Origin of the sequence: Marinovum sp. PR37, assembly GCF_028807375.1 — a bacterium.
Taxonomy (GTDB): domain Bacteria; phylum Pseudomonadota; class Alphaproteobacteria; order Rhodobacterales; family Rhodobacteraceae; genus Marinovum; species Marinovum algicola.
The window spans coordinates 1-57671 of the sequence record NZ_JARAML010000030.1 but is presented as its reverse complement, the minus strand read 5'-3'; the positions used below and the strand labels follow the sequence as shown (position 1 = coordinate 57671).

Annotated in this window: 49 protein-coding genes and 1 pseudogene (1 of these 50 running past the window's edge); 17 read left to right on the top strand and 33 right to left on the bottom strand. The window is 64.4% G+C overall.

What is annotated here, in order from left to right; all coding sequences use genetic code 11:
* From PVW49_RS20335 to PVW49_RS20310, 6 genes are all read right to left on the bottom strand, one after another.
* Positions 1-441: the 5' portion of a Glu/Leu/Phe/Val family dehydrogenase gene (locus PVW49_RS20335; protein ID WP_338020405.1), read on the bottom strand. Its footprint begins 210 nt before the window's first position; only the first 441 of its 651 coding nucleotides appear in the window; it begins with the start codon at positions 439-441; its stop codon lies off the left edge, out of view.
* Between the two features lie 269 nt (positions 442-710).
* Positions 711-2174, bottom strand: coding sequence for an amidase (locus PVW49_RS20330; protein ID WP_274591415.1), 1464 nt, complete (start codon positions 2172-2174; stop codon positions 711-713).
* Between the two features lie 117 nt (positions 2175-2291).
* Positions 2292-3608 carry a short-chain fatty acid transporter gene (locus PVW49_RS20325; protein ID WP_274591414.1) on the bottom strand — a complete coding sequence of 439 codons (1317 nt, stop codon included), beginning with the start codon at positions 3606-3608 and terminating at the stop codon, positions 2292-2294.
* Positions 3609-3642: 34 nt separating this feature from the next.
* Positions 3643-5103 (bottom strand): amidase, encoded by a 1461-nt coding sequence (locus PVW49_RS20320; RefSeq protein ID WP_274591413.1) that lies wholly within the window; start codon positions 5101-5103, stop codon positions 3643-3645.
* A 60-nt stretch (positions 5104-5163) separates the two neighbouring features.
* On the bottom strand, positions 5164-6684 hold the full coding sequence (locus PVW49_RS20315; protein WP_274591412.1) for a malonate--CoA ligase: 1521 nt from the start codon (positions 6682-6684) through the stop codon (positions 5164-5166).
* Positions 6685-6722: 38 nt separating this feature from the next.
* Complete coding sequence (locus PVW49_RS20310) at positions 6723-8132, bottom strand: malonyl-CoA decarboxylase (protein WP_274591411.1); 1410 nt, start codon at positions 8130-8132, stop codon at positions 6723-6725.
* 51 nt (positions 8133-8183) lie between these two features.
* On the opposite strand from PVW49_RS20310, the gene PVW49_RS20305 reads away from it, so the two are divergent.
* A complete protein-coding gene (locus PVW49_RS20305) occupies positions 8184-8861 on the top strand; it encodes a GntR family transcriptional regulator (RefSeq protein WP_048534444.1) in 678 nt (225 codons plus the stop codon).
* A 126-nt stretch (positions 8862-8987) separates the two neighbouring features.
* Here the strand turns inward: PVW49_RS20305 and PVW49_RS20300 are convergent, their stop codons facing one another.
* Genes PVW49_RS20300 through PVW49_RS20285 form a run of 4 tightly spaced genes read right to left on the bottom strand, consistent with a single transcriptional unit; the run spans position 8988 to position 12649 of the window.
* A complete protein-coding gene (locus tag PVW49_RS20300; RefSeq protein WP_048534445.1) occupies positions 8988-10484 on the bottom strand; it encodes a tripartite tricarboxylate transporter permease in 1497 nt (498 codons plus the stop codon).
* A 1-nt stretch (position 10485) separates the two neighbouring features.
* The gene (locus PVW49_RS20295) at positions 10486-10935 is read right to left on the bottom strand and encodes a tripartite tricarboxylate transporter TctB family protein (protein ID WP_048534447.1); all 450 of its coding nucleotides are present in this window, start codon (positions 10933-10935) and stop codon (positions 10486-10488) included.
* Between the two features lie 3 nt (positions 10936-10938).
* A complete protein-coding gene (locus PVW49_RS20290; RefSeq protein ID WP_274591410.1) occupies positions 10939-11889 on the bottom strand; it encodes a tripartite tricarboxylate transporter substrate binding protein in 951 nt (316 codons plus the stop codon).
* Positions 11890-11917: 28 nt separating this feature from the next.
* Positions 11918-12649, bottom strand: a complete 732-nt coding sequence (locus PVW49_RS20285; protein ID WP_274591409.1) for a GntR family transcriptional regulator — start codon at positions 12647-12649, stop codon at positions 11918-11920.
* A gap of 85 nt (positions 12650-12734) precedes the next feature.
* On the opposite strand from PVW49_RS20285, the gene PVW49_RS20280 reads away from it, so the two are divergent.
* Entirely contained in the window at positions 12735-13508 is a 774-nt protein-coding gene (locus tag PVW49_RS20280; RefSeq protein ID WP_274591408.1) for an amidohydrolase family protein, read from the top strand.
* 360 nt (positions 13509-13868) lie between these two features.
* Here the strand turns inward: PVW49_RS20280 and PVW49_RS20275 are convergent, their stop codons facing one another.
* The 3 genes from PVW49_RS20275 to PVW49_RS20265 all read right to left on the bottom strand — a co-directional run bounded on the left by PVW49_RS20275 (position 13869) and on the right by PVW49_RS20265 (position 15529).
* Complete coding sequence (locus PVW49_RS20275; RefSeq protein ID WP_274591407.1) at positions 13869-14159, bottom strand: hypothetical protein; 291 nt, start codon at positions 14157-14159, stop codon at positions 13869-13871.
* Complete coding sequence (locus PVW49_RS20270; protein WP_274591423.1) at positions 14099-14458, bottom strand: YHYH protein; 360 nt, start codon at positions 14456-14458, stop codon at positions 14099-14101. Before PVW49_RS20270 ends, PVW49_RS20275 begins: the two co-directional genes overlap by 61 nt.
* 375 nt (positions 14459-14833) lie before the next feature.
* Entirely contained in the window at positions 14834-15529 is a 696-nt protein-coding gene (locus PVW49_RS20265) for a GntR family transcriptional regulator (RefSeq protein WP_274591406.1), read from the bottom strand.
* 208 nt (positions 15530-15737) lie between these two features.
* Here PVW49_RS20265 and PVW49_RS20260 point away from each other — a divergent pair, with 208 nt between their 5' ends.
* From PVW49_RS20260 to PVW49_RS20230, 7 genes are all read left to right on the top strand, one after another.
* Positions 15738-16751 carry a transporter substrate-binding domain-containing protein gene (locus PVW49_RS20260; protein WP_048534456.1) on the top strand — a complete coding sequence of 338 codons (1014 nt, stop codon included), beginning with the start codon at positions 15738-15740 and terminating at the stop codon, positions 16749-16751.
* Positions 16752-16818: 67 nt separating this feature from the next.
* Positions 16819-17988, top strand: coding sequence for an amino acid ABC transporter permease (locus tag PVW49_RS20255; RefSeq protein ID WP_274591405.1), 1170 nt, complete (start codon positions 16819-16821; stop codon positions 17986-17988).
* Positions 17989-17991: 3 nt separating this feature from the next.
* Positions 17992-19062, top strand: coding sequence for an amino acid ABC transporter permease (locus PVW49_RS20250; protein ID WP_085851828.1), 1071 nt, complete (start codon positions 17992-17994; stop codon positions 19060-19062).
* Between the two features lie 11 nt (positions 19063-19073).
* Positions 19074-19820, top strand: a complete 747-nt coding sequence (locus PVW49_RS20245) for an amino acid ABC transporter ATP-binding protein (protein WP_274591404.1) — start codon at positions 19074-19076, stop codon at positions 19818-19820.
* A gap of 1 nt (position 19821) precedes the next feature.
* Complete coding sequence (locus tag PVW49_RS20240; RefSeq protein ID WP_074837592.1) at positions 19822-20751, top strand: aminotransferase class IV; 930 nt, start codon at positions 19822-19824, stop codon at positions 20749-20751.
* A gap of 32 nt (positions 20752-20783) precedes the next feature.
* Entirely contained in the window at positions 20784-21218 is a 435-nt protein-coding gene (locus PVW49_RS20235) for a hypothetical protein (protein WP_274591403.1), read from the top strand.
* Positions 21219-21411: 193 nt separating this feature from the next.
* Complete coding sequence (locus PVW49_RS20230; RefSeq protein ID WP_338020373.1) at positions 21412-22494, top strand: NAD(P)/FAD-dependent oxidoreductase; 1083 nt, start codon at positions 21412-21414, stop codon at positions 22492-22494.
* Between the two features lie 315 nt (positions 22495-22809).
* Here PVW49_RS20230 and PVW49_RS20225 read toward each other — a convergent pair whose 3' ends face one another.
* The 10 genes from PVW49_RS20225 to PVW49_RS20180 form a co-directional block, all read right to left on the bottom strand.
* Positions 22810-23760: an ABC transporter substrate-binding protein gene (locus PVW49_RS20225; RefSeq protein WP_371398949.1), complete on the bottom strand. Its 951-nt coding sequence runs from the start codon at positions 23758-23760 to the stop codon at positions 22810-22812.
* 29 nt (positions 23761-23789) lie between these two features.
* Positions 23790-24791 carry an ABC transporter permease gene (locus PVW49_RS20220; RefSeq protein WP_074837589.1) on the bottom strand — a complete coding sequence of 334 codons (1002 nt, stop codon included), beginning with the start codon at positions 24789-24791 and terminating at the stop codon, positions 23790-23792.
* Positions 24791-26305 (bottom strand): sugar ABC transporter ATP-binding protein, encoded by a 1515-nt coding sequence (locus tag PVW49_RS20215; protein WP_274563669.1) that lies wholly within the window; start codon positions 26303-26305, stop codon positions 24791-24793. Before PVW49_RS20215 ends, PVW49_RS20220 begins: the two co-directional genes overlap by 1 nt.
* On the bottom strand, positions 26302-27444 hold the full coding sequence (locus PVW49_RS20210; protein WP_048534471.1) for a Gfo/Idh/MocA family protein: 1143 nt from the start codon (positions 27442-27444) through the stop codon (positions 26302-26304). Before PVW49_RS20210 ends, PVW49_RS20215 begins: the two co-directional genes overlap by 4 nt.
* Positions 27444-28496, bottom strand: coding sequence for a sugar phosphate isomerase/epimerase family protein (locus PVW49_RS20205; protein WP_048534473.1), 1053 nt, complete (start codon positions 28494-28496; stop codon positions 27444-27446). Before PVW49_RS20205 ends, PVW49_RS20210 begins: the two co-directional genes overlap by 1 nt.
* 16 nt (positions 28497-28512) lie before the next feature.
* Entirely contained in the window at positions 28513-29808 is a 1296-nt protein-coding gene (gene xylA, locus PVW49_RS20200) for a xylose isomerase (protein WP_274563673.1), read from the bottom strand.
* Positions 29801-30871: a LacI family DNA-binding transcriptional regulator gene (locus PVW49_RS20195; RefSeq protein ID WP_274591401.1), complete on the bottom strand. Its 1071-nt coding sequence runs from the start codon at positions 30869-30871 to the stop codon at positions 29801-29803. The genes xylA and PVW49_RS20195 overlap by 8 nt, the downstream gene beginning before the upstream one ends.
* Positions 30872-31049: 178 nt before the next feature.
* On the bottom strand, positions 31050-31727 hold the full coding sequence (locus PVW49_RS20190) for a GntR family transcriptional regulator (protein WP_048534478.1): 678 nt from the start codon (positions 31725-31727) through the stop codon (positions 31050-31052).
* The gene (locus PVW49_RS20185; protein WP_274591400.1) at positions 31724-32758 is read right to left on the bottom strand and encodes a Gfo/Idh/MocA family protein; all 1035 of its coding nucleotides are present in this window, start codon (positions 32756-32758) and stop codon (positions 31724-31726) included. Before PVW49_RS20185 ends, PVW49_RS20190 begins: the two co-directional genes overlap by 4 nt.
* Entirely contained in the window at positions 32755-33855 is a 1101-nt protein-coding gene (locus PVW49_RS20180) for an isocitrate/isopropylmalate dehydrogenase family protein (protein WP_274563677.1), read from the bottom strand. Before PVW49_RS20180 ends, PVW49_RS20185 begins: the two co-directional genes overlap by 4 nt.
* A 129-nt stretch (positions 33856-33984) precedes the next feature.
* On the opposite strand from PVW49_RS20180, the gene PVW49_RS20175 reads away from it, so the two are divergent.
* The 5 genes from PVW49_RS20175 (at position 33985) to PVW49_RS20155 (ending at position 38446) form a co-directional block, all read left to right on the top strand.
* Entirely contained in the window at positions 33985-34992 is a 1008-nt protein-coding gene (locus tag PVW49_RS20175) for a Bug family tripartite tricarboxylate transporter substrate binding protein (RefSeq protein WP_074837582.1), read from the top strand.
* An 80-nt stretch (positions 34993-35072) separates the two neighbouring features.
* Complete coding sequence (locus PVW49_RS20170; protein ID WP_274591399.1) at positions 35073-35837, top strand: hypothetical protein; 765 nt, start codon at positions 35073-35075, stop codon at positions 35835-35837.
* Position 35838: 1 nt separating this feature from the next.
* A complete protein-coding gene (locus tag PVW49_RS20165; protein ID WP_274591398.1) occupies positions 35839-37350 on the top strand; it encodes a tripartite tricarboxylate transporter permease in 1512 nt (503 codons plus the stop codon).
* Positions 37350-37634, top strand: coding sequence for a putative quinol monooxygenase (locus PVW49_RS20160; RefSeq protein WP_274591397.1), 285 nt, complete (start codon positions 37350-37352; stop codon positions 37632-37634). Before PVW49_RS20165 ends, PVW49_RS20160 begins: the two co-directional genes overlap by 1 nt.
* Positions 37631-38446 carry an N-acyl homoserine lactonase family protein gene (locus PVW49_RS20155; RefSeq protein ID WP_274591396.1) on the top strand — a complete coding sequence of 272 codons (816 nt, stop codon included), beginning with the start codon at positions 37631-37633 and terminating at the stop codon, positions 38444-38446. Before PVW49_RS20160 ends, PVW49_RS20155 begins: the two co-directional genes overlap by 4 nt.
* Positions 38447-38512: 66 nt before the next feature.
* Here PVW49_RS20155 and PVW49_RS20150 read toward each other — a convergent pair whose 3' ends face one another.
* From PVW49_RS20150 to PVW49_RS20105, 10 genes are all read right to left on the bottom strand, one after another.
* Positions 38513-40843, bottom strand: a complete 2331-nt coding sequence (locus PVW49_RS20150) for a Tex family protein (RefSeq protein ID WP_274591395.1) — start codon at positions 40841-40843, stop codon at positions 38513-38515.
* Between the two features lie 216 nt (positions 40844-41059).
* Positions 41060-42391, bottom strand: a complete 1332-nt coding sequence (locus PVW49_RS20145) for an esterase-like activity of phytase family protein (protein ID WP_274563690.1) — start codon at positions 42389-42391, stop codon at positions 41060-41062.
* A gap of 98 nt (positions 42392-42489) precedes the next feature.
* Positions 42490-44367 carry a DUF2264 domain-containing protein gene (locus PVW49_RS20140; RefSeq protein ID WP_274591394.1) on the bottom strand — a complete coding sequence of 626 codons (1878 nt, stop codon included), beginning with the start codon at positions 44365-44367 and terminating at the stop codon, positions 42490-42492.
* Positions 44367-46037 carry a dipeptide ABC transporter ATP-binding protein gene (locus PVW49_RS20135; RefSeq protein WP_274591393.1) on the bottom strand — a complete coding sequence of 557 codons (1671 nt, stop codon included), beginning with the start codon at positions 46035-46037 and terminating at the stop codon, positions 44367-44369. The genes PVW49_RS20140 and PVW49_RS20135 overlap by 1 nt, the downstream gene beginning before the upstream one ends.
* A gap of 10 nt (positions 46038-46047) precedes the next feature.
* Complete coding sequence (locus PVW49_RS20130) at positions 46048-47238, bottom strand: ABC transporter permease (RefSeq protein WP_274591392.1); 1191 nt, start codon at positions 47236-47238, stop codon at positions 46048-46050.
* The gene (locus PVW49_RS20125) at positions 47238-48236 is read right to left on the bottom strand and encodes an ABC transporter permease (RefSeq protein WP_274563696.1); all 999 of its coding nucleotides are present in this window, start codon (positions 48234-48236) and stop codon (positions 47238-47240) included. The genes PVW49_RS20130 and PVW49_RS20125 overlap by 1 nt, the downstream gene beginning before the upstream one ends.
* Positions 48237-48302: 66 nt before the next feature.
* On the bottom strand, positions 48303-50192 hold the full coding sequence (locus tag PVW49_RS20120) for an ABC transporter substrate-binding protein (protein WP_274591391.1): 1890 nt from the start codon (positions 50190-50192) through the stop codon (positions 48303-48305).
* A gap of 35 nt (positions 50193-50227) precedes the next feature.
* Positions 50228-51013 carry a sugar phosphate isomerase/epimerase family protein gene (locus tag PVW49_RS20115; RefSeq protein WP_274563701.1) on the bottom strand — a complete coding sequence of 262 codons (786 nt, stop codon included), beginning with the start codon at positions 51011-51013 and terminating at the stop codon, positions 50228-50230.
* Positions 51010-52032 carry a hydroxyacid dehydrogenase gene (locus PVW49_RS20110; protein ID WP_274591390.1) on the bottom strand — a complete coding sequence of 341 codons (1023 nt, stop codon included), beginning with the start codon at positions 52030-52032 and terminating at the stop codon, positions 51010-51012. Before PVW49_RS20110 ends, PVW49_RS20115 begins: the two co-directional genes overlap by 4 nt.
* A gap of 132 nt (positions 52033-52164) precedes the next feature.
* Positions 52165-53196 (bottom strand): LacI family DNA-binding transcriptional regulator, encoded by a 1032-nt coding sequence (locus PVW49_RS20105; protein WP_074837572.1) that lies wholly within the window; start codon positions 53194-53196, stop codon positions 52165-52167.
* Between the two features lie 197 nt (positions 53197-53393).
* Between PVW49_RS20105 and PVW49_RS20100 the strand changes: the two genes are divergently transcribed.
* The 3 genes and pseudogenes from PVW49_RS20100 to PVW49_RS20090 all read left to right on the top strand — a co-directional run bounded on the left by PVW49_RS20100 (position 53394) and on the right by PVW49_RS20090 (position 57440).
* Positions 53394-54374 (top strand): LacI family DNA-binding transcriptional regulator, encoded by a 981-nt coding sequence (locus PVW49_RS20100; protein WP_074837571.1) that lies wholly within the window; start codon positions 53394-53396, stop codon positions 54372-54374.
* Positions 54375-54485: 111 nt separating this feature from the next.
* A pseudogene (locus PVW49_RS20095) lies at positions 54486-55454 on the top strand (TAXI family TRAP transporter solute-binding subunit).
* A gap of 81 nt (positions 55455-55535) precedes the next feature.
* Entirely contained in the window at positions 55536-57440 is a 1905-nt protein-coding gene (locus PVW49_RS20090) for a TRAP transporter permease (protein WP_274591389.1), read from the top strand.
* The last annotated feature ends 231 nt before the right edge of the window (positions 57441-57671 follow it).

Genomic DNA, 57671 nt, shown 5'->3' with positions numbered 1-57671 from the left:
GTCAGCGATCCACATCATGTTGAGTTCGGTCGTGCCCATGTCGGGCGCAGGCACGTTTGATGCGGAGCTCAGAAACTCATGCGCCAGCAGTTCCTGGGCAAACCGGCGGGTGATCTTTTCCAGCTCGACCTCACTCCATTCCGAAGGATCGATGCGCAGCGCACCTTTCGAGCCGCCGAAAGGCAGACGCATCAGTGCGCATTTATAGGTCATCAGCGCCGCCAGCGCTTCGACCTCATCCTGGTCGGCATCCTGGGCAAAGCGGATACCGCCCTTGGCGGGCCGGTTGTGGCTGGAATGGACAGAGCGCCAGCCGGTGAAGGTATGCATCCGGCCCCGTAGCCGGACACCGAAACGGGTGACATAAGTCGCGTTGCAGACCTTGATCTTCTCGGCCAGCCCTTCCGGCAGGTCGCATTGGGAGACTGCCGCATCGAACATGTCATTCACGTCTTCAAGAAAGCCTTGGCTCGCCATTTCAGGAACGTCCCATTTCCAAGTGTCACCGCGCCGCTTGATTGCGGCTGCTGGGTATCCAGGGTTCTAAACGATTAAAGCCCAAACTGAAGTCGATTGCGGCCTTATTTTCCTGAATCCTCGGTCGAATTGCCTTACTATCAAGGAAAATCTGACCGGTTCTCCCTTGATGACGAGTCGGTTCGGGAAAATCGGCGATCGTGTGCGACTGGCGAGCTGTCTGGTCGGACGACTTACCAGGGCCGGCGCGTAAAATCAGGGCCTGCCGCGCGTTCATAGGCGCGCGCAATCCGCAGCAAGTCGAGGTCTCCCCTGTGCCGCCCGATCAGTTGCAGGCCCATCGGCAAACCGGATGTGTTGAAGCCCGCCGGGATCGAAATGACCGGATGGCCTGACAGCGACCCGGGGATCACCACCTCCATCCAGCGGTGATAGGTGTCCATCCCGCGCCCGGCGATCTCCTGTGGCCAGCTCTGCTCGATCGCAAAGGGAAAGACCTGCGCGGTTGGCAAGGCCACGACGTCGTAGCGCGCGAGCAGGCGGGTCAACGCGACCTGCCAGGCTGTGCGGCTGACGTTGGCGGCGTGAATGTCGCGCCCGGTGAGCGACAGCGCGCCTTCGACTTCCCATTGCGCTTCCGGCTTCAGCATCTCGCGCTTCTCGGGGTCGTCATAAAACGCGCCGATGCTACCCGCCACACCCCAATGGCGCAGGGTCAGCCAGCAGCGCCAGAGCCGGTCGGGATCGAAGTCGGGCAATGCCGCGTCAACCTCGGCCCCCAGATCCCGGAATGTTGCGAGCGCCTGTTCGCAGAGCGGCAGGATGCCGGGCTCCATCGGCAAGTGACCATTCCAGTCGCCCATCCAGGCAATGCGCAGCCCGTTGATATCGCGGTCGAGCGGCGCGGTGAACATCGCCGGATCTTCGTCGAGCGACAGGGGCACGCGGGGATCGGCACCGGCCTGCGTGGCAAGCAGGCGGGCAAGATCGGGCACGGTGCGCGCCATGGGGCCTTCGGTCACCAGTTGCTGGCCAAAAACCTCGGGCGCCGGGCCAAAGGGGACGCGGCCGAACGACGGGCGAAACCCGTAGACATTGTTGAAGGCGGCCGGGTTGCGCAGCGACCCCATCATGTCACTGCCGTCGGCCACCGGCAGCATGCGCAGCGCCAGCGCCACGGCCGCACCGCCCGAAGAGCCCCCGGCGCAGAGGCCAGGGTCATAGGCGTTGCCGGTGGCCCCGAACACAGGGTTGTAGGAATGAGAGCCGAGGCCGAATTCCGGCACGTTGGTTTTGCCGATCACGATGGCACCGTCGCGCTTCATCCGCTCAACGACGATGGAATCGGTTTGTGGCACGTTGCCGGCCAGAAGGGGCGAGCCAAAGGTGGTGCGCAGCCCTGCCGTCATCGCAAGATCCTTGATCGCCTGCGGAATGCCATGCAGCCAGCCACGCGAAACCCCGCGCGCAAGCTCGGCGTCGCGGGCATCGGCCTCGTGCAACAGGGCGTCGCCGTCACGCAACGAGACGATGGCGTTGACCCGAGGATTGACCGCTTCGATATGACCGAGATAGGCGGTCATGACCTCGCGACACGAAATGTCGCGGGCATGAATGGCGCGCGACAGGGACATGGCATCCCAGGTGCAGGGAGTGGGCACATCATCACTGTTAAGGGACGGGCGTGTGTCTGTCATGGCGCTCTCTTCGGGTGTGGTCGGGCAGGCAAGGTACGGCGCAGCCGACACTGGTGATGCGCACCGCCCATTTCAATGATATCCGGACCGCACGAGGCGCGCGGTCCGGCAAGCAGGCTACGGCAGGAAGGTCAGCCCGCCGCCGATGATCACACCGGTCACGACAAGGACGATCAAGCAGAAGCCCATGATGTCCTTGGCCGAGAGCCCGGCAATGGCAAGGATCGGCAGCGCCCAGAACGGCTGGATCAGGTTGGTCCAGGTGTCGCCCCAGGCTACGGCCAGTGCTGCGCGGGCCGGAGAGACGCCAAGCGCCGCCGCCGCATCCAGAACGATCGGGGCCTGCACCGCCCATTGCCCGCCACCTGACGGCACGAAGATATTGACGATCCCCGCCGACAGGAAGGTAAAGAGCGGAAAGGTCTGTTCGGTCGAGATCGCCACGAAACCGCTCGACAGCGTGACCGCCAGACCGGACCCCACCATCATGCCCATGATGCCCGCATAGAAGGGAAACTGGATCACGATGCCGCCGGCCCCTTCGATGGCCTTTTTCATCGCCGCGAGGAACAGGGTCGGACGTCCGTGCAGCAAGATCCCGGCAAAGAGCAACGTGAAGTTCATGATGTTCAGGTTCAGCCCGCCATCCGCCGCAAGGAAATAATGCGCGACGTAGAGCAGCCCAAGCCCCCCGGCGAGGATCGAAATCAGGCGACTGTCATCCATGCCATTCGCCAGGGTCGTGCTGTCCGCGCCGTCGTCTTCGGTCTCGGCCAGCCGCGCGGGATCGACGGTCACGGTCTCTTCCGGCGAGGGCATGATCAGGCGGTTGACCAGCGGGATCGCCAGCAGCAGCCCGAGCAGGATGCCAAGGTTCAGGGTCGAAAACAGGGTTTCACTTGTCGGGATGATACCGATCAGCTCCTGCGCAAAATGCCCCTCGGTCGCGATCACCAGTGGGATCGACCCGGACAGGCCGCCATGCCAGATCATGAAGCCACTGTAGGCACTGGCGATGGCAAGACGGTAATCAAGCCCTTCCACCTGACGGCCCAATTCACGGGCAAAGAAAGCGCCGATCACCAGTCCGAAACCCCAGTTGATCCATGCCGCGACCAGCGAGACAAGTGTCACCAGAATGATGGCCTGCCCCGACGTGCGCGGCAGGCGCGCCAGCGCCCGCAACAGCTTGCGGAACGGCGGCGTGCTGGCCACGACGAAACCGGTCACGAGGATTAGCACCATCTGCATTGAAAACGCCAGTAGGTTCCAGAACCCCTCTCCCCAGTAGGTCATCATTGCGATGGGGCTCTGGCCTTCGACCAGCATCCCGGCGGCAAAGACCACCAGTGTCAGCATCAGCACCAGAACAAATGCGTCCGGCAGATATCTTTCGACCATGCGCACCGACGCGCGCGTTGCACCCTTGAACATGAGGTTTCTCCTCCCTCGTTGTGATGGATTGATCTCAGCTGCGCGGCAGGATCGGCATCTGTTTGGCCAGACCGAGCGCATCCTCCAAAAGATGTGCCGAGGACAAGAGATCGAAGTCGCCGCGCGGCTTGCCGATCAGTTGCAGGCCCACGGGCAGACCGTCTTTCGTCGTGCCGCAGGGGATCGAGATCGCCGGGCAGCCGGTCAGCGTGATGACGAAGGTCAGGAACATCCAGTCGATGTAGGATGTCAGCGTCTGACCGCCGATCTCGGTCGGGAACCGCTGATCGACCTTGTAGGGCGGCACGGTCACCGTCGGGCAGGCCAGCAGATCGTGGGTCTCGAAGAAGCGGGTCATTTCGTGGAAGATGCGGGCGCGGACCCGCTCGGCGCTCAGCACCTCGTCGGCGGTAATGTTCTGGCCCTTCTCGATGTTCCAGATGATCTCCGGCGCGACACGCTCGCGGTCGGTTTCCAGCAGGTCGCCGCGCAGCGTGGCCACGAGCACCGCCCGAAGCGTCTGGAAGGCGTCGATGCCGCCGCCGAGATCCGGGCAGGTCTCTTCGACCGTCGTGCCCATATCGGCAAATCCCTGTGCGCCCTTGCGGCAAATCTCGGCCACCTCGGGATCGACTAGCGACAGGCCGAGATCGGGGCTGTAGGCCACGCGCTTGGGAGGACTTGCGTTTTTCACGGCTTGGACAAAGGGTTTTTCGGGCCGCGGAATGGCCAGCGGATCGCGAGGATGCGCATGGGCCAGCGAGTCGAGCATAAGCGCACAATCGGCCACATTGCGGGCCATCGGACCTTCGACCCAGAGCGGATCGAACGGCAAAAGCCCCTTGCCACGCGGCACCCGGCCCACACTGGGGCGCAGCCCGACGATGCCGCAATAGCTGGCGGGAATGCGCAGGCTGCCGCCGAGGTCGTTGCCGGTGGCAAGCCAGGCCTCGCCCGCCGCAAGCGCGCAGGCCGAGCCGCCCGACGAGCCGCCAACAGTGCGCGTCAGATCCCAAGGGTTGCGGGTGGCGCCGAAGACCGGGTTGAAGGTATTGGCACCGGCGATCTCCGGCACGTTCGATTTCGCCATCGGGATGCCGCCGCTTTCCTCAAGCGTGACCACGGTATAGTCGGACTCTTCCACCCGGTTCTCGGCAAAGATCGGCGAGCCGTAGGTGGTGATCTGTCCGGCGACGTCGTTGTAATCCTTCACCGCGACCGGCAGACCGGCGAGCCAGCCGGGACGGCCGGCGCCCGGATGGTCCTTTTGCGCCGCAAACGCCTTGGCGGCGTCGCGCGCTTCGTCGAAGAAACGGATCGGCAGGGCATTGATCTGCGGCTCGACGGCCTCGATGCGCGCGGCGGCGGCGTCGACCAGCTCAAGCGGCGTGACCTCGCCCTTTTTCAAGAGGCCAACCACCTCGGTCGCGGTCATCTCGACCAGTTCATTGGTGCTGCTCGCTTGCGAGGCAATATCGTTTTGTTGCGAGTTCATGCGGGTTCCTCCCCCTGACTGAGTTTTCAAATTATCTGTCGGCCCGGCGCGCAAAGCGCGTCAGTTGGCCGTTTGGTAGAGATCCTTGTAGCGCGTGCGCAGCTCGGCCTTTTGCACCTTGCCCATGACGTTGCGGGGCAGTTCCTCGATACAAAGCACGCGCTTGGGCTGCTTGTAGCGTGCCAATACGCTGGAAAGCCCGTTTTGCAGGGCTGCCTCGTCGACCGCTTCGCCGGGGCGCGGGACAACGATGGCGGTCACAGCTTCGCCGAAATCGGGGTGCGGCAGGCCGATCACGGCGGATTCCGAAACTCCCGGAAGGTCGTCGATCAGCGCCTCGATTTCCTTGGGATAGACGTTGTAGCCACCGGTGATCACCAGATCCTTGTCGCGCCCGACAATGCGCAGATAGCCGTCACCGTCGATCCTCCCGAGGTCGCCGGTGATAAAGAATCCATCGGCGCGAAACTCGGACGCGGTCTTTTCCGGCATGCGCCAGTAACCCTGGAACACGTTCGGGCCGCGCACCTCGATGGCGCCGATGTCGCCCTGCGGCAGTTCGGCACCGGTCTCGCGTTCGGTTATACGGATCTCGACCCCCGGCAGCGGAAACCCGACGGCGCCGGGGCGTCGCGCACCGTCATAAGGGTTCGAGGCGATCATGCAGGTTTCGGTCATGCCGTAGCGTTCGAGGATCGCAAACCCCGTGCGTTGCTCAAAGGCGCGGTGATCCTCTTCCAGTAGCGGCGCAGAGCCGGACACAAAGAGCCGCATTCCGGCTGTGGTCACGGCGTCCAGCCGGGGCGATTTCAGCAACCGGGTGTAGAAAGTCGGCACGCCCATCAGCACCGTCGCATCCGCCATTTCCGCAATGATCTCGTCAGGATCGAAGCGGGTCAGGAAAATCATCGTGGCCCCGGCGGCCAACGCCATGTTGCAGGCCACGAACAGCCCATGGGTGTGGAAGATCGGCAGCGCATGGATCAGCCGATCCTCGCTGGTAAAGTGCCAGGCATCGAGTAGCGCGGCACAATTCGACGCCAGGTTGCCATGGGTCAGCACCGCCCCCTTGGAGCGGCCGGTCGTGCCAGAGGTATAGAGGATCGCCGCCGGATCATCAGCGCTGCGCGCCACCGGGGTTTCGATCGGTGTGGCGCGGCGGGCGCGTTCGGCAAGCGTACTTTCTCCTGCCCCGCCAAGGCTTTCGACAGTCAGCCGATCCGAGGCGCGAGCCGCGTGCTGGCTCAGGGTTTCAGGGCGGCAGACAAAGAGCGCGGGCTCGGAATCGCCGAGGAAATAGTCGATCTCAGCCCCGGTATAAGCGGTGTTGAGCGGCAGGAAGACCGCCCCCCGGTGCAACGTGGCGAGATACAGCAGCACCGCTTCAGCGCTTTTGTCCACCTGCGCCGCTACGCGGTCGCCCGGTTGAACGCCGATCTCCTCCAGCACGCCGGCAAAAGCCGTGACCTGGGCCATCGCCTCGGCAAAGGAAATGTCCGGCTCACCGGGCCGTTCGAACAGCACCGTGGCGCCGTTGGCGTCGCAATTCCGGGCAAAGAGGTCGAGAAGTGTCTTGAACATGAAGGTTTCCCTTTCCGGTCTGAAGGTCGGATCAGATGTCATTCGGCTGTCGCCTTCTGGCTGCGCAGCGCGCGTTTCAGATCTGGGCCGCAAGTGACGGTGCCATCGGTGACAAAGGCTTCGTGCTGCGCCTCGATCCGCTCGGGTTCGTAGAGATAGTTGATCATCACCCCATGCGCGCGGCTCAGCGCCCCTGCGGCGAGGTCGGCGGGCCAGTTGACCCGATGGGCCGACGCGCCATTGCCGAGATGGAAGCGCGCAACCGGGTCGACGGGCGCGCCAGAGGCGGTTTTGCCTTGGGTGAAGTAGCGCGCGGCCCAATGATGAACCTGCGGTGCAAGGCGTTGGATCGCCGCGTCGTCACTCTGCCAACCGCCTTCGGCCAGTTCTTTGGAGAGGCTCTGTGCCGCAGGATCGGTCTGTTTGGACAGCCAGCCCGAGAATTCCGGCGCGGGCGACAGCGTCACGAAATTTTTCAGCCCCGGCAACTGGCTGGACAGATCCCGCACCACCTGCTTGATCAGGAAGTTGCCGAAGGACACGCCCTTCAGTCCCGGCTGGCAATTGCTGATAGAATAGAAAACCGCAGAGTCCGCCTCGCCCTCTTCGACATCGTGCGCATCTGAGAGCAGCGGGCCGATGGCGTCGGGAATACCCCGGCACAGCGCGACTTCGACAAAGATCAGCGGCTCGTCGCCGGTGGCGGGGTGAAAGAAGCCGTAACAGCGGCGGTCGGCGGGATCGAGACGGCGGCGCAGATCGTCCCAGTCACGGATTTCATGCACCGCTTCATAGGCGACAATCTTTTCCAGAATCGCGGCAGGCGTGTTCCAGTCGATGCGACGCATCACCAGGAAACCACGATTGAACCACGACGCGAGCAGGTGCCCGAAATCGGCGTCGAGCGGCCGAAGCTCCGGGGCTTCGCGGATCAGGCCAAGCAGGTCGGCGCGCATCCGAACAAGCTGAAGCGTGCCGCCGGGCGCGAAATTCAGACGCCGCAACAGGGTCTGGCGACGCGGCTCAACCGCTCGGAACAATGCCTCGAGGTCGGCTTCGTCCTGGGTCTTGTCCCAAGCGCCGAACGCGCTTCGGATTGCCGCAGGATCTGCGCTGTAGTCGGTCAGGAGGCTGCGGAAGAAATCCGCCTGCCCTGCCCGGTCGAGCTTGCCATAGGCGTCAAGCGCGTCTCTCGCCACGGCCACCTGCAAGGCTTCGCCAGCGTGCCGCATCAATTCGGTGCAAGCATCCGCAAGGCGTTGATCGGCGGGCAGAGAGGACCGGCCTGTGCCTTCGGCCTTCACGCTGATGCGTGCGCCGATGCTGTGCAAAAGCTCGTTGAGGAAAGCGATGTTGGAGCCGGGCATGGTGAATCTCCTCTTGGTGGATGGCATCGTTATACACGAAATCGCTTCTGTTGTATATAACAAAGAATTCTGTGGATGCATGAGGTAAGATATTCTATTTTTCAAACCAGTTCACAACGGAGGCCCCCATCCATGAGCAACGTGTCGAACACGCTCCGCATTCGCGAATCTCTTGAAAACGCGATTGTTGACGGCCGATACGTGCCGGGCACCAAGCTCGATCCGATACAGCTGGCCGAAGAATTCGGATGTTCCCGCACGCCGATCCGCGAAGCCTTGCAGCAGCTCGAAGCCTCGGGCCTCGTGCGGATTCACGCAAAGCGCGGCACATTCGTATCGGAATGGAACGTCGAAGAGCTGGCCGAACGCTTCGAGGTGATGGCAGAACTCGAGTCCACCTGCGCAAGACTGGCCGCCCGCCGCATCACGAACGAGGAACTGGCCGAATTGGTGTCACTGCATGAAAGATGCCGCCGGATGGCGGAGGACGAACGGTACGACGATTACTATGCCGAGAACTCGGCTTTTCACGCCTGTATTTACACCGCCACGCACAATAGCTTTCTCGCACAAGAGGCGCTGCGACTGCACGCCATGTTGCAACCCTATCGCCGCATCCAGCTTCGGGTCCGCAATCGGATGAAGCGCTCCTACAACGAACATGAGGCGGTGGTGTGCGCGATCCGAAATGGTGATGACAGCGCGGCATCAGAGGCGATGCGGGCGCATGTTCTGATCCAGGGCGACCGGTTCCACGATCTCGTCGCGGCTCTCAGAACCGAACCCTCCGTGCAACAGGCGATCGAGTGATACCGATAGTCCGTCTGCCTGCTTTTGCGCCGCCGGGTGGCTGATTTTTCCGCCGCCGTTGATTTCGTTGAGCTTCTCACCTCACAAATCAGCGGCCGCGCATTCCAGAGCAGAATGTTCCCCGGCTCACGCCGCCTTGGTGCCGCGACGACGGCGCATCGCCTTGGCGATGGGCCAGGCAATCACCAAGAGCGTCGCAAGAGCCAGCGCCGCGGAAATCGGGCGGGTCAAGAGTTCTGTTGCGTCACCGCGGCTGATCAGCAGGGCGCGGCGGACGCTCTGTTCGGCCATGGGGCCGAGGATCATCCCGAGGATGATCGGTGCCAGCGGCACGTTCACCTTCTCCAGGAAATACCCCGCGAGGCCGGCGGCGAGCATCACCCAGAGGTCGACCGGGCGGCCATTGATGACGTAGACGCCGACGCACATCAGGATCAGGATCGAAGGCACCAGGAGCACGCCGGGCAGGCGCTGGAACTGGGCGAAGACGCGTGTGGCGACGGCGCCTCCGAGGGCGAAGATCAACACCGAGGTGAGCAGCATCTCCATCATGAAGCCGCCCACCAGGACCGGATTCTGGTGGAAGAGCTGCGGGCCGGGTTGCAGCCCGTGGATGGTCAGCGCGCTGAGCACCAGCGCCGCGACCACGTTGCCGGGGATGCCAAGCGACAGCGCCGGGATCATCGAGGCGGCATTGTCGGCATTGTTGCCGCATTCCGCCGCCGCCACGCCCTGCGGATTGCCCTTGCCGAAGCTCGACGGGTCATCCGAGGCATTCTTGGCCGCATTGTAACTGAGGAAGGCCGCGATATTGCCGCCCGCGCCGGGCAGGATGCCGACGCCGATGCCGATGCCGGATGCACGGATCCAGGTCGGGATCAGCCCGCGCACCTCGCCGGGCTTGAAGGGCACATTGGTCAGCTTGAGTTGCGCCGCCGACAGCCCCTTGAGATCGGTCTTTTCGGCCAGTTGCAGCACGGGTGGTAGTGCGTAGAGCCCCACCAGCACCACGATCAGGTCGAGCCCGCCCAGAAGCCAGGTCTGGCCAAACGTGAACCGCGCCTGCCCCGAGAGGTTGTCGATCCCCAAGGTGCCGATCAAGAGCCCCAGCACCGCGGCCATGATGCCCTTGACCGGGTCGGAGCCGACCATGACGCCGACCGAGGCCATGCCGAAGATCGCGATCCAAAAGTACTCGGCAGGACCGAAGAACAGCGTCACGCGTGCCAGAAGCGGTCCGACGGTCATCAGGGCGATGGCGCTGGCGATGCCGCCCACGGCCGACGACCAGCTGGCGATCTTCAGGGCCTTGGCGGCTTCGCCCTTGTCGGCCATCGGGAAGCCGTCGAAGGTGGTGGCGATCGAGGCGGGCGTGCCGGGAATGCGCAGCAGGATCGCCGGGATCGCGCCGCCATACATCGATCCGTTGTAGATGCCCGCCACCATGGCGAGCGCCACCAGCGGGTCCATCGAATAGGTCAGCGGCAGCAGAAGCGCGATGGCCATCACCGGGTTCAGCCCCGGCAGCGCGCCGATGAAGACACCCAGCAGCGTGGCGCCGATCATCGCCGTCAGCGGCCCGAAGGACAGGACGTGGGCAAGCGCGTTGGTATAGAATTCCATATCAGGCTCCGGCGGCGAAGAGGGACAAAAGAGCCTCGCGCGGCAGCGGCTTTTCCAACAGCACCGAGAAGACGAGGTAGATCAGCACCATGAAAACCAGCGCCACGATCAGCGCATAGACCAGCTGGCGGAAGCCCAGCGCCATGGGCAGCGCCAGCATCAGCAGGAAAGAGGCGGTGTAGAAACCCAAGGGCACAACCAGCGCCACATAGATCGTCGCGATCACCGCGGCGATGATCATCTGGGCGGGCGCGTCGATCAGCGCCCGCGCCTCGGTTTTGCCGGAGCGGACGGCCTTGACCGTCACTGCCCCGCCAAGAAGCGCCAGGATCAGGCCCAGCACCATCGGGTAGGTCCCGCTGGCCCCGGAGTATTCGGTGGCCATCCAGGCCGCGGTGATGCCGAGGCCGGCAAAGAGCAGCCCGAGCACGATATCCTGACGCTTCTCCATGGCTCAGAGCCCGAGGTTCTTGGAGACTTCGGCCAGCGCGTCGTATTCACCTTGAAGCCGCGCGCCCAGCTCTTCGCCCTTGACCACGTTGGGCACTTCGCCCTTGGTGGCAAGGAATTCGACGTAACTGGGATCGTTGACCGCCGCGTCGATCACCTCGGCCAGCTTGTCGACGATGGCCTGATCAAGACCCTTTGGCCCGAGAATGGCCCGCCACAGCAGGGTTTCCTTGTCGCCCAGCCCCAGCGCCTCCAGTCCCGAAGCGCCCGGAAGGGCCGGCACGTCGGCGGCAGAGGTCACAATCGGGCACTTGGCCTCGCCGTTCTCGACATAAGGCAGAACGGTCGAGATCGAGCCGCCGTAGATGTCGACGTGACCGCCGAGGAAGTTCTGAAGCGTCTCGCCCGCACCGCCGAAGGGGATGGCGATGGCCTCGATCCCTCTGGCCTGGAAAATCCGCTCTGCCGCCAGCTGCATGGTGCCGCCGATGCCGTCATTGCCATAGGTGTACTTGCCCGGGTTGGCCTCAAGCTCGGCGAGGAATTCCGCGCCGGTGGTGGCCGGGAAATCGGTCTTGACGCAGAGCGTATAGGCGGTCTCCGAGGTCGAGGCGATGGGGGTGAAGCTGTCGAGCCCATAGGCCACGTTCTGCACCTGCGGCACAGTGGTCAACGGGCTGTTCCAGGTGGCGAAGAGCGCATAGCCGTCCGGCTTGGCCTGCATGAACTGCGAGGCACCGACCGAGCCGCCGCCGCCGCCCACGTTGAGGATAGCGATGGAGGTGCCGAGCTTTTCCTCCAAGAGGATCGCCAGCCTGCGAGCGCTGGTGTCGGTGCCGCCGCCGGCACCGGCCGGGATGGTCAGCTCGATGGCGCGCTCGGGGTATTCCGCCAGCGCCGGGGCGGCCAGCGCCGCGGCCGCCGTCAGGCCGAGCAGGATTGTCTTGGTCTTCATGGTCTCTCTCCCATTTGAATTGAAGCTGTCAGTTGATTTCGCTGCGATAGCGAAAGCCCTCGGCGCTGCCGCTGGCGATGCGCCATTCGACGGGCTTGTCCTCGACATCGAAGGCGGTGCGGCGAATGACCGCCAGCGGATCGCCCGTCTTGATGCGCAATTTCTGCGCCACGACGTCGGAGGCGCACCCGAACGACACTTCGTCTGTTGCGCGCTTCACCAGCACACCGAAATGTTCGAAATACGTGGGGTACAGCAGCGGGCCAAACGCGGTGTCCGGAAGTTCCTCGAACCCGGCGAAGCGTGCGCGGGGAATGTAGATTTCCTCGAACAGCACCGGCTGATCGGACAGGCTGCGCAGGCGCACGATCTTGATCACCTCGCCAGTGCCAAGCGCCTCGGCCGCTTCGGCCGGAGCCTCGGCAAGGCTGCGCAGGATCATCTGGCTCTGCGGGATCGACAGCGGCGCGCCCTCACTGCCGCGCATCGGGAAGAAACGGAACAGCGTGGCGTTGAAGGACGGCGCGCGCATGAAGGTGCCCGACCCCTGCCGCCGTTCCAGCAGGCCCTCGGTGACCAGCCCGTCGACCGCCTTGCGCACCGTGCCCACGGAGACGTCGAATTCCCGCGCCAGCCGCGCCTCGGAGGGGATCGGCTGGTCCGGCGTCCAGTCACCCGCGGCAATGCGCGCCGTCAGAGTGTCGCGAAGCCGGGCATAGGCCGGCAGCCGTGCATCAGTCGTGGCGAATCCAGTGCTCATCGTCGTCCTCCCGGCAAAGCTTCTAAACCATGTTGACCCATCCAGTCAACTAGTCATATATATGAATTGTCTCGGGAGGGCCCTCATGATCCAGTTCGACTGTCATGCACATGTCTATGAAACCGTCACCGCAATCGACGGCGCGCGGTACATGCCCGCCCGGCCTGCCCCTTTGGCCGATTGGTTGGCCCATCAGGAGCGGCACGGATTACAGGGTGGCGTGATCGTTCAGGTCAGCTTTCTCGGCACCGACAACTCCGAGATGTGTGCAGCGCTCGCCGGGCTGGATCGCGCGCGTTTTGCCGGCGTCGGGGTGGTGTCTTTGGATGTGAACGACGACGACCTCGACCGCCTTGTCCGCGCCGGAATGCGCGGCGTGCGATGGAACCTGGTGCGCGGGGCACCCGTGCCGGACTTTGACGCCATATCGACCAAGCGTTTTCTGGCCAGGCTGCGCGACCGCGACCTGCACCTCGAGATTCATCTGGAAGGCCCGCGCCTCGCTCCGCTCCTGCCGGTTCTCACCGATCAAGGCATAAACCTGGTCGTCGACCATTTCGGCCTGCCGTGCGATCCGGAACCGGGCACCGACCCGATGATCCGGGCGGTCGCCGATCTCCCCGACCGCAGCGCCCTCCATTTCAAGTTCGCCGCGCATTACCGCACCACCTTCGACATCACCCCCCATGCCAGCGAACTTCTGTCCCTGCTGCCCGACAATCACGTTGTCTGGGGTAGCGACTGGCCACATACCCAGCACGAGGACCGTACCGGCTATTCCGGCGTCTGGAGCCTGAGCAAGCAGTGGCGCCGCTTGTCGGATGGAGCCGCGGCACGAAGGCTGTACAACATCGGCTGAACGCGAAATCGGATCGGCAAACACCTCGGCCCCGCCCGTCACATTCGCGCGCAAGACAGAAAGGTTAGGGGCCCATAGCAACGACCGTCGCAAGCCGCACCAGGGGACGCCGCCGGGTGACACGCAAGTTGACTTCGGCCATTGCGATCATCCAATTCCTACTCCGGTTGCCGCGTTGCGGCCCGTCAAACTTGCCGTTCGTGGGTTTTGCAGCATTCTCTGAAACTGAACGGCAGAAGCGCGGGGCTTTTCCGCCATCCGCAGCTGCTGCGAAACATCGGTTGTGGCCGCGGGACAAACCGATCCTCGCGGTGCCGATACCCGCGAGGATCAGACGTCGTCATGATATAGACGGCATCCTCATTGGCCCGGCGGCGCGGGCATGACCTCGCGCAGCGCATCGGCCGAGATGCCAAGCTGTTTGGCGGCGGCGTCGAAATCGGGCGGGCCGTCGCCCAGGGCCTCGGTCAGCGCGACCTCGCTGACGCCCAGTCGCTCGGCCACGACCGAGAAATCGGGGCGACCGCCGCGCGCGGCGATTTCGACCTCGCCGAGATAGAAATCGACCGAATAGGGGGCTTCGTCCGCCGTCAGAAGGTAGTGATAGATGCCATCGGGAACTCGGGCGTCACGCCCATATGGCCGCCGCATTCGTCCAGATCGGCATTGGTCACGGTCGCGCCGCCTTCGCCCCTGTTTGCATAGACGGGAAAGCCGTCCTGAAGGACGCCGATCATGAAGGAATGTTCGCCGTCGACGTCAATCTCGTCGGAAAGGCAGGTCGGGATGCCGTGGTAATGGTAGGTCGTGCCGTCGCCTAGCGGATGGCCGTTGCATTCGTCCACGAAAGCCGCGTGATCGTGGACAACGTTGTCGTTCAGCGCCACGACCTGACGTTCGCGATCCTCGTAATCGTTGAAGATGCGCGCCCCGTCGACGGCGACGCCGATCTGCCCCAGGTCTGTCAGGGTCGGGGTCTCGACGTAGACGGGGCCGGTTGTGATCGTGGTGTCGATCGGGGTTTCCTGTATCTCGTCGCCTGCATCAAACTGCCGGCCAGCAAGCGACGAGGTGCGGTACGATCTTGACGGCAGCTCATATCAAGGAAGCAGGGGCGCAAAACAAAGGGTCGTGCACAGGCGAAATTTGGAAGCCTGGTTTCTCAGCTTCCTCTAATTCCGCTCAATTGAGCCCCGCTTCCAGCCAGACCGGTGGCGTGGCGTTGGTTCGGCCCGTCTCCGCGGCCTCGGCACATTGCGCGGGCGCGCCGAAACGCACGGCTTGTCTGGACAGGGGCCCGGTCTGTGTCAACTGAGCGTCCAGTCTCATGCGCCGTCCACTCCGAGGCCCGGTTGTTCGAGATATGTCACCTTCATGAAGTCAGCGATCCGATCTTCGAACACGCGGGTGTGGTTGTGGGCCAGCCGGTCGGCCTCGGCCTCGTCTTGCGCCGCGATTGCAGAGACCATCAGGTGATGTTCGGGGCTGAGCGGGAATTCGGAGCCGCTCTTTCGCACATGGGCAAAGTGAAAGTGCAGGATGCGGCGGCCTTCGTCGAGCATCCGTTCGTAGCTTTGCGCGAGGTAGCGGTTGCCGCCGGCGTTGGCGATGGACATGTGAAAAACCTTGTTGGCCTCGGACAGCGCCAGCGCCTGGCCTGTGGGGCAGAGCGCATCGTAATCATGGGCCGCCCGCGACATTGCGGCGATATCAGCTTCGGTCCGGTGCCGAGCGGCCAGCCGCGTGGTGGCGCGTTGCAGGTAATCCACTGCCTCTACAAAGCGGGGCAGAGTGGCGATATCCAGCGGCGCGACGATAGTGGAGCGGTTGGGCAGCATCTGCACCAGCCCGACCGCCGAGAGCCGGATAAGCGCCTCACGGATCGGCGAGCGCGACATGCCGAACCGGGCGGCAAGCGCGGTCTCGTCCAGCGCCGTGCCGGGAGCGAGCTTGAGTTCTAGAATTTCGTCGCGCAGCGCGTCCAGCACATGCCTGGAGCCGCCTCCGCGTTTACGGGCCATCCTGGGTGCGCTGGCTGGTTCGGCGTTTCGCATCGCATTCGTCCAATTTTTTGAGCAGATGGCCCAGTATTCACAAAGATTATGGCCTCGTCAGGAACGGGCCCGACTCAAGTTTATTGACATGTCGACTTCGTGTCGACTAGCTTTCGGTTAACTCTTGTCGACAAACTGTCGGCACAATCAAGCCAACCAAAAGGGAGACCTTCCAATGAAATTTCTTCTGACAGCAGCCGCCGCGCTGGGCCTGATGGCGGGGGCGGCCTCGGCGCAGAGCCGGCTGGAGACCGTGCAGGAACGCGGCAAACTTCTTTGCAGCGGTCACAACGGCAGTTATCTGGGCTTTGCCGAAGTCGACGATCAAGGCAACTGGGAGGGTCTCGACATCGACCTGTGCCGGGGCTTGGCGGCGTCGCTCTTCGGCAAGGCCGAGGGCCATCTGGACATCGTACCGATCTCTTGGGCACAACGTTGGCCCGCGCTGCAATCGGGCGATATCGACGTGATCATCAAGCTCTCGGGCTGGTCGCAAAGCCGCGACACCGAGCTGAACCTGGCTTTTTCCAACCCCTATTTCGTGGCCGGTTTCCACGTCATGACCAATGCCGACCTGGGCGTTGAATCCGTGGCCGGCCTCGACGGCGGCTCGATCTGCGTCTCGGCGGGCACCACCACTGAGCGCTTCCTGGCGGCCTATGTCGAGAAACTGGGCATCGACGTCGAGATTATCGTCTTCGAATCCGGCGACGAGGTGCGAACCGCCTATTTCAATGGCCGCTGCGATGGGTTGACCCTGCTGGCGCCGCCGCTGGCCGCTGCCCGGGCGACCTCGGAAAACCCCGAGGCGCATGTGATCCTGCCCGACGTGATCGCGCTGGAGCCGGAAGGCATCATCGTGCCCGAGGGCGATCCGAAATGGCTGGACGTGATGAACTGGATGTTGTCGTCGCTCTGGTTCGCCGAGCTGAACGGCATCACCAGCGAGAACGTGGACGAGATCAAGGCCAACCCGCCCTCGGCACAGATTGGCAAGTTTCTCGGCGTGACGCCGGGCTATGGTTCGCGGCTGGGGCTGTCGGATGACTGGGCCTACAACCTGATCACGGAAGTTGGCAACTACGCCGAGATCTATGACCGCAACATCGGCGTGCCCTATGCGTTGCCGCGCGCGAAGAACAACCTCTACACCAATGGCGGCCTGTTCTACCCGCTGATGGTCGACTGATACCGTCGCGCCGGCGTCCGGGCTTCGGCCCGGGCGTCGGACCCTTCCGCGTCAACGGAGCCTCTCCATGATCTCGCTTCTCAGACAGAAATCCCTTCGCGATACCGCGTCTCAGGTGGGCTTCATCGGCGTGCTGATCTTGCTGGTGGTCACCTTCGCGCTGACCGCAAAGACCAATCTGGACGCGCAGGGCATGACCTCGGGTTTCGGCTTCCTGGAGCGCGCCACGGGATGGGGCGTCAGCTTTTCACTGATCCCATTCGACACCAACGACACCTACGCCCGGGTGATCCTCGTCGGGCTGCTGAACTCACTGTTTCTCGGCGCGATTTCTTTGACGCTGGCGACCGTGATCGGCATCGGCATCGGCATCATGCGGGTGTCGGGCAACAAGATGGCCGAGCTGATTGGGACTGTCTATGTCGAGATCTTCCGCAACCTGCCACTGCTCTTGCAGGCCTTCTTCTGGTACGCGGTGCTTACCACGCTGCCCCGACCCCGAGATGCGCTGGACCTTGGCGGGGTGGCGTTTCTCAACGGACGCGGCGCCTACCTGCCTGGCCTGAATGTCACAGGCTTTTCGGTCTTTCTCGCGGCGATAGCGCTGGCGGTCACTGTTGGTCTCTGGTTCTGGCTCCGGTCGGCGCGGCGCTTTGCCCGGATGGCGCCGCACATCAAGAAGGCGTGGTCTCGCGGCCTCTGGCTGGGCTGGGCGGCGCTGGCCGTGGCCCTGTTGTGGGCCGGCCGCATCCCCGAAACGCCGCTTTTGAACATACCCACCCTCAAGGGCCTGAACTTCCGCGGAGGCATCCGCGTCTCGCCCGAGCTTCTGACCTGCATCATCGCCATCTCGGTCTATGGCGGTGCCTATATCGGCGAGATCGTGCGCGCGGGCTTCAACGCCGTGGGCAAGGGCCAGAGCGAGGCCGGCCACGCGCTGGGCCTGAGCACCTGGCAGACCTTCACCCGCATCCGTCTGCCACTGGCGATCCGTGCTGTCATGCCGATGCTGATCAACCAGTACGTCTGGCTGTTCAAATCCACAACCATCGGCATCGCCGTGGGCTTCGTGGATTTCTTCATGGTGATCTCGACCTCGATCAACCAGTCGGGCCAGACGCTTGAACTGATTGCCATCCTGATGGGCGGGTTTCTTGTCATCAACTATTCCATGGCCTGGGTGCTCAATCGCGTGAACGACGCGATCAAGCTCAAGGGCACGCAGCTGAGGACCTGAGCGATGGACGCGACCTTGCCAAGACAGACCCGTCTGCGCGCGCTGCGCACCGACTACTTCTCGACCCGCCTCGATACGCTCGTCACGCTCGGCTTCGGCCTGCTGGCGGCCTGGGTGCTGTGGTCGCTCTTTGACTGGGGCGTGCTGCACGCGGTCTGGAGCGCCGAGAATCGCGAGGCCTGCGGCCACGGAGCCGAGGGCGCCTGCTGGGCCGTGATCGATGCGCGTTGGCGGCTGATCTTATTCGGGCTCTACCCGTTCGAAGAACAATGGCGTTCCGCCCTGGCCTGCGCGGTGATCGTGCTGACCGGCGGGGCCTCTTGCGCGCCATGGTTCTGGACGGCGCGGCGGTTGGCAGCTCTGTGGGTGGCAGGGTTCGTGACCTTTTACGTTCTGATGCGTGGCGGGGTCTTCGGGCTGACCGAAGTGTCCGAGCAGAACTGGGGCGGGCTGTCGCTGACCATCTTCATCTTTGCCAGCGTGACGCTGCTGGGGATGCCGCTGGCCATCGTCTTTGCGCTTCTCCGCCGGTCGCAACTGCCGTGGATCGCGCGCACAATGGGCGTAATCATCGACGCCATCCGCTCGCTCCCGCTTCTGTCGATCATGTTCACCTTTGCCATCGTGCTGCCGTTCGTGCTGCCCGGCTGGATGATCGGCGACAAGCTGCACCGGGTGATCGCGGGCTACGCGCTGTTCTTTGCCTGCTACCAGGCCGAGATCATCCGCGGCGGCATCCAGTCGCTGCCCGGCGGCCAGGAAGAGGCAGCACAGGCGCTGGGCCTGGGCTACTGGCACCGGATCGGACATATCATCCTGCCGCAGGCGTTCCGCAATGCGCTGCCCGCGACGATCAACCAGCTGGTGATCACCTTCAAGGAAACCTCGCTGGTTGTCATCATAGGCTTTTTCGAGATCCTCGCCTCGGGCAATGCCGCCTATGGCAACTCGGAATGGAATTTCGCCCATGTCGAAGTCTACGCCTTTGTCGGGCTGATCTACTTCGTCTTCGTCTTCGCGCTGTCCCGCTACGGCGCCTACCTTGAACGCCGCATGGCCGTGGCCGAGCGCTAGGAGTTTATCCCATGCCCACTTCGCAAACCGCCGTCCAGATCAGCAGGATGGACAAATGGTACGGCACCTTCCACGCCCTCAAGGGCATCGACCTGACGGTGGCCAAGGGCGAAAAGATCGTCGTCTGCGGCCCTTCGGGCTCGGGCAAGTCGACGCTGATCCGCTGTATCAACCGGCTCGAGGAGCATCAGGCGGGGTCGATCAACGTGCTGGGCACCGAACTGGACGACAACCTCGACAATATCGACGAAATCCGCCGCGAGACCGGCATGGTGTTCCAGCATTTCAACCTGTTTCCGCACATGACGATCCTGGAAAACTGCATCCTCGCGCCCAAATTGGTGCGCAAGCAGTCCCGCGCCGAGGCGGAAGAGGTGGCGATGGAATATCTCACCCGCGTCAAGATCCCCGAGCAGGCCGACAAGTATCCCGGCCAGCTCTCCGGTGGCCAGCAACAGCGGGTGGCGATTGCCCGCGCGCTCTGTATGAAGCCCGAGATCATGCTGTTCGACGAACCCACCTCGGCGCTGGACCCGGAGATGATCTCCGAGGTGCTCGATGTCATGGTGGGCCTCGCACAGGACGGGATGACGATGATCTGCGTCACTCACGAGATGGGCTTTGCCCGCCAGGTCGCCGACCGGGTGATCTTCATGGCCGACGGCGAGATCGTCGAAGAGGCCGCCCCCGAAACCTTCTTCACCACTCCGAAACACGAACGCACACAGGCCTTTCTCGGCCAGATACTGGGACACTGACATGACGACGATTGATCTCGACAAGAAGACCACCCACGACGCAGAGCACGATCCGCGCAACGACAATATCCTGATCTACGTCAACGGCGAGCTGAAGCCCAAGGCCGAGGCGGTGGTCTCGGTCTATGACGCCGGTTTCATGCTGGGCGACGGCATGTGGGAGGGCATGCGGCTCTACAACGGCAAATGGGCCTTCTTCGACGAGCACATGGACCGGATGTTCAATTCGCTCAAAGCGGTCTCCATCGACCTCGAGATCGGGCCGGACGACATCCTCGAGATCCTCAACAAGACCGCCGAGGCCAATGGCATGAACACCGACGCGCATTGCCGCCTGATGGTGACTCGCGGCCGCAAGGCCAAGCCGTTCCAGCACCCGGGTCTCAGCCGCTGGGGCGCCACCATCGTCGCGATCATCGAGCATTCGAAGCCGGTGGACCGGCTGCAATCCAAGGGCATCCGCCTGGCCACCGTGCCGCAGGTCCGCGGTTTGCCGATGAGCCAGGACGCGAAGTTCAACAGCCATTCCAAATTGAATTGCGTGATCGCCTGCATCCAGGCGGAACAGGCCGGCGCCGACGAAGGGCTGATGCTTGATCCGCATGGTTTCGTGAACACCACCAACGCCTGCAACTTTTTCATTGTGCGCCGCGGCGAGGTCTGGACCTCGACCGGCGATTACTGCATGAACGGCGTCACCCGGCAGAAGGTGATCGACCTGTGCCGCGACAATGGCATCCCGGTCTTCGAGAAGAACTATTCGCTGTTTGAAGCCTACGGCGCCGAAGAGGCCTTCCTGACGGGCACCTTCGGCGCCCAGACCCCCGTGGCAGAGATCGACGGCAAAGCCATTGGCACCGGCGACCGACCCATTACCAGGCGCATCCGGGAACTTTACAAGGAGCTCGTGGCGCGGAACACCGCCGCATGAACCTGTAGGCGATCAACAAACGCGGCCTTGTCATGATCGGCTCCGACTTATTGAACCTGGCGCTGCTTGCGGGCTGGTTCGCCGCCGGTGTCAGGCGCGAGGCAGTGACAATGAGCGACCCCGCCGCAGGCGCCGGCGGTTCTGGTCATAGACGTCAAGCCGCCGGCGCCGGATCAGCTCATGCCGTCGCTGGCGGAGTATGGCGCCGGCGAGCCCATCATTGTCACTGTCGCGACCGACGCGCCGGTCGGCTATTGCAAGGGGTATTTGGGCGCCGGGATACCGATCGTACGCAACATGCCAAACCTGCCCGCCTCGGTCAGCCACGCGGCGACGGCAATAGTGGCGCAACCGGGGCCAAGGAATTCGTTGGCGCCCGCAAGAAAACGCAGTTGATCGACAATCTGGGCTACCTGCCGGAGATGCGGCGCGGCGACACCTTGCTCGGCAGGCGCCACGACAAATGACGGTGTGTCGCAGGACACAGCCTTCAAAAACTTGCCGAAGTCATGTGAGGATACCGGGACACTTGGCCCTTTCCGGCCGGGTGTCCCCGAAGGGAGAGACCGAAGGACTGCGCGCCCTCCCCGTCACCCAAATGACCAGCGGCCTGCGCCAAGGACCCTCCACCGCCTTCCCGCCCTGAAAGGAATTGCCCCCATGTCCAAACACATCGCCATCATTGGCGGCGGCTACATCGGCGCTGAACTCGCGAAATCGCTCGACAATGCCGCGGAGGTCACCCTGATCGAGCCGCGCAGCCATTTCGTTCATGCACCCGCAATGATCCGCGCCGTCGTCGATCCTGCGCTGCTCGACCGCGCCCTGATCCCCTACGACCGCCTATTGAAGAACGGACGGGTTCTGCGCGCCCGTGCGAACGGCATCGATGCCGACGGCGTGACGCTGGACGACGGCCAAAGAGTCGCAGCCGATTACATCGTCGTCGCCACTGGCTCATCCAATGCCACGCCCTTCAAACCTGTCGGAGACGACATCGACGGGCTGCGGCAGGCCAACCAGCGCGTTCACGACCAGCTGAACGCGGCCCGGAGGATCGGTATCGTCGGCGCGGGGGCCGTCGGCACCGAGCTGGCGGGGGAGATAGCCCATGCCATGCCGGACAAGGAGATCACGCTGATCTCGGATACAGGCCGCCTGTTTCCCACCATGCCGGAGAAGCTCGGCACGGCGTTGGCCAGCAAGCTGCGCGACGCCGGCGTGACCCTGGTACTCGGCAAAAGGGCCGAGAACCTGCAAAGCCTGACCGAGCCTTACGCGGGCCGCCTGAAGCTGTCGGACGGGTCGGAGCTGGAGTTCGACCTGATCTTCCCCGTCCTCGGCTCACGCGCCAGTTCCGAGTTGCTCGACGGCCTGCCGGACACGCAGAAGAGCACCGCGAACCGGGTCAAGGTGGATCGGTGGCTGCGCCCGTCGTCGCTGCCCAACGTCTTGGCCGCCGGAGACCTGGCCGATGCGGGGGACGGCATGACCATCGTCGCGACCAGCCGTCAGCTGCCCTGGCTCAAGGCAACGCTCAAAGGGTTCATTTCGGGCAAGCCGCTCGAACAGATGAAACCCTACAAGCCATGGGGCCCCAAGGCGCCGATCCTTGTGCCGCTCGGGCCGAAGCGCGGCAATTCTTTCCTCGGCCTGTTCACGGCAGGGGACCTTCTGACGCGCAAGATGAAAGGCGAGAACCTGTTCGTGAGAAAATACAGCAAGCTGCTGAACCGGGCGTGAGCGGCCGCGGACAGGGGATGTCCAGACGCGTTCGGCGGCATAGCGCGGGCCTGCGATGGCAGCCACCAACAACGGGTTTGCCTTTGGCTCGCTGCCGTGCCTGTTGCCGTTGCGCCCTTTGCTCGTCGACCGTCACCAGGGTCGCTCAGGTGCGGCCCGTCGTTCCGGGCGTCCGCCGCAATCGCAGAACCGGCGTCGCCGCCAACCCGTTCGTTATCCATGAATGGGGCGAAGGCCGGGTTTGCCACGAATTCGCAGGAACCAGCGTAAGGGCAGCATCCCCCGCAGCGCTGCGGGGGATCCGTGGCAGCGCGATCAGAACGGGCTGTCGGGATAATAGAATTGTTGCGCGTTCTCCGGCGTGATCAGCACCGAACCGATGGTGAAGGTGCCCGAGACCGGCGCGGTCGAGGTCATGCCCACCGCCGTCAGTTCGATTGCAGTGGCGATCATCGACGGCGGATAGGTCACGTCGGCCGGGATCATGGTGTCGCCGTCCATGACGCGCTTGACCATCTCCTTCATGCCGGCGCCGCCCAGCACGAATTGCACGTCGTCGCGGCCCGCCGCATCGATCGCGGCCAGAACGCCCACCGCCATGTCATCATCCGAAGCCCAGACCGCATCGATCTGCTCGTGCTTGGACAGGAAATCCTGCATCACGTTGAAGCTGTCGTCGCGGTTCCAGTTGCCGTGCTCCATGTCGATGATCTCGATGCCCGAGCCTTCGATGGCGCTTTCAAAGCCTGCCACGCGCTCATTGTCGATGGTCGTCGGGATGCCGCGCAGCACGACGATCTTGCCGCCGTCGGGCATTTTCGTGGCCATGTATTCGCCCGAGACCCTGCCAAAGCCCGGATTGTCACCGGCGACATAGAGATCCTCGATCCCCTCGACCGAAAGCCCGCGGTCGACCACCGTCACCCAGGCGCCGCCTTCGGCCACCGCCTGCACCGGCGAGGTCAGCGGCTCGCTCTCGAACGGCAGCACCACCAGCGCGCTGATGTTGCGGGTCGCCACCATGTCCTCGATGTCATTGACCTGCTTGCCCGGATCCGAGGCCGTGGCCAGCACGAAATCAAGCTCGGGATAAACCTCTTCCAGCCGTTTCACCGCCTCCTGCGCGTGAAAGTTCATGCCCCCGGCCCAGCCGTGGGTGGCGGCGGGGATCGAGACGCCGATCACCTTGGCGTCCTGCGCCATGGCCATGCCGGCGGTGACCGCCGCGGCGGCCAGCCCGGTTGCGAAAGTCTTCAAATATGTCATTGCTTTCCTCCCTTGGAACGGCGGGGCTTTCAGCCCTTCGCCTTGGCTTCGCGCTGCAAAATGACAGCGAGAATGATGATGACCCCCTGGATCGCGCCGTTGAGATAGGGCGACACCAGGTCAGTCAGATTGAGAATGTTGTCGATCAGGCTCAGGATCAGCACGCCAATCACCGTGCCCCAGACCCGGCCGAAACCGCCCTTGAGCACGGTGCCGCCGATGATTACCGCGGCAATCGCCTCGAGTTCCCAGAGCACGCCGGTCGAGGCCGAGGCAGAGCCCAGCCGCGGCACATACATGATGGTGGCCACCCCCACCAGCACACCGAGCATGGCATAGGTGGCAAGCCGGGTGCGGTTCACGTTGACGTTGGAATAATGCGCCACGTGCTCGCTCGATCCGGTGGCGGCACAATGCCGGCCGAAACGGGCCCGGCTCATGACCACTTCGCCAATGATCACCACCAGCGCAAAGACGATGATCGGCCAGGACACGCCGAGGATGCCGTCGAAATAGACCGGCCGATAGAAGGTGCGGAGCCCGAAATCGAGGCTCAGCGTGCCGCCGTCGGCCAGCCAGGTGACGAGGCTGCGATAGATGCCCATGGTGCCGAGGGTGACGATGAAGGCCTCGATCCCCAGCGTGGTGATCAGAAAGCCGTTCAAGAGCCCGGCCAGCAGCCCGGCAATCAGCGCCGTCGCCATCCCCAGCAGAATGATCGGCACGCCCACCCCCAGCACCGGCAGCGCGGCGTTCATCACCAGGATCATCAACCCGGCAATAAAGGCCGCCATCGACCCCACCGAGAGATCCAGCCCGCCGGCGGTGATCACGAAGGTCATGCCCACCGCGATGATCCCGATAAAGGCCGAGCGCGCCAGCACGTTGGTGATATTGCCCGCACCGAGGAAATTCGGGTTCATCATCGCCCCGATCGCCACCAGCACCAGAAGCGCGATGACAGGCCCCAGCACCGACATCGACGGCAGTTTGCGCCGACGCTCCGGCATGTTCACGGTCTCGCTTGCCATCAGGCTGCCCTTTCCTTGGGATCGGCGCCGACACCCATGGCGTGGCGCACGATGGCTTCTTCGGTGATCGCCTCTCCGGCAAGTTCCCCGGCGATCCGACCTTGCCGCATCACCAGAACGCGATTGGCCAGGCCGATGATCTCCTGCATCTCGGATGAAATCACGACGATGCCATGGCCCGAAGCCGCAAGATCGCTCAGGAAGGCATAGATCTGTTGCTTGGTGCCGATGTCGATACCGCGGGTCGGCTCGTCAACGATCAGGATCTGCGGCTCGCTCTGCATGACCTTGGCCAGAAGCAGCTTCTGCTGGTTGCCGCCCGAGAGGTTGCCGACCCGCACGTCGCGCCGCCCGGCGCGAATGTCGAATTCGCGAATGGCCCGGGTCAGGGCCGCATCTTCGGCCTTTTGGTCGATCAGCAGGCCGCCAAATCTGGCGAGCGCCTGCAAGGTCAGGTTCTCGCGCATGCCCTTGTCCAGCAGCAGACCCCGCAGCTTGCGATCCTCGGTCAGGTAACACAGCCGGTGCCTGAGCGCATCCGAGGGTTTGCGGATCTGCACGCTTTGCCCTGCGATCTCGGTTCGGTCCGCCCGGGCGATGCGCAGCCCGCAGAGCCCCTCCATCGCCTCGGTCCGGCCCGAGCCGACAAGCCCCGCGATCCCGAGGATTTCGCCGGCGCGCAACGCAAAGCTCACGCCTTCGGCAAAGCCCGGCACATCCAGCCCGTCGACGCGCAGCAGCACCGGAGCATCCGCCGCCACTTCAGCCTTGGCGGGATAGAGATCGGAGACGTCGCGCCCGACCATCGCCGTCGCCATCTGGTCTTCGCTCATGTCACGTACGGGCGCGGCCTGCACCACCATGCCATCGCGCATTACGCTGACCCGGTCGGCGATCTGCTTTACCTCGCCCAGCTTGTGCGAGGTAAAGACGATCGCCGTGCCCGTGGCACGCAGGGCCTCGACCTGTTCGAACAGGATGGCAGCCTCGGCATTGGTCAGCACCGCTGTCGGCTCATCCATGATCAGCACACGGGCGTCGCGGCCCAGCGCCTTGGCGATCTCGACCATCTGCTTGTCGGAATTCGACAATTTCGACACCGGCGTATCCGGGTCCACCCGGCATTTCACCCGTGCCAGGTACTCACGTGAGCGCCGCCGCATCTCGGCCTTGTCGAGCAGGAGCCCCTTGCGCAGCTCGCGCCCCAGGAAAATGTTCTGTTCCACCGTCAGCTGCTCGGCGAGGTTGAATTCCTGGTGGATCAGCACGATCCCCGCCGCCTCGCCCTCATGCAGCGAGGCAAAACTCACCTCTTCCCCGTCGAGAAGAATCCGCCCCGACGAGGCAGGTTGATAACCGGCGAGACATTTCATCGCCGTCGATTTGCCCGCCCCGTTCTCGCCGATCAGCGCCAGCACCTCGCCGGCGCGGATATCCAGATCGACACCGTGCAGAACCTCGACCGGGCCGAAGCTCTTGTGCACGTTGCGCAGCGACAGGACGGGCTCGGTCACAGCGTCACCCAGGCGGTATTGTCCTGCGACGACCGCACGCAGGCGCCGATGAAGGCCATGCCGTCCAGCCCGGCGCCGATCCCCGGCAGCAGCCCAAGCGCTGCGTCACGGTCGGCACCGCTCTGGACCGCACGGATCGCATCGGCGGCGCCGCCGTAGATATTGGCGAAGCCTTCCAGATAGCCTTCGGGGTGGCCCGGCGGCACACGGCTTACCGCATTGGCGGCGTCCGATGCGCCGGCCCCCATCCGCGTGATCCGCCGCGTGGCCTCTCCATGCGGCGTGAACCAGAGCTCGTTGGGGTTTTCCTGCGCCCATTCCAGCCCGCCTTTGGTGCCAAAGACCCTGAGCCGCAGCGCGTTTTCGCAGCCCGGCGCCACCTGCGAACACCACAACATCCCCCGCGCACCGCCATCGAAGCGCAGCATCACATGGGCGTTGTCGTCAAGCTTGCGCCCGGTCCCGAAGCTGTGCAGGTCGGCCGCCAGCTCCGCCCCCTTCAGCCCGGTCACGAAACAGGCGAGGTTGTAGGCATGGGTGCCGATGTCGCCGATCGACCCGCCAGCGCCCGAACGCGCCGGATCGGTGCGCCATTCCGCCTGTTTGACGCCGGCGGCTTCGACCGCATCGGTCATCCAGTCCTGCGGATATTCCGCCTGCACGACGCGGATCTCGCCCAGATCGCCCTGTGCCACCATCTCGCGCGCCTGACGCACCAGCGGATAGCCGGTGTAATTATGCGTCAGCACGAACACCGCCTTGCTGTCGGCCACTGCATGGCGCAGCGCCTCGGCATCCTCTTGCGTCGCGGTCAGCGGCTTGTCGCAGATCACATGGATGCCACGCTCGAGAAACGCCCGGGCGGCGGCGGCATGCACATGGTTCGGTGTGACGATGCTGACCGCCTCGATCCCGTCGTCGCGGCCGGCCTCGCGTTCGGCCATCTCCTCGAAGGTGCCATAAGAGCGATCTTCCGCCAGCCCCAGCGCCGCGCCGCTGGTGCGCGCCTTCTCGGGGGTTGAACTCAAGGCGCCGGCCACCAGTTCGAAGCGGTCGTCAATGCGGCTGGCGATGCGGTGCACCGCGCCGATAAAGGCGTCCGTGCCGCCGCCCACCATGCCCAGTCTGATACGGTCCATCAGTCGATCCCCAATAGCTTGCGGTTCATGTCCTCGTCGGCGCCGCCGGCGAAATCGTCAAAGGCATGCGGCGTGACCCGGATGATGTGATCCTTGACGAAGGCCGCGCCCTCGCGCGCGCCGTCTTCGGGATGTTTCAGGCAGCATTCCCATTCGACCACGGCCCAGCCGTCGAAATCATGTGCCGCCATCTTGGAAAAGATCGCCCCGAAATCAACCTGCCCGTCACCCAGGCTGCGGAACCGCCCGGCCCGCTTTTCCCAGGGCTGGAACCCGCCGTAGACGCCCTTGCGCCCGGTCGGGTTGAACTCGGCATCCTTGACGTGAAACATCTTGATGCGATCGGCGTAGATGTCGATATTATCAAGGTAATCAAGGCATTGCAGAACATAGTGGCTGGGATCGTAGAGCATGTTGCAGCGCGCATGCCCGTCCAGCCTTTCGAGGAACATCTCGAAGGTGTCGCCGTCGTGCAGATCCTCCATCGGGTGAATTTCGTAGCAGACGTCTACGCCGCAGTCGTCGGCATGGTCGAGGATCGGCCGCCAGCGCCGGGCCAACTCGTCAAACGCCGTCTCGACCATGCCTTCGGGGCGCTGGGGAAAGGGATAGACAAACGGCCAGCACAGCCCGCCGGAAAAAGTCACATGCTGCCCGATGCCCAGGTTCCTGGACGCGGTCAGCGCCTTTTTCACCTGTTCAATGGCCCAGTCGGTGCGTTCCTTGGGCTTGCCCTGCACCTCGGGCGCGGCAAAGCCATCGACCCAGGCGTCATAGGCGGGGTGCACCGCCACAAGCTGGCCGATGATATGGGTCGACAAATCCGTCACCTCGACGCCATTGGCGCGCGCCTGGCCGACCCATTCGTCGCAATAGTCCTTCGACGTCGCCAGCTTGTCGAGATCGACCAGCCGCGCGTCCCAGACCGGCACCTGCACCCCCTTGTAACCGCAGTCCGCCGCCCATTTTGTGATGCCGTCCCAGGAATTGAACGGCGCCGCGTCGCCGGCGAATTGCGCCAGGAACAGGCCGGGCCCCTTGATCGTCTTCATTGCAAATACCTCCCTGTCAAACGTAGCGATTGACGATGTTCTCGAGTATCTCCTGCCGCCCGGAAATCGGCTCGGGCGTGATCTCTCCGGCCTCGACCGGGGCCGCTACCGTGGCCAGATCGGCCCCCAGCATGGCCTGGGCCGCCGCGCTCTCCCAGCCGGCGTAGCGCGCCCGCCGGGGCGTCTCCAGGGCGTCATCCTCCAGCATCCGCGCCGCTGCCTTGAGCCCGCGGGCACAGACATCCATCGCCCCGACATGCGCCGCCACCAGATCCACCGGATCGAGCGACTGCCGCCGCAGCTTGGCGTCGAAATTTGTGCCACCCCGGCCCAGCCCGCCGGCCTTGAGGATCTCGTAATAGGCCAGTGCCACCTCGGGCACATTGTTGGGAAACTGGTCGGTGTCCCAGCCCGACTGGTAATCGTTGCGGTTCATGTCGATCGAGCCGAGGATCCCCAACTCGCGCGCCAGAGCCAATTCGTGTTCGAACGAATGCCCGGCCAGGATCGCATGCCCCTGCTCGATATTGACCTTCACGTCCTTTTCGAGCCCGAAGCGCTGCAAGAAACCGTACACCGTCGCCACATCGTAGTCATACTGATGTTTGGTCGGCTCCTGCGGTTTGGGTTCGATCAGGATTTGCCCCTCGAACCCGATCTTGTGCTTGTAGTCCACCACCATGCTCAGGAAGCGGCCCATCCGTTCCATCTCCTGACCGAGATCGGTGTTGAGCAGTGTTTCATAGCCCTCGCGCCCGCCCCAGAGCACATAGTTCTGCCCCTTGAGCCTGTGGGTCGCATCGAGACAGGTCTTTACCGTCGCCGCCGACCAGGCATAGACATCCGGATCGGGGTTGGTCGCCGCGCCGGACATGAAACGGCGATGCGAAAACAGGTTTGCCGTGCCCCAGAGCAGTTTGACCTTCGCGCCCTCCATCTTTTCTTCGAACAGATCGATGATGGCGTCGAAATTCGACCGGCTTTCGGCAAAACTTGCGCCCTCGGGCCGGATATCGGCATCATGCCAGCAGAAATACGGCACCCCGAGCAGGTCGAAGAGTTCGAAGGCCACATCCGCCTTGAGCCGCGCCGCAGCCATTTCGGCGCCGAACCAGGGCCGGTCAAAGGTCTGGCCGCCAAAGGGATCGCCGCCGGGCCAGGCAAAGCTGTGCCAATAGGCGACGGCAAACCGCAGGTGATCCTCCAACCGCTTGCCCATGACCGTCTCGTCAGGATCATAATGTCGAAAGGCCAGCCCCTCGGCCTCGGGGTCGAAACGCACCGGCGCAAGATCGCCAAAGAAATCACTCATGAACGGGGTCTCCAATTTGGGATGCCACTGCCGCCGGGGGCAGGTTTTCACGCAGGTAGATCGCCGGCACGATCGGCGCCGGCGCAGCCAGATCGCGCCGGTCGGCCATCGCGCGCAAACATTCGAGCGCGGTCTGAATTTCATCTTCGGGCCGTTGATCGATCACCACGTCCACCAGACCGGACTCGAGCGCCTGGCGCGAATGCGCCACCAACTCATGCAGCACTACGATCGGCCGGCCTTCGGCGCGCCGCGCCAGCACCCGCACCAGCCCGGCATTGCCCGCGCCGGCGCTGTAGATCGCGGTGATCTCGGGGTCTTCGGCCAGCCGCCGGTGCAATTCGGCCTCGACAATGTCATGCCGGTCGCGGCCTTCGATCAGCGGCGCCGAGGTGACCCGCCCGCCAGCTTCGGCCAGGGTGTCCTGCATGCCGGCCAGCCGCTCGGCGTGGTCATGCGCCGTGGCGACTCCGACAATCGGCAGCACCCGCCCGCCCCGGTCGCCATGCGCCAGCAGCAGCAACCGCCCGGCGGTGCGCCCGGCAATCGTGTTGTCGATCCCGACATAGCCATCCGGTCGGGCGCCCTGGACATCGGCCACCAGCGTCAGCACCGCCACCCCCTGCGCCCGCAGCGCATCGATGGCGGCACAGACCCGGGCATCATCGGTGCCCACCAGCGCGACGCCGTCCACCTTGTCTTCGGCCAGCCGTTCGAGACAACCGACAAGCGCCGCCGCATCAAAGGCCGCGACGCTTTCCACCATCAGCGCGACCCGCGACACCAGCATCTCGGGCCGGGCTGTTTCCAGGATGTTGCGCAACCGCTGAAAGAAACTGTTCGGCCCTTCGGGAATGACAAAGGCAAAGCGATAGGTCCGCTTCTGCGCCAGGTTGGCGGCGGCGACATTGCGCACATAGCCAAGATCTTCGATGGCGGCCCGCACCCGGCGCACCGATTTTTCGGCCACGCCACCACGATTGTTGATCACGCGGTCCGCGGTGGCATAGCTCACCCCAGCCCGGCGCGCCACATCGCTCAAGGTTGGCGTCTGCCTGTCCATCGATTCCTCCCTCGGGCAACAGAGCAGTGAAAAAGATAGACGTCAATCATTTTTTGATAGGCGTCTATCTTTTTGCTCCCGCCCGGAACGGACACACCGAATTTCGCGTTGGTGCGTTGAGGGGATGGAACCAACCAGTAGCCGGATCAGGCATCGCGGCGATGCCTGGCGCGCCGGGTCACAGGGTCCGAAGCCGCATGCGGTCGAGCAGTTCGGTCAGCACGTCCCGCGCATGGCGGCGGTGGTCGCGGTGGACGCGGCGGGCCTTGGCGGGATCACCGGCAAGGATGGCGGCATAAACCTGGCGATGATCTTCGTTCGACTGCACCGGCAGCGGGCGGACAAACAGCGTCGACGCCTTGGCCCGCCGGACCTGATCGCCCATCATCGCGACAATCATCTGGACCCGCGAATTGCCACCCAAACGCACCAGCTCAACGTGAAACCTCTCGTCCGCCTCCGCCCAGGCCTCGAGGTCCTCATCCGCGATGGCCCGGTCCATATCGTCAATCGCCGCAGCCAGTTCCGTGAGCTGCGGCTCCGAATAGCCGGCTTCGGCGGCCCGCTCGGCAGCCAGGCTTTCGAGCTCGGTCAACACATCGTAGATCTCGCGCATGTCCGTGGCCGAAACCGGAAGAATGCGCACACCCTTGCGCGGCCGCATCTCCACCAACCCCTGACTTTCGAGCAGGAGCGCCGCCTCGCGCACCGGCGTGCGCGACATGCCCAGCCGTTCGGCCAGTTCGGTTTCCAGATGATCGGAGCCGGCCGGCAACTCGCCCGAGAAAACCATTTCGCGCAGTTGCTGCACCGCACGTTGAGCGTTGGAGACGGGCTTCGCAGTCTTGCTTGTCACGTCGTTGCTCCGCCAAGCTGAATTTTTTGCCCCGCGGCGGCAGAGGCATAGATGGCCTGTTCGATCTCGATCACCGTCAGATAGTCGCGCGCTGTGTTTTCCAACGCCCCGCCATCCAAAAGACCTGAAATCACGTGGCTCTGCAAGCTATGTACGCAATCGCCGCCGAAGCCGTCCCATCGGTCGGGCGGCAAAAGCACCTCCTGCCCGGTGTCGCCGTGGCGGCGCAGATGCACCGCGCCGTCACCCCGGAGGTCCAGCACCCCTTCGGTGCCCTCGAACAACGCCTCGCCCATGGTGCGGCGCAGGTTGTCGGCGGCATGGTCGAGATGGCGGTTGCCGTCAAACAGCGCCCGAACCCCGCCAGGATGATCGAACAGCACAAAACCCGCATCCTCGCCGCGGATTGCCGAGTTGAGGCGGCGCAGATCGGCGTAGACATGCGAGGGATCGCCGAGCAGCCAGCGAAAGGTGTCAACCCAATGAACGGCGGTTTCATGGATCAGAAAGCGTTCCATCCGCCGAAAATAGGGCTGCCGGTCGAGATAGGCCTGCGGCCCCTGCCCGTCGCCGGGACGCAGGCGAAAGGTGACCTGTTGCAAGGTGCCGACCGCACCCTGGGCCAGCGCCGTTTTCACAGCCCGATACCAGGGCTGGAAACGGAAATTCTCATGCACCACGATCACCGCGCCCCGGGCCTCGGCCTCGGCGGTGACGGCCCGGGCCTCTTCGAGACTGGTGCAGAACGGCTTCTGACAGATCATCCGTGTCACCCCCGCCGCAAGCGCCATCCGGATCGTCGCGGCATGGGCCTCTGGCGGTAGGATGATATCGAGCAGGTCGGGCTTTGCCTCGGCCAGCATCCGCGCCGGATCGTCAAACGCCGGCAATCCGGTGGCGCGGGCTCTGGTGAGATCGCGATCGCAGGCGGCGACAGCGCGGGCGCGCGGCATGCGCGCCCAGCTGCCATAATGGAACTGGCTGAAATAGCCTGCCCCGACGCAGGCCACCCGCAACGGCGCAGCGCTCATGCGGCACGCGCCGTCCGAAGCACCCGCTGCACCGCTCCGGCGGCCGCATCGGTGCCGGCGGTCCCGCCGAGATCGCGGGTCAGGCAATCGCCGCTGGCGATCACCGCCTCGACCGCCTCGCGCAGCCGCACGCCATCGGTGCGCAGCGCGGCGTTGTCATGCTTGAGGCCCAGCCAGTCGAGCATCATCGCCGCCGAGAGGATCATCGCATGCGGATTGGCCACGCCCTGACCGGCGATATCGGGGGCCGAGCCATGGCAGGGTTGGAACACCGCCTGTTTCAGCCCGATGTCGGCCGAAGGCGCGAGGCCAAGCCCGCCCATCAGCCCGGCACCGAGATCGGAGAGAATGTCGCCAAACATGTTTTCCGTCACCAGCACGTCGAAGTCCCAGGGCTTTTGTACCATCCAGAGCGCCGTGGCGTCGACATAGGCATGATCGGCGGCGAGATCGGGGTATTCTGCCGCGATCTCGTCAAAGATGCCGCGGAAAAAAGCGAAGGCGCGAAACACATTGGCCTTGTCGACGCAAGTCACCCGGCCCGGCCCGCGCCCGGCCTGCCTGCGGCTTCGGGCCAAATCGAAGGAGAAGCGGAACAGTTTCTCCGAAATCTCGCGGGTGATGCGCAGGGTCTCGCGCGCCTCGGTCTCGCTGACCACGCCAGTGCCCATGGAATAGAACAGCCCCTCGGTGCTCTCGCGCACCAGCACGAAGTCGATCTCGCGCCCCTCGGGCAGGGTCAGCGGCCCGGCCTGGCCCTGCCGCACGCTCACCGGACGGATGCCGGCAAAGAGGTCGAAGGCCATGCGCAGCTCGATTTGCGGCGAAATTTCGGTGCCGTCGGGATAGCGCACATCCGGCAGGCCCATGGCCGAGAGCAGGATCGCATCCGCCGCCGCGGCGACCCGCAGTGACTCGGCGGGCAAGGATTCGCCGGTCCGGGCGTAATGCCCCGCCCCGGCGGGCAAAGTGACAAATCTCAGGTCATATCCGGTCGAGGCAGCGGCCAGTTGTTTCAACAGGGCAATTGTCGGGGTGGTGATTTCCGGCCCGATACCATCGCCTTCGAATACGGCAATCTCATATGTTTCGGTCATGTCTTGCTTTGCCTTCTCGGTGGTTGCGGGTGCGCCGGGCATTCAGCGAACGGCGTTGACAGCGCGCCTTTTATTGCATACACAAAAAAACGCAATAAGCAACGCAAAACCTTTGGGAGGAATTGGCAGATGAAGATTTCGATCACCAGAACGTTGGCGGCGCTGGCGCTGACCGGCGGGATTGCCGGCGTCGCCGCAGCCCAGGACTATCCCTATCGCGACATCACCACCGCCGTGGTCTGGGGCGCCGGCGGCGGCACCGACACGATCAACCGGATGATCATGGCCGAGATGGAGAAACACCTGCCGGTATCCATCAACGTCATCAACCAGACCGGCGGCGTCGCCGGATCGAACGGTATGGTTTATGCCGCCAACCAGCCGGACGACGGCTATACGCTGGTCGGCCTCTCGGAATCGAATGTCACCGCGGCCGTCCAGGGCGGCTGGGACAAGAAATTCGACTATTGGTATCCTTTCATCGTCGGCGGCTCGCCCGATCTGATCTCGGTGCCGGCCGACAGCCCGCACGACAGCCTGAGCGATCTGATCGAGGCCGCCATGGCCGAACCCGGTTCGATCCCGGCCGCCGCCGGCGGCGCCGGGTCGATCCACCACCTGAATCTCCTGGCCTTGGAACAGGGCTCCGGCGCACGGTTCAAATTCGTGCCATACAAGGGCTCCGCACCCGGCCAGGAAGCGGCGATTGCCGGCGAAGTGGCGTTGGTCGTGACCTCGCTGGCGGAACAGGCCGCGCTGATCGAGGGCGGCCAGCTCAAGCCCCTGGCAATGCTGACACCCGACAGCGTCGAGATCGCCGGCCAGACCGTGCCCTCGGCCTTTGACAGCTATGCCGGCCTGTCCGAGGTGCTGCCGCTGAAACAGGCGATCGGCTTTGCGGTGCACGACTCGGCACCGGAAAACGTCAAGGCGACGCTGGCCGGGGCCTTTGAAAAGGCAATGGCCTCGGATACCGTTGCGACGTGGGCCGAGGTCAACAAATACGACATCGGCGGTCAGTATGGTGAAGCGGCCCAGGCGCTGTTCTCGACCCTGGAGAGCACCTTTGCCTATACGCTCAAGGATCTGGGAGCAGCCAAGGTCATGCCCGAAGACCTCGGCATCGAGAAACCGTAAGACCAGAGCGCCCCGGCCGCACCGGGGCGTTGCATCCGGCGGGTGCCCCGGCACCCGCCCCTGCCGTTGGGAGGCCCGCCTTGGACTATTCACCCGATACCGCGGCACAAGACATTGCCCGCCTGCGTGCCCGTGATTTCTGGAGTGCGCTGGCGCTCATCGTGCTGGCGTTGTTCTTTTTGTGGAAGACGCTCGACATCCCGCTCGGCGGCGGCAACGGCGCGGGCGTGAACAACGCCGACTGGTACACTTCGGCCGCCATCGTGCCGCTGGGCCTCTTCGGCGCGCTGCTGGTGCTGGCTCTGGTGCTACTCGCGATCTCGATCCGCTCGGGCGGCGCGGCGCAGGCGCTGAGCGCCGCCGGCCTCGGCTGGTCGGCCTCCGAGGTCTGGCGCTTTGTCGCCGTGGCACTGATGCTGCTTGCCTATATTGCCGGGCTGGTGCCCAGGGTCGACTTCATCCTCGCTTCGGCGCTGCTGATCACTGCACTGATCGCCAGTTTCCACGGCCGGCCAGAGCCGCGTCCGCTGCTGCCGCTGCTTGCCATCGCCGGCGCCGCACTGGCTGCGCTGACGATGCATTTCCCGCGCGCCGAATGGGCCCGGCACGGCGACGATTGGGTGGCGCTGGCGCTGCTCGTCGCGCTGACGTTCTGGCATCAGGCAACCGGCCCAAGGGGAACCGCGCTGCGGCTTACTCCGGTGCTGGCCATCGGCGTGCCGCTGCTGCTGATCTGTGCCATGGCCTTCGGTTTCCGCCAGAACGTACCGAACCGCGGCGGGCTGATCTTTGCCAAGATCGAATACGGCTATTACGTGCATCTGCGCCCGATCTGGAGGTCCTGAGATGGAATTCATCTTCGGACAACTGGCAGGATTCGGCATGGCCTTCGCCACGCTGGTCAGCGACCCCTGGACCTATGTCTATCTGATCACATCGGTGTTTCTCGGCATCACCTTCGGCGCGCTGCCGGGGCTGACGGCGACGCTGGCGGTGACGATCCTGACCGGCTTTTTCGGCAACAAGATCCCGCTGGATTACGCGCTGATCGCCCTGCTCGGCGCTTATGTCGGTGCGATCTACGGCGGATCCTATCCGTCGATTCTGCTCAACATCCCCGGCACGGCCGCCAGCGCCGCAACCGCGATGGACGGCTATCCGCTGGCCAAACAGGGCCGCGGTGCCGAAGCGCTTGGCCTGACCACCACCGCCAGTTTCATCGGCACGCTGGTGGGCACCGTGGCGTTGCTGATCTTCGTCTGGGTGCTGCTTTTGATTTCCAAGAACATCGCCAGCCCGGAAAAGGCCTTGCTGGCGCTCTTCGGCATCCTGCTGTCAGGCACTTTGATGAGCGCGGATCTCGCGATCAAGGGCTGGATCGCGGGGCTGATCGGCCTGGCACTGGCCATGGTCGGGATGGATCCGATCCTGAGCGAGGCGCGCTACACCTTCGGCTGGTCCTATCTGCTCTCGGGAATCGCCGTGGTGCCGGTGCTGATGGGCGCCTTTGCCGTGCCGCAGATCATCGAAGGCATGCGCCACGTCAGAGCCGGCCGGGTGGCCGAGCTGAACGGTCGCATCCTGCCCAACATGACCGCCATGCGCCGTTACCTGCCCACCATCGGGCGTTCGGGCGTGATCGGCACCGGTGTCGGCGCCTTGCCCGGCGTTGGCGAGGATGTGGCAGGCTGGGTCAGCTACGGTGTCGGCAAGAGCGTCTCCGAAGAGGGCGACAGCTTCGGCAAAGGGTCGCTCGAGGGGCTGCTGTGTTCCGAAACCGCCAACAATGCCTGCATCGGTGGCGCGCTGATCCCTCTGCTGGTGCTGGGCATCCCGGGCTCGCCGCCGGCGGCGGCGCTGATGGGCGCCTTCAAGATCAACAATGTGATCCCCGGCCCCACCATCGACCCCGAGATCATCCTGCGGGTTGTCGCCATCATGGTGCTGGCCAGTTTCACCATGTTTGTCATGGGGCTGTTCACCGCGCGCATCTTCATCAAGGTTCTGCGCATTCCGCAGACCGTCTTTCTGCCGCTGGTCATGGTGCTGACCACAATCGGATCGTTCAGTGTCGGCGGCGGCCTCAACGATCTCTACCTGATGCTGGGCGTGGGGCTGGTGGCCTATGTGATGAACCTGCTGTGCTATCCGATCGCGCCACTGGTGATCGGCGTGATCCTCGGCGGCATGTTCGACGAAACCTTCCGCCGCTCGTTGCTGCTCTCGGACGGGGACCTCTCGGTCTTTGTCTCACGGCCCGGCGCGGCTCTTCTGCTGACCCTGATTATTGCCCTGATCCTCGGCCAGATGCCGGGGGCGAAACGGGCCATCCGACGCCTGAAAGGACGCACAACCTGATGTATGCCGTGACTGTGAGTTTCACCCTGCGCCCCGGTGCGCGGGCCGACTTTCTGCCGCTGATGACCGAAAACGCGCGGCTGTCGCTGCAACGCGAAGCCGGATGCCGGCAGTTCGACGTCTGCACCGACGGGGGCGAGGAGATCTTTCTATACGAGATCTACGACAGTGCCCAGGCGTTCGAGACGCATCTGAAAAGCCCGCATTTCCAAAGCTTCGATGCTGCCGTCGCAGGCATGATCGCCGACAAATCGGTCACCACCTTTGCCGAGGTGCTGCGATGAGCGTCTGGGAGGTTCACGCCGTCAAATACGCAGCGCGCAATGCCCGCAGCCGCGCCGACAGTTTCCTCTTCGACGACAACCACGACGCGCCACATGCCATGGACTATTACATCTGGGTGCTGCGGCGGGGGGACGAGGTGCTTCTCGTCGACACCGGCTATGACGACGCCGAAGCGCAGGCGCGGGGCCGACCGATCGAGCTCGACCCGCGCGCGGCGCTAAAGCCGCTGGGCCTTGCGCCCGAGGCAGTGTCGCAGGTGATTGTCACCCATCTGCACTACGACCATGCCGGCGGGCTTCACCTGTTCCCCAATGCCAAGCTGCACATGCAGGCCGCCGAAATGCAATTCGCCACCGGCCCCTGCATGTGCCACGACACCCTGCGCGCGCCGTTTTCGGCGCCGCATGTCTGCGAGGCGGTGACCCGGCTGTATTCCGGCAAAGTGGTGTTTCACGACGGCGACGCCGAGATCGCCGAAGGCGTCACGGTACATTGCATCGGCGGCCATTCGCGCGGGCTGCAATGCGTCCGGGTGCGCACGGCAGCAGGCTGGATGGTGCTGGCCTCCGACGCGGCGCATTACTACGAGAATGTCTTTGCCCGAAAACCCTTCCCGATCGTCGTCGATCTGCAAGATATGCTCGATGGGTTCACCCGGCTCGAGGCGCTGGCCTCCGATCGCCGGCTGATCGTGCCGGGTCACGATCCGCAGGTGCGGCGGCTTTACCCCCAAGGCGTGGCGCCCCATATCTTCCGGCTCGATCATGGGCCCGAAGGCGATCCGACCGAGAGCGGGTTGCGCCCCTCGTAACACAACGGCGGTCCCGCCGGCGCGGGGCCGAAAGCCCCGCCCTGCGCCCACGGTTGGCCGCCGTGATCAGCGTTTCTTCATCGCATCGAGCAGGGCCGCCCCCAGCGCGCCCTGGCCGCTGTCTTGCGGCTTGGCGGGTTTGGACGTCTTGCGCGCCGGGCCGCCCTGACGGCCCTTGGGTGCCGGACGCTCGCCGCGCTTGCCGCCGCCCTGGGCCGCGCCGCCCTCCTTGCGCATGGTCAGGCCAATGCGCTTGCGCGGGACGTCAACCTCGGTCACCCGCACCCGCACCACATCGCCGGCTTTCACCACCTCATGCGGATCCTTGACGAAACGGTCGGCGAGCTGGCTGACATGCACCAGCCCGTCCTGATGCACGCCGATGTCGACAAAGGCGCCGAAGGCCGCGACGTTGGTGACGGTGCCTTCGAGCGACATGCCGGGCTTGAGATCGGTGATCGACTCGATCCCCTCGGCAAAGCTCGCGGTCTTGAAGCTGGGGCGCGGGTCACGGCCGGGTTTCTGCAATTCGGCGAGGATGTCCTGCACCGTCGGCAGGCCGAAACTGGCGTCGGTAAAATCCTCGGCGCGCAGCCCCTTGAGCAGGCTTTCCTGCCCCATGATCTGGCGGATGTCGCGGCCGCAGGCCTTCACGATACGCCGCGCCACGTCATAGGCCTCGGGATGGACCGAAGAGGCATCGAGCGGCTCGTCGCCACCGTTGATGCGCAGGAAACCCGCAGCTTGTTCGAAGGCCTTGGGCCCGATGCCCGAAACCTTGAGCAGCGCGCGGCGCGAGGCAAAGGCGCCCTGAGCATCGCGATGCGTCACGATGGCCTGCGCCAGCGAAGGGCCAAGTCCGGCGACATGTGCCAGAAGCGGCGCCGAGGCAGTATTGAGATCGACCCCGACAGCGTTCACCGCATCCTCGACCACCGCTTCCAGTGCCTTCGACAGCTGACGCTGGTCGACATCGTGCTGGTACTGGCCGACGCCGATGCTTTCGGGCGTGATCTTGACCAGTTCAGCCAGCGGATCCTGCAAGCGCCGCGCAATCGAGACAGCGCCACGCAGGCTCACGTCCAGCTCGGGAAATTCCCGCGCTGCCAGTTCCGAGGCGGAATAGACCGAAGCGCCGGCCTCGGAGACAACCACCTTGGTGGGGGCCGGTCCCGCCGGCAGCCTCTTGAGCGTTTCGCCGACGAGTTTCTCGGTCTCGCGGCTGGCGGTGCCATTGCCGATGGCGATCAGCTCGATGCCGTGTTTGCGCACAAGATGCAGCAGCGTCTCTTCCGATCCGCGGATGTCACGTTTCGGCGGGAAGGGATAGATCGTGGCGGTGTCCAGAAGCTTGCCGGTGGCGTCCACCACCGCCACCTTGACGCCGGTGCGGATGCCCGGATCAAGGCCCAGCGTGCACTTGGCACCGGCCGGGGCGGCCAGCAGCAGATCCTTGAGATTTCTGGAAAATACCCGGATCGCCTCGTCATGGGCGCGGCGGCGCAGCTCGGTCAGCAAATCCATGTACATCGACAGGCTGAGCTTGACCCGCCACGTCCAGCCCGCTGCCTCGCGCAGCCAGCTGTCGCCGGGCGCATCCCCGGGAATGCCGATGGCGCGGGCGACGATGCCGGTGGCGCGTTCGGTGCCGGTCTCGGGCTCGGGCTCGATGTCGAGGGTCAGGATTCCCTCCTTAGAGGCGCGCAGCACGGCAAGCGCCCGGTGAGCCGGCATGTCGGCCCATTTCTCGACATGGTCGAAATAATCCGAGAACTTAGCGCCGGCCTCTTCCTTGCCGGGCTGGACACGCGCGACCACCCGCGCCTCGGCCTTCATGAATTCGCGGAGCCGGCCCAGCAGGTCGGCATTCTCGGAAAGCTCTTCGGCCAGGATGTCGCGCGCGCCGTCAAGCGCGGCCTTCACCGTCTCGACGTTGTCGCTCATGTACCCTTCCGCCAAAGCCTGGGGCGCAGCGCTGCGATCTTCCTGGATGGCGCGCAGCAGCGGCTCGAGCCCGTTTTCACGCGCGATCATCGCCTTGGTGCGCCGCTTGGGCTTGAACGGCAGATAGATGTCTTCCAGCGTCGCCTTGCTCTCGGCCCCGGCGATCTTTTTCGCCAGCGCATCGGTCAGTTTGCCCTGGCCCTTGATCGTCTCGAGGATGGCGGCGCGCCTGGCCTCCATCTCGCGCAGATAGGTCAGCCGGTCGCCCAGGGTGCGCAGCTGGGTGTCGTCGAGCCCGCCGGTCGCCTCCTTGCGGTAACGGGCGATGAAAGGCACGGTGGCGCCTTCGTCAAGCAGCGCGGTGGCGGCCTCCACCTGCCGCGGGTTGGCTGCGATCTCGCCAGCAATGGTGCGGGCGATGCGTTCGGCGGTCAAAGCGGGAATCTGGCTCAAGGACGGCTCCTGTCGTTCGGGAGCAAAGTCATACCGGCCCCGCCCCCGTCACGCCAGTCAAAAGGATCCGGGCCGCGGCGCCAGGTGACGCCACGGGCGAGAATGCAAATGGCGGTGGTTGAGGAGCCGACAGCCCGGCCCGGGCGGGATGCGGCAACGGCGCGCCGTCCTAGGAGCGGGTGGAGGGAGGAGCCTGCCGGCCCCTCCCGTCCTTGTTCAGCTTCCGGCGCGGGCCTGAAGGAATTCGCCGACCTCGAGCAGGATCAGTTCGTTGTCGTCACGCGCACCAAGCGCGCGGCCGACCGAGAACGGAAAGTTGTTGTCGTTGCCGACGATGATGTGGCTTTCGTCCACCCGGTCAACATCCTCGATGGTGACAAAAGGAAAGGTGAACCGCCCGTCTTCGCGCTGGCCCTGGCGGGCGAGGCCCTCGGGGTCCTGCATGTCGAGCAGATCGATATAGGCCGCCTTCTGCACCGGCTGGCCGGCGTCGACACCGGCGAAATCGATCATGTAGACGCGCTTGAACATCGCGGGTTTCGAGAAACACTCGTCGGTGGCGCCACCCTTGCAGGCCAGTTCCGCATCGCCCTGCCCACCGTCACGTTCGATCACCAGCCCGCGGGTCTCGTCGATCATGTTAAAATCGCCGATCGCGTGGGTCTCGCCTTCCAGCGGGTAGAACCAGGAGGTGCCCGTCCAGTCGCGGGTCGCGGCGTCCATCTCGAGGATGCGCAGCGCGGTGCGGCCGTCTTCGACCGTCTCATAGGCCGCGCCGGTCCAGAGCGGACCTTCGAGCATCGGGTAAAGCGTCGTGCCATCGACCGAGGCCGCGAACCCCTCGTAGCCCCGCGAGCGCTTGGCGGTATGGCCGGGCTTTGCGGCGTCGGGGTTGCCGAGGCGCAGGAAGGGGTTGTCGGGCGACATCACGATCTCGCCGTCGACGAGGGTTTCGTGGAACTCCTTCATCACCCCGGTCTCGCGGTCAAAGACTATGACGAAGGGGCCGAATTCGTCACCGATGACAATGTCATCGCCGACCATCTGAAAACCTTCGATGTCGAAATCCGCGCCGGTCAGGTAGCGGCTCTTGGTGCCTTCCATGGTGATCGGGAAGGGCACGATGCCCTCGGGATCGCTGAGGAAGGTGGTCTTGACCACCTCGACCGCGCCACTGGCGAAATCAGGCCGCACCACCGAAAAGAACAGCATCGCGTCGGGCGAATTGACCTTGGAGCCGAAACCGTTGTCGGTCAGCACGTAGAAGCTGCCGTCGCCCACGGTCTTGATGCCGGAAAAGCCCTGAAGCGGCTGGCCGTTGAAGGGCAGCGCGGCGCCATCGGTCGGCGCGACGTCGGAGCGACGGTTGCCTTCGCCGGTGAACTTGCCCGAGGTTTGCAGCGTGGCCGGGGCGTCGGCGGGCGCGGCGATCAGGGTTTCGGCCGGAAGCACGGCATGGCCGGCGAGCCTGGCGTCGAACTTGACCGCTTCGGCGGTGGCGAATGTGGCGGTGCTGGCGAGAAGACCAGCCAAAAGAATGCGCGTCATGCGGCTCTCCTTGGTGAGTGTACCGCGCTGACCTAAGCGGCCGACATTGCATCCGCATGTCGCTTTGGTTGCAGTTCCGTGACGCTGCCGCCGGTGCCTCAGCCGGCCGGCAGATCCCAGACCCGGATCACCTCGCCGCCCGCGCGCATCGCCGCCAGATCGTCGGCGCTTGGCATAGCCATCGGCGCCTCGGGCGGCGCCTGGCCTTCCAGCCGCCCGGCATAGACCCAGGCGCCGAAACATGCCTCTCCGGGAACGAGCGTCGCGGTCAGCTGCGGCACCCAGCTGCGTGGGACCAGCACATTGGTATTGGGTTCCGGCATCACCACGCGGGGCGCGCGGCGCGTAACACCGGGAAAGGGCGCCGCGACATCGATGATGCAGCTTGCGTCCTGCGCCGTCACCATCCGCGCCATCCGGTCTGTCAGCTCAGGCTGCAACGCCGGCCCCGGCGTCGGGTCATCGCGGCGAAGGGCAAAGCCGCCCTCGACGGTCTGCACATGTCGCGCGGAACTGATCCGGTGGATGCGCAGGTGCCAGGGCGGGCGCGCCAGCAGCCAGGTTTCCACCGCGACCTCGGGCATCGGCGACCAGGCGGAATAAAGCCAGTCCGGCCCGATCCGCGCCATGCTCTCGCGGCAGCGCACCATGGCCAGATCGCCCTCTTCGGAAAACGCCAGCATGTTGTCGAACGGCCCGTTTCGGAACGCGCGTCCCTCGGTTTCCACGCTGAACCCGTAGCGGGTGGAATAGGCGAATTTGTTGTATTTCTCGGCCGTGCGGCCAAAGGTCGGCGAGCGCTGGCCGCCGGCCAGCACGGTCACGTCGCCCCGGTCTTCGAATTTCACCATGCCCGGCTCCGGCAGGCTGACGACCTGCGGGCGCTCTTTCGGCGCGGCCTCTTCCGCGGCCCAGAACGGATGATCGGCGGCCAGCGCCAGCGGCGCAAAGGCCTTCATCGCCCAATAGGGCGAACCGGGAGAATTGTAGCGCTCGGACATGCTAAGCTGAGGGTAGCCGTAGCCGATGCTCAGCGTCCCGCGCGGGTCGCAGATCGGCTTGTCCGACCACCAGCGCAGATTGCGCGCCCAGAAACCGCGGATGTCCCCCCAGGGCAGCGCCTCTTCCCCGGCCAGCGCCAGCGTGCCCCAGAACCCCGCATGGGCAAAGCGGTAGGTCAGCGAGCGGCCAAAGGGCAGCGCCGCGCCATCGGCGGCATACCAATGGGCGATTTGCGGTGCGAAACGCCGCGCCCGTTCCCGGAACCTCTCGCGGCGGGCGCTGTCGCCCTCGGGGCCGTATTGGGCATAGATCAGCCCGTAGAAATGCATGGCGAAGGGGATGTAGTGATCGGCCTGCCGGCTCGATCCGTCGCGATACCAGCCATTGCCCATGTCCCATCGCTCCAGCCGGTCGAGATTGCCCTCGATGATCGTCAGGTCATGGTCGATCCCCACGCAGCGCAGCCCCAGCGACACCAGAACATGAAAGAAATTCCAGTTGTTGGGCGCAGGCGTCTGATGCAGCGAGTTCAGCAGCCAGTCGCGCAGGCAGTCGCGGCCGCGCGGGCTCAGCCCGTCCCAGAACACATCCGGCGCCAGCGCCAGAGCGTAGCCGATGGCGGCGCTTTCGACCATGCGCTGATCGCGGTCGGTGACCGGGCCCCAGTATTCGGGATGCGCCGGATCGGCGCCATTGTTCAGCCCGTCGACAAATTTCTCGATCCCGTAGAACCGCCCGCCGCCCGCCAGAAGCGGCGCCAGCCCCCAGAAGGGCCGCACCAGCCCCTCGAGATCGGCCGCCGCGGCATGAAAATGCGCCCCGGTCGCGCCGAGGGTGACCCGCGCACAGCCGGGCGAAAAGGCCTCGAGCAGCGGCGCGGTGAGATCGACCACCGCCTGTTGCGCGTCGGCGCGGGTGGCAAAGGAATTGCCGGCCATCGGGTTGCCCATGGCCTGGTTCGTGAGGTCTTTCATCATGCCACCAGATGTCGTTTGCGCGGGTCCGGGATCGGCACCGCCGAAATGAGACGTTGGGTATAGGGCGCCTGCGGGGCATCGCAGATCTGCACGGCCGGGCCGGTCTCGACCACGCGGCCCTTGTGCATCACCGCCACACGGTCGCAGAAATAGCGCACCACGCCGATGTCATGGGCGATGAACAGGATCGCCAGGTCGAGCTCGTCGCGCAGGTCGAGCAGCAGATCGAGGATCTGCGCCCGGATCGAGCCGTCGAGCGCCGAGGTCGCCTCGTCGGCGATGATCACCCGCGGATCGAGCGCGATGGCCCGGGCGATGCCGATGCGCTGGCGCTGGCCGCCCGAGAAGGCATGCGGATAGCGCTCCATCGCAGAGGCCGGCAGGCCGACACGTTCCAGCAGTTCCCCCACACGCTTGCGCAACGCCGCGCCCTTGAGCAGCCCGCCCACCAGCAGCGGTTCGCCGATGATCTGTTCGACCGTCATGCGGGGGTTGAGCGAGCCGTATGGATCCTGAAAGATCATCCGCATCTCGCGGTACACCTGCCCGTCGCGAAAGCTCGCCCTGTCGGTCAGATCCCTGGTGCCGCCGTCGCGCAGGTGATAGACCGCCCGGCCCTGTTGCGGCTGAAACCGCCCCATGAGCACCCGCGCCAGCGTGGTCTTGCCGGAACCGCTCTCACCGACGATGCCGAGGATCTCGCCGCGCCGCAGCGCGATCGACACGTCCTCCAGCGCCTGCACCCCGCCGGAAAGCTTGCGTAGCAGCTTCTTCTTGCTTGGAAAGGCCAGTGACAGGCCCTGCGTCTCGATCAGCACCTCGTCCGAGGCCGGGGTGCCGCGCCCGTGGGGGGCCTCGTCGAGCCCCATCGAGGCTTTCAGCAGCTTCCTGGTGTAGGCATGTGCCGGGGCGTGAAACACCTGATCCACCGGCCCGGTCTCGACCACCGCACCATGCAGCATGACGACCACATGATCGGCGATCTCGGCCACCACGCCCATGTCATGGGTGATGAACATCACCGCCATGTCGCGACTATCCTGCAAACCTTTCAGAAGCTTGAGAATCTCCGCCTGGGTTGTCACATCCAGCGCCGTGGTCGGCTCGTCGGCAATCAGGATATCCGGCTCGCAGCCCAGCGCCATGGCGATCATCGCCCGCTGCCGCATGCCGCCGGAATATTCAAAGGGATATTTGTCGATCGCCGCTTCGGGGTCGGCGATCTGCACCGCCCACAGGGCATCGATCGCCTTGTCGCGCGCCTCGGCCGGGGTCACATCCTGATGCAGCAGGATCGCTTCGATGATCTGCTGGCCGATGGTGTGCACCGGGCTGAGCGAGGACATCGGCTCCTGAAAGATCATCGCGATGCGGGCGCCGCGCACGGCGCGGATCTCGGCGCCGTCGGGGTCGAGGCCGGAAAGCTCCACCCGCTGGCCCGCCTTCACGTCGACGAGGTTGATGGCGCCGGATTTGATCACCGCCGGTTCGACAATGTTCAGCACCGCCCGCGCCGTCACCGATTTGCCGGAGCCGGATTCACCGACGAAACAGGTGGTCTCGCCGAGTTTCAGATCGAAACTGACGTCCGAAATCGCCACCGTCTCGCCCTTGCGGTGCGGAAAGGCCACCGAAAGGCCGCGGACTTCGAGAACGGTATCCTTCATGTCTGTCTCCTCACTTGGCATAGGGGTCGGCGGCGTCGCGCAGACCGTCACCGATGAAATTCATCGCCAAGACGGCGATCACGATGGCCGCACCGGGCAGAAGCAGCCAGGGCGCGGTCGCCAGCGTGCGGATATTCTGCGCCTCTTGCAGCAGCACACCCCAGGAAATCACCGGCGCTTGCAGCCCGAGGCCCAGGAAGGAGAGCGCGGTTTCCGCCAGGATCATCGCCGGCACCGCCAGCGAAGCGGCCGTGATGATGTGGCTGGTGAAGGCGGGCACCATGTGGCGGAGGATCACCCGCAGATGCGAACAGCCGTCATAGCGCGCGGCGGCGACGTAATCCTCGCCATTGAGCGCCAGAAAGCGGCCGCGCACCACCCGCGCCAGCTCGGTCCAGCCGAGGAAGGACAGGATCAGGGTAATGGCGAAATAGGTCTGCAAGGGCGACCAGTCCGACGGCATCGCCGCCGCCAGCCCCATCCAGAGCGGAATGGTGGGCAGCGAGCGCAGGAACTCGATGGCGCGTTGCGTGACGGCGTCGAACCAGCCGCCGAAATAGCCCGCCGCGCCGCCGATGACGACCCCCAGCACCAGGCTCATGATCACGCCCACCAGCCCGACCGAGAGCGAGATCTGCGTGCCATAGACCAACCGCGAGAACATGTCGCGGCCCAGCCGGTCGGCCCCGAAGAGATAGAAGGGATCGCGGTTGCGCTCTGGCCCCAGCAGGTGGATGTCGGTCGGGATCAGACCGAACAGCTTGTACTCCCAGCTGCGCTTGAAGAAGCTGAGATAGATCTTCTTGTCCTCGTCGATGACAAAGGTGCGGCGAAGGGCTTCCGGCTCGATCTCCACCGAATAGCCGTAGACATATGGCCGGATCGCCCAGCCGTCGTCTGCGTGATCGATGAAATGCAGCGCCTGCGGCGGCGCATAAGTGTATCGCGCCTTGACGTCGCCGGGATCGTTCGGGGCGACGAAGCCAGCGAACAGGGCAACAAAGACAAAGAGCGCCAACACCCAGAGGCTGATCACCGCCAGCCGGTGCTTGGCGAAACGGCGGCGGATCAGCTGCCACTGGCTTTCGGTGCCGTGGCTGGTGTCGATCCGGGGATCGACCTCGCCTATCGGAGCTTCGGGCGTGTCACTGACCGCGCCGATGCGGGTGTCTGGGGAATTTGCGGGGGTTGTGAGGGTCATCAATTGGCTCCCACCATGCCAAGCCGGATGCGCGGATCGATCCAGGCCAGCAGAAGATCGGAAATCAGGGTGCCCACAAGCGTCAGCAGCCCCATGAACATGATCAGCGCGCCGGCAAGGTACATGTCCTGGCTCAAGAGCGCGCGCAGCAGGATCGGCGAGAGCGTCGGCAGGTTCAGCACGATGGCGGTCACGAAGGACGACGAGATCACCGTCGGCAGCACCCAGCCGATGGTCGAGACCAGCGGATTCATGGCCACACGCACCGGATAGCGCCAGATCAGCCGCCGCCGGGTCAGCCCCTTGGCGCGGGCGGTCAGCACATAGGGTTTGTTCAGCTCGTCGAGTAGGTTGGCGCGCAGCACCCGCACCAGCTGCGCCGCGCCGGCGGTGGAAATCACCAGGATCGGCGCCCAGACATGGCTGGCGAAATCAAGGAAACGGTCAAGCGACCAGCGGGCGTTCATGTACTCCGGGGAAAACAGCCCGGTGATGGTCACGCCGAACCAGTTGTAACAGATGTACATCAAGACCAACGCAAACAGGAAGTTGGGGATGGCGAGGCCGAGAAAGCCAAGCACGGTGGCGACGTAATCGCCCAGAGAATACTGGTTGACCGCGGAATAGATGCCGATCGGGATCGACACCGCCCACATGACCACCACGGCGGTCAGTTCGACGGCCAGCGAAATGCCGATGCGCTGCGAGAAAATCTCGGACACCGGGGTCTGCATCTCGAAGCTGTAGCCGAAATCGCCGTGCAGCATTTCCGAGAACCAGGCCCAGTATTGCACCAGCACCGGCGAATCCAGCTTGTAGCGGTCGCGCAGCGCGGTGATCGTATCCTGATCGACGCTTTCGCCGGCGGCCGAAAGGCTGGCGATGTAGGATGTCACGAAATCGCCCGGCGGCAGTTGGATCACCACGAAGACGACAACCGACAAGGCCAGAAGCGTCAGGATCATCGTCACCAGCCTGCGGGCCAGATAGGTCAACATGCGCGTCTCCTCCCCTGGATATACGCAATGGTTCGGGCGCGGACGGTTGCCCGCGCCCGGATGTGCTTACTTCTTGTAAAAGAGCTGCGCGGTTTCCATCGGACCGGGCTGCGGATACATCCAGGTATAGACCTGACCCTCCGGCACGTTACCAAGCTGCGCGTTGGCCACCACGTAGCCATCAGCCGGAAGCACGGTGCCCATCACATAGAACTGCTCTGCCGCGATTTGCAGGATCTCGTCGAACAGCTCTTTCTGCTTCGCCTTGTCCGCCGTGGCGATCAGCTCGATATAGAGGTCCATCTGCGTCTGGACCGCGGCCGGGGGAGCTTCGGCCAGCTTGCTGCCATCGTTCATGAAATACTGCGCCCATTTCTCGGCGAAGGCGGATTCAAGATTGAAGGGAAAGTAATAGCGCGGGTCGAGCAGCGCGTCGTTCAGCCCGCCATCGCCCCACCAGACATGCATGTCGTGGGTGTTGTTCTGGATCCGCTCGTAGACAAGGCTGCGCTCTGCATTGCGGGCGTCCAGATCGATGCCGATTTCCTTCCAATGCTCGACAATCAGCTGGGCGATGTCGTTGAACTCGATCTGATCCGACGGCGAGAAAAGCTGAATGCGGATCGGTTCGCCGTCAAATCCCAGCCGGGTGCCGTCGCCGTCGCGCTCGGTCAGGCCCAGCCCGTCCAGCAATGCGTTGGCAGCGTCGGGATCGTAGTCGGTGAACTGCTTGGCCAGCGTCTCGTTGTAGAATTGCGAGCTGGGGCGCGGCGCGGCCTGATAGGGCTCGCCCTGGCCGGCAAAGACCACATCGATGATCTCTTCGCGGTCCATCGCCATCGAGAGCGCGGCGCGAAAGTCCTTTTCGTTGTAGAGCTTGCGCTTTTCCGGGTCGTCATGGGTCAGGTTGAGCTGAAAGATTGCGTGGTTCATCCGCGCGTCGGTTGTGGCCTTCAGCGAATAGCCGCCGCCGTCCTGACCGTCATAGATCACCGGCTTGTTGGTCACGGTGGCGAAGTGACGATTGGAGAAATCGATCTCGCCATTGACCACCTTGAGCACGATGTCCTCGACGTTCTCGGTCTGGACCATCTGCACCTTGTCGATATAGGGCAGCTGCTGGCCCTCGGTGTCGACCTTGAAGAAATAGGGATTGCGCTCCCATTCGATCAATTGGTTCAGCCCGTCATAAGGCGTGACCTGCCGCCAGGCAAAGAGCAGCGGGCGGTCTTCGTCGACAAAGTTGAAGAAACAGCTCTGCTCGATGGCCTGGGACCAGCTGTCGAAGCCCGCCGCCTTGGCGGTCTCATTGGCATCGGGGCTGACATCGGGGAAATACTTGCCGCAATAATGCTTGGCCGCGTTGACGATGAACTGCCCCTCGACCGAGGCCATGCGCTCCAGAAACAGCCCGTTGGGATCACTCAAGGTCAGCTTGAAGGTCAGCGGATCGATGACCTCGCCGCGCATCTTGCTCCACTCGAAACCGTTGGCCTTGCGCCCGCCATAAGCCGGGCTCGACATCACATCGACGGCGAATTTCAGGTCTTCGGCGGTGAAGGGTTCGCCATCCGACCACTTGTGGCCCTCGCGCAGGTAGAAGGTAAACTCGGTCGCATCGTCGTTGACCTCGAAGCGTTCGGCCACATTGGGCACGACCTCGGTCCATTCGTAGTCATAGGCCACCAGCGGCTGATACCCCACGGTGCGACGGATCCAGCCGGTGTCATAGGTGCCCTTGAGCGCCGAACGCCAGGTGCCGCCATAGCTGCCGACCTCCTCCATCGGTGTCACCACCATCGGTTTCGCCGGCAGACGATCCTGAACCGGCGCCAGGGTTCCGGCCTCGACCGCCGCCATCAGGTCCGGCGCCTGGCTGTAGTCCTGGCCAAAGGCCGGCCCGGCCAGCGCGACCAGCGCTGCCAGCGATATTCCCGTGAAACTCGTTTTCAGCATGTAACTCTCCTCCCATGGATTGCTGTAATGTCGTCTCAGCCCCCGCCGGGGCTGCAAAGCGCATGCAGGTGCCGGATGTCATCCCGGTACTGCTCCGCCGTGTCCTCGCGCACGAATTCGAGAAAGCCGGTGCGGGGGTGCGGCCAATGCGGCGCCGGCGTCCAGGCGGCAAAAAGCGCGTGCCAGTCGGCGAGGCCCTCGGCCAGCGGCCGGCGCTCCTGGCCGGTTTCGGTCATGATCCAGTGAAAGACGTGCAGATCCCCCAGCCAGGGCTGCAACATCCGCAGCTCCTCGAGCCAGCATGTCCGGCCCCGCCCCGGCACCGGCTGCCAATAGCTGAACAGGTTGTCGTCATCCGCCGCCCGCATCAGGGCGCGCGCATCCTCGGCCTCTTCGGTCAGCGAGTTGCGGTGGTATTCGACGCTGACGGTGATGCCCCGGGCTTCGGCGGCGCGCGCCATCTGGCCAAGGTCTCTCGCCGCGTCGGCAAAGGCCGCCTCCCCGGCCTCGTCCCGCCGTGCGGTTCCGGCCCAGACCCGGATATTGCCGGCGCCCAGGATTTCGGCCGTGGCCAGCACCGCATCGAAATCCTTGCAACACCCCGGTGTTCCGGCCCGCACATAAGAGCCGTAAGAGGCCGGCAGCACGCCGCGTTCCGCGCAGATCGCCCGCACCCGCGCGGCCAGATCGGCATTGCCCGGCGGCACATGTGTGTCGCCACCCCATTCGACTGCCGCGACGCCGGTGCGCGCCGCCAGATCAATCACCGCCTCGGGCGTCAGCGCCCGAAAGGTGACGGAGCAGAGACCGGGGCGGATCATGCCACCCGCTCCCAGTCGGCGATGACCACCTCGTTCTGCATCGGCTCGTCGCGGGTAAACCGGCCGATATCGTCCAGCACCAGTTCGGTCATCGCGCAGACCTCGCAGCCGAAGGAGCCGGCGATATGCGGGGTGATCGTCACATTCGGCATGTCCCAGAGCGGCGAGGTGTCGGGCAGCGGCTCCGGGTCGGTCACGTCGAGCACCGCAAAAAGCCGGCCGCCCGACATCGCCGCCTCGAGCGCATCGCTGTCGATGATCCGCCCGCGCGCGGTATTGATCAGAAGCGCGCCGTCGCGCATCCGGGCAAATTCAGCCGCGCCAAAGCTGCGTTCGGTTGTCGGCAACAACGGCTGGTGCAGGCTGACCACGTCGCTGCGCCGCAACAGCGCCGCCATCTCGACCTTCTGCGCGCCGAAAGAGGCGGCGGTTTCGGCGCTGACAAAGGGATCGTGCAGCAATACCGAGACGCCGTGCCGGCGCAGGTCCTCGGCCACCCGCCGCCCGATGCGCGAGGCGCCGATGATGCCGACGGTGCGGCCGGCATTGCCCAGCGGGCCGCCGAACCGGGTGTTGCGGGTGTCGATCCGAGACCGTTTCTCGCGGTAGAGGCTGCGCCAGTCCGCCACCCGCTTCAGATGCAGCAGGATATGCGCCAGGGTGAATTCCGCCACCGGCTTGGCATTGGCCTCGGCCGCGCTGACGACGCGCAGCCCCGAGCTGGCCACGCCCTGGGTCAGCACGCCTTTCACGGTGCCGGCGAGATGCGCGATCAGCTTGAGCCGTGGCATCCGCTGGCGCAGCTCGGCGTCCACCGGGTGCGATTTCCAGCCGGTCACCAGGATATCGACCTGGGGTAACAGCGCCGCCATCTCGGGGCGGCGCAGATCCGGCACCGGATCCGCCTGCAACAGCTCGGTCAGCCGGCCCAGCCGTGTGCGCGCCTCGGTGCAGCACGGGGCGGGAAAGTGGATGTCGAACTCGGCCGGCGACAGCTGAATTAGAGATGTGAAGCGCATTCGGCTCTCCTTGCGGTTCCTGCCATTGCAAGGATATTTGCACGACTTGCATTATTGCGCAAGTTTTGCGGTCCATCTGCAAGAAATTTGCACAAAACTCGCCGAGCATTGCAACTCTTTGATTTTGTGTCGCTAATTTGCCTCGATTACGGATTCACCGCGGTGCAGCACGACCTGTGTCTGAATTTGCTGGGTCGGTCGAAGCGGCTCCAGGCTCCGCAATGCAAGTATGCGAATCGATTCCGCACCAAGAAATTCCCAGTCCACCGCAAGCGTGCTGAGCAGCGGCGAGGACAGTTCCGCCACCGGCAAACCGTTGAACCCCAGCAGCGAAACCTGCCGCGGCACCTCGATTCCGCGCATCCGCAATTCCTGCATTGCCGTCAGCGCGACATTGTCAGCCGCACAGAAGACCGCCGAATAGGCAAAATCGCCGCTCTCCAGCAGATCGTTCAGGGTGACCCTGGCAGCATGTTCAGTCACATTGGGCAATTCGATGTTGTCGCATTTCAGCCCCGCCACATCCGCGCCGTCGATGCCGGCGCGAAACCCGTCGGTCCGGGCGCTGAGGGTCCAGCGCCGCCGGGTGCCAAGGTGCAGAATGCGGCGATGGCCCATCGAAACCAGATATTGCGCCGCCAGTTGCCCGCCGAAAAAATTGTTCGGCGCAACCTGGTCATGGCGCATCGTCGGATCGAGCCCGTTGACGATAACCGTGGGATGCCCCTTGTTTTTCAGGCGTTCACTTACATTGTGACAGGGATCGACACCGGCAAAGAGCACGCCGGTTTCCGGGCCTCCGAGGATCTTTTCCGGGATCTCTCCATCGTCGCCCAGCAGCGCCAGTTCGATCGGCAGACCGGCTTTCTTCGCGGCTTTCTGAATCCCGGTAATCACGAAATGATAGATCGAGCCGGAGCCGGTGTTGATATCGACCTGATTGAGAAACAGCAGCGCCCGCTGCATCTTGTGGGCCGCAACGGCACTGCCGGGGCCGCCCGTCGGGCCGGTGACAGGCGTGCCAAGATCGGCGGCGGCGCGCATGACCTTTTCCGCCGTCGCCGGGCTGATCCCAGGTGCGCCCGACAACACCCGTGACACGGTGGAAACCGAAACACCCACCGCGCGGGCGATGTCTTCCTGTCTGACCCTGGACTGCCGCACAACCGCTCTCCTGACTGAACTCACGGCGACCCGGTCGCCCTGCCCCGTTTTCTGCCGAAACTTCGGGTGATGCAAGTTTTTTGCAAGCGGTGCAAGTGCGGCCTGCTACGGTCCTAGATGTGCTCGCCGGATGAAGACTTTCCGCCCTGGTGATGAAAATGTTTCGCTCGTCCGAAAGATGCGGTTACAAGCGCCGCATGAAAAAAGTCACCGCCAAGGATGTCGCCGCCCTCGCCGGGGTTTCCGTCTCTGCCGTGTCGCGGGCCTATCGCGCCGATGGCGCGATTGCCGATGACAAGCGCAAGGCGATCTTTGCCGCCGCCGGCAAGCTTGGCTACATCAGCAGCGTCGACAAGGTTCTGGCCACCCAGGCCACCAACACCATCGCCATGGTGGTGAGCGAGATGCACAATCCGTTTTATCCCGTTGCCATCGACGAACTGACCCGGCAGTTGCCCGAACGCGGGCTCAAGGCGATCATGCATGTGGTGCCCTCGGCCGAAGACGTCGACACGGTGATCCGGCAGGTTCTGGATTTCCGCACCGAAGGCGTGATCCTGGCCAGTTCGACCATGACCTCGCGCCTGGCCCGCGCCTGCCGCGAGAACGGCATTCCGGCGGTGCTGCTCAACCGCGTGCAATCCGACAGCAGCATGATGGCGGTCTGTTGCGACAATTACGGCGGCGCCAAGCAGGTTGCCGCGCGTTTTCTGGCCGGCGGGCGCCAGCGCATTGCCTTTATCGGCGGGCGGCGCGACACCTCTACCCATCTCGAACGGATGCGTGGATTTCGCGACCATCTGGAAGAGGCCGGCCGCGAGATCGCCCGTCAATTCGACGGCGGATACGATTATCAACAGGCCTATGCCGCCGCGCAGGACCTTCTGGCGCTGCGCCCCTTGCCTGACGCGGTGTTCTGCGCCAATGACATCATGGCCATCGCGGTGCTGGATGCCGCCCGGATCAAGGGCGTCGCGGTGCCCCAGGAACTGGCGGTGATCGGCTTTGACGACATCCCGATGGCGTCGTGGGAATCCTATCGGCTGACCACCATCCGCCAGCCAGTGAAGCGGATGCTGGGACAGGCGGTCGATATCATCCTGAGCGCCGATGTCGCCAGTGGCGCCGGCGATATCCGAATCCTGCAAGGCGAGCTGCAAAGCCGTGAAAGCGGGTAGTGAAAATTTTTCATTGCACGCGGCAAGAGTTGCGAAGCCGCTGCGATCTGTGCCTTTTCCTCCCGATACGCCCGATTGTTGGGCAGATCATGAATTCTTGGGAGGATTGCAATGAATTTGCATACTTTTGTCACCGGCGCTGCCATGGCGCTTTCCGCTCTGGCCGTTGCGGCTCCGGGGCAGGCCGAAACCCGGCTGGCCTTTGGCGCCACCAACTCGCAAAGCGCGCATTACGCCTATTTTGCCTCGTTGGCGAAGATCGTGAACACCGCCTACCCCGAGACCTATCAGGCCTCGGTGGTGGAAACCGGCGCCACGGTCGACAACCTGAAACGGATGGCGCGCGATCAGCTCGATATCGGCCTGATCACCACCTCGACGCTCTATCACGCCTATAACGGCGTCAAATCCTTTGACGGCCGGCCGGTCGAATCGAAACTGCTTTGGGCCTATTCGCTGGCCCCGCAGAACGTCGTGGTGCGCCGCGATTCCGGCATCACCGAGCTGGCCGCGCTTGCCGGCCAGAAATTCGGCCCCGGCATGCGCGGGTCCTCGACCGAGGCGACGGCGCTCGAGGTCTTCGATCTGCTCGAGATCACCCCCGACTGGGTGCGCGGCACCAACGGCGAGCAGGCCAATGCCATCAAGGACGACCGCTCGGAAGGGTTTGTCAAAAGCGCCGTCGGCACCTCCTTCGACGCGCTGACCACCGACATTGCCGCCTTCACCCCGCTTCAGGTGCTGGGTGTGTCCGACGACTAGGAGGCGAAGATCCGCGAAACCCTGCCCGAGCTTTCGATTGTCGAGATGCCGGGCGGCGAAATGGAGAATTCCGGGCCCTACACTGCCTGGGGCTTCATGATCGGCGTTTCGGCCCGCCCCGGCCTCGACGACCAGACCGCCTATGATCTGACCAAGGCGGTGATGGAGAACATGCCGGAACAGGCCGCCGCCTTTCCGACGGTCAAAGGGCTGAACCTGCCGGAGCTCACACTGCAATATGCAACCAGCCCGCTGCATCCCGGCGCGATCCGCTACTACGAGGAAATCGGCCTGACCGTGCCGGACCACCTCAAGTAAGCAAGACCCCAGAGGTCGGGGCGGCTCTGGCCTTGGTGCCGGGCCGCCCCTTTTTTCGATCTTCAGCGTGAAAGTGCCGGCATGACCCGACCCCTGTTCCTGACCAACATCCGCCAGACCGCCACCGCCGTTCTTGCCGTGCTGCTGGGCGTCTTCGTTTTCTACACCTCGTTCAACGGACCGTTTGAATCGCTGGTGCAGCGCGCGCTCTTTGTGATGACCATCGCGGCGCTCGCGGTGCTGATGCACCCGCTGTTCGACGGCAGCCGCTGGCGCCCGCTGGGCATCCTGATCGACGTCGGAATCGTCGCCATGATTACCGTCTCGGGCGTCTATATCATCGGCAATTACCAGACCATCATGACCGATCTGCCCTGGGCCACGAAATGGGACATGGTGATGGGTTTCGGCACCCTGCTCTGTGTGCTCGAACTGGCGCGGCGCACCTCGAACTGGGTGTTTCCGCTGATCGTTCTGGCCGCTGTGGGCTATGCCTTTTTCGGCTACCTGATCCCCGGGCAATTCGGCCACCGCGGTTTTGACGCCGGCTATCTGACCGAAATCATCTTTCTTTCCGACCGCGGCCTCTGGGGCATGCTGGTCAATGTCGCCTCGACCACGCTGGCCGCCTTCGTGCTCTTTGGTGCAATCCTCCTGCACACCGGCGCGGGCGAGACCTTTTTCGACCTCTCGGCGCGGCTTGGCGGCGCGCGCCCCGGCGGCGCGGCCAAGATCGCGACCTTTGCCTCGGGCTTCTTCGGCGCGATCAACGGCTCGACCGTGGCCAATGTCGCCACCACCGGCAATTTCACCATCCCGCTGATGAAACGGCTGAAATACCCGCCCGCCTATGCCGGCGCGGTCGAGGCCATCGCCTCGACCGGGGGCCAACTGGCGCCGCCGATCATGGGCACCGCCGCCTTTGTCATGGCCGAGCTGGTGGGCGTGAACTACTGGTCGATCGCGCTCGCAGGCGTGGTGCCGGCCCTGCTCTTCTACCTCGGCATCTATGCCACGGTGCATGTGATCGCCCGGCGCCAGAGCTTTCGCCCGGTGCGCCCCGAAGACCTGCCCGACTGGCGCGGCGCGATGAGCTTTGCGCGGCTGGCACCGATTGCCGCCGCCCTCGCCGGACTGGGCTTTGGCGTGATCAATGGCAATTCGGTCGAACTCACCGCCTGCTACGGCATGATCGCCATGCTGGCGGCGGTGCTGGTGGCGCGGATCGCCAATGGCGAAGACCCGCGGGCGGTGTTCGGCATCATCCTGCGCGCGCTCGAGGCCGGCGGCAAGGGTGTCGTCATCGTCGGCATCCTGCTGGTGGGCGCGCAGGTCTTTGTGGCAATGATCAACCTTACCGGTTTCGGCGTCGCCGTGACCTCGGCGGTGCTGGCCATCGGCCAGGGCCAGATCTGGCTCATTGCCGGGCTGATGGCGGTGGTCTGCCTGATCGCCGGCATGGGGCTGCCGACCTCGGCCGCTTATGTCATGGTCGCGGCGGTCTTTGCCCCGGCGCTGATCCAGCAGGGCATCGATCCGCTGGTGGTGCATATGTTCGTGCTCTATTACGCCGCGCTGTCGGTGATCACCCCGCCGGTCTGTCTCGGCGTCTTTGTCGCCGCCACCATTGCCCAGGCGCCCTGGATGAAGGTCGCGGGCGAAACCCTGCGGCTGGGGGCCACCGCCTATGTGCTGCCGATGCTGTTTCTGGCCTATCCCGGCATGCTCGGCGGCGGCGGGGCCGAGGCCATCGCCCGAGCGGTACTGTCGGGCGCGGTCTTTGCGCTTGGCATGGCCCATCTTCTGGGGGGCGCACGGCTGCCCTGGGGCTCTGTCTCGCGGGTGCTTTGGGCGCTGCCGGTGGGGCTGGCGCTGATGCCGCCCTGGGGCGCGGCCCTGGCGGCGGCGGCGCTGCTGGCGGCGCTGGTCATGCTTTCGCGCCGCAGCCTCGCGACCGCGCAGGCCGCCGACGCCCAGCCGGCCTGACATCGGGGGTCGAGACGCCCGGATGCTTCCCCGCAGCCGGCCCTCGTCAGGGTCGGCTGCGGGGTCGGTTCGTTCGGGCCGCGCCCCCGAGTTGAAATTTTTTCAGTTGTATCAGAATTTATTGCATGGCGTGCTGGCTGCGCTAGCAAGCCTGCAAAGTCAGCAAGCAATCGGACAGGAGACCGGTCATGACCATCGAATATCTCAAACGCGGCAAGCCGGAGGCCGACC

Excerpts from the sequence above, each read along its gene's own strand:
- PVW49_RS20260 (WP_048534456.1), top strand. The coding sequence starts at position 15,738 with ATGAAATTTCTTCTGACAGCAGCCGCCGCGCTGGGCCTGATGGCGGGG.
- PVW49_RS20205 (WP_048534473.1), bottom strand. The coding sequence starts at position 28,496 with ATGAAGACGATCAAGGGGCCCGGCCTGTTCCTGGCGCAATTCGCCGGC.
- PVW49_RS20160 (WP_274591397.1), top strand. The coding sequence starts at position 37,350 with ATGTATGCCGTGACTGTGAGTTTCACCCTGCGCCCCGGTGCGCGGGCC.
- PVW49_RS20265 (WP_274591406.1), bottom strand. The coding sequence starts at position 15,529 with ATGGCCCGTAAACGCGGAGGCGGCTCCAGGCATGTGCTGGACGCGCTG.
- PVW49_RS20245 (WP_274591404.1), top strand. The coding sequence starts at position 19,074 with ATGCCCACTTCGCAAACCGCCGTCCAGATCAGCAGGATGGACAAATGG.
- PVW49_RS20125 (WP_274563696.1), bottom strand. The coding sequence starts at position 48,236 with ATGTTGACCTATCTGGCCCGCAGGCTGGTGACGATGATCCTGACGCTT.
- PVW49_RS20090 (WP_274591389.1), top strand. The coding sequence starts at position 55,536 with ATGACCCGACCCCTGTTCCTGACCAACATCCGCCAGACCGCCACCGCC.
- PVW49_RS20195 (WP_274591401.1), bottom strand. The coding sequence starts at position 30,871 with ATGGACAGGCAGACGCCAACCTTGAGCGATGTGGCGCGCCGGGCTGGG.
- PVW49_RS20175 (WP_074837582.1), top strand. The coding sequence starts at position 33,985 with ATGAAGATTTCGATCACCAGAACGTTGGCGGCGCTGGCGCTGACCGGC.
- PVW49_RS20100 (WP_074837571.1), top strand. The coding sequence starts at position 53,394 with ATGAAAAAAGTCACCGCCAAGGATGTCGCCGCCCTCGCCGGGGTTTCC.
- PVW49_RS20180 (WP_274563677.1), bottom strand. The coding sequence starts at position 33,855 with ATGACCGAAACATATGAGATTGCCGTATTCGAAGGCGATGGTATCGGG.
- PVW49_RS20230 (WP_338020373.1), top strand. The coding sequence starts at position 21,412 with ATGTCCAAACACATCGCCATCATTGGCGGCGGCTACATCGGCGCTGAA.
- PVW49_RS20255 (WP_274591405.1), top strand. The coding sequence starts at position 16,819 with ATGATCTCGCTTCTCAGACAGAAATCCCTTCGCGATACCGCGTCTCAG.
- PVW49_RS20310 (WP_274591411.1), bottom strand. The coding sequence starts at position 8,132 with ATGCATCCACAGAATTCTTTGTTATATACAACAGAAGCGATTTCGTGT.
- PVW49_RS20220 (WP_074837589.1), bottom strand. The coding sequence starts at position 24,791 with ATGGCAAGCGAGACCGTGAACATGCCGGAGCGTCGGCGCAAACTGCCG.
- xylA (WP_274563673.1), bottom strand. The coding sequence starts at position 29,808 with ATGAGTGATTTCTTTGGCGATCTTGCGCCGGTGCGTTTCGACCCCGAG.
- PVW49_RS20120 (WP_274591391.1), bottom strand. The coding sequence starts at position 50,192 with ATGCTGAAAACGAGTTTCACGGGAATATCGCTGGCAGCGCTGGTCGCG.
- PVW49_RS20250 (WP_085851828.1), top strand. The coding sequence starts at position 17,992 with ATGGACGCGACCTTGCCAAGACAGACCCGTCTGCGCGCGCTGCGCACC.
- PVW49_RS20290 (WP_274591410.1), bottom strand. The coding sequence starts at position 11,889 with ATGAAGACCAAGACAATCCTGCTCGGCCTGACGGCGGCCGCGGCGCTG.
- PVW49_RS20240 (WP_074837592.1), top strand. The coding sequence starts at position 19,822 with ATGACGACGATTGATCTCGACAAGAAGACCACCCACGACGCAGAGCAC.
- PVW49_RS20110 (WP_274591390.1), bottom strand. The coding sequence starts at position 52,032 with ATGCGCTTCACATCTCTAATTCAGCTGTCGCCGGCCGAGTTCGACATC.
- PVW49_RS20280 (WP_274591408.1), top strand. The coding sequence starts at position 12,735 with ATGATCCAGTTCGACTGTCATGCACATGTCTATGAAACCGTCACCGCA.
- PVW49_RS20155 (WP_274591396.1), top strand. The coding sequence starts at position 37,631 with ATGAGCGTCTGGGAGGTTCACGCCGTCAAATACGCAGCGCGCAATGCC.
- PVW49_RS20330 (WP_274591415.1), bottom strand. The coding sequence starts at position 2,174 with ATGACAGACACACGCCCGTCCCTTAACAGTGATGATGTGCCCACTCCC.
- PVW49_RS20295 (WP_048534447.1), bottom strand. The coding sequence starts at position 10,935 with ATGGAGAAGCGTCAGGATATCGTGCTCGGGCTGCTCTTTGCCGGCCTC.
- PVW49_RS20275 (WP_274591407.1), bottom strand. The coding sequence starts at position 14,159 with ATGCGGCGGCCATATGGGCGTGACGCCCGAGTTCCCGATGGCATCTAT.
- PVW49_RS20235 (WP_274591403.1), top strand. The coding sequence starts at position 20,784 with ATGATCGGCTCCGACTTATTGAACCTGGCGCTGCTTGCGGGCTGGTTC.
- PVW49_RS20140 (WP_274591394.1), bottom strand. The coding sequence starts at position 44,367 with ATGAAAGACCTCACGAACCAGGCCATGGGCAACCCGATGGCCGGCAAT.
- PVW49_RS20130 (WP_274591392.1), bottom strand. The coding sequence starts at position 47,238 with ATGACCCTCACAACCCCCGCAAATTCCCCAGACACCCGCATCGGCGCG.
- PVW49_RS20300 (WP_048534445.1), bottom strand. The coding sequence starts at position 10,484 with ATGGAATTCTATACCAACGCGCTTGCCCACGTCCTGTCCTTCGGGCCG.
- PVW49_RS20210 (WP_048534471.1), bottom strand. The coding sequence starts at position 27,444 with ATGGACCGTATCAGACTGGGCATGGTGGGCGGCGGCACGGACGCCTTT.
- PVW49_RS20135 (WP_274591393.1), bottom strand. The coding sequence starts at position 46,037 with ATGAAGGATACCGTTCTCGAAGTCCGCGGCCTTTCGGTGGCCTTTCCG.
- PVW49_RS20305 (WP_048534444.1), top strand. The coding sequence starts at position 8,184 with ATGAGCAACGTGTCGAACACGCTCCGCATTCGCGAATCTCTTGAAAAC.
- PVW49_RS20225 (WP_371398949.1), bottom strand. The coding sequence starts at position 23,760 with ATGACATATTTGAAGACTTTCGCAACCGGGCTGGCCGCCGCGGCGGTC.
- PVW49_RS20325 (WP_274591414.1), bottom strand. The coding sequence starts at position 3,608 with ATGTTCAAGGGTGCAACGCGCGCGTCGGTGCGCATGGTCGAAAGATAT.
- PVW49_RS20115 (WP_274563701.1), bottom strand. The coding sequence starts at position 51,013 with ATGATCCGCCCCGGTCTCTGCTCCGTCACCTTTCGGGCGCTGACGCCC.
- PVW49_RS20285 (WP_274591409.1), bottom strand. The coding sequence starts at position 12,649 with ATGAGCACTGGATTCGCCACGACTGATGCACGGCTGCCGGCCTATGCC.
- PVW49_RS20315 (WP_274591412.1), bottom strand. The coding sequence starts at position 6,684 with ATGTTCAAGACACTTCTCGACCTCTTTGCCCGGAATTGCGACGCCAAC.
- PVW49_RS20165 (WP_274591398.1), top strand. The coding sequence starts at position 35,839 with ATGGAATTCATCTTCGGACAACTGGCAGGATTCGGCATGGCCTTCGCC.
- PVW49_RS20320 (WP_274591413.1), bottom strand. The coding sequence starts at position 5,103 with ATGAACTCGCAACAAAACGATATTGCCTCGCAAGCGAGCAGCACCAAT.
- PVW49_RS20185 (WP_274591400.1), bottom strand. The coding sequence starts at position 32,758 with ATGAGCGCTGCGCCGTTGCGGGTGGCCTGCGTCGGGGCAGGCTATTTC.
- PVW49_RS20145 (WP_274563690.1), bottom strand. The coding sequence starts at position 42,391 with ATGACGCGCATTCTTTTGGCTGGTCTTCTCGCCAGCACCGCCACATTC.